This is a genomic window from Cypionkella sp. (assembly GCF_034376685.1).
In the GTDB taxonomy this organism is placed as follows: Bacteria; Pseudomonadota; Alphaproteobacteria; order Rhodobacterales; family Rhodobacteraceae; genus Cypionkella.
On the sequence record NZ_JAXMJJ010000118.1, the window covers coordinates 1 to 40854 of the forward strand.

At 61.5% G+C, this 40854-nt stretch carries 30 protein-coding genes; 17 read left to right on the top strand and 13 right to left on the bottom strand.

Features of this window, described 5'->3' with window-relative positions; translation table 11 throughout:
- Positions 1 to 2168: glycosyltransferase (locus tag U1A24_RS21490; protein WP_322324029.1), on the top strand; the 2168-nt coding region annotated here is incomplete at its 5' end.
- A gap of 298 nt (positions 2169 to 2466) precedes the next feature.
- Entirely contained in the window at positions 2467 to 2766 is a 300-nt protein-coding gene (locus U1A24_RS21725) for a Rap1a/Tai family immunity protein (protein WP_416173518.1), read from the top strand.
- Between the two features lie 228 nt (positions 2767 to 2994).
- On the opposite strand, the gene U1A24_RS21495 is transcribed toward U1A24_RS21725, so the two are convergent.
- A complete protein-coding gene (locus U1A24_RS21495) occupies positions 2995 to 3399 on the bottom strand; it encodes a type II toxin-antitoxin system VapC family toxin (protein WP_322324030.1) in 405 nt (134 codons plus the stop codon).
- Positions 3396 to 3644: a type II toxin-antitoxin system Phd/YefM family antitoxin gene (locus U1A24_RS21500; RefSeq protein WP_322324031.1), complete on the bottom strand. Its 249-nt coding sequence runs from the start codon at positions 3642 to 3644 to the stop codon at positions 3396 to 3398. Before U1A24_RS21500 ends, U1A24_RS21495 begins: the two co-directional genes overlap by 4 nt.
- A 143-nt stretch (positions 3645 to 3787) precedes the next feature.
- On the opposite strand from U1A24_RS21500, the gene U1A24_RS21505 reads away from it, so the two are divergent.
- Positions 3788 to 5209: an AAA family ATPase gene (locus U1A24_RS21505; RefSeq protein WP_322324032.1), complete on the top strand. Its 1422-nt coding sequence runs from the start codon at positions 3788 to 3790 to the stop codon at positions 5207 to 5209.
- Entirely contained in the window at positions 5187 to 6308 is a 1122-nt protein-coding gene (locus U1A24_RS21510; protein WP_322324033.1) for a ParB/RepB/Spo0J family partition protein, read from the top strand. The genes U1A24_RS21505 and U1A24_RS21510 overlap by 23 nt, the downstream gene beginning before the upstream one ends.
- 27 nt (positions 6309 to 6335) lie before the next feature.
- Here U1A24_RS21510 and U1A24_RS21515 read toward each other — a convergent pair whose 3' ends face one another.
- Positions 6336 to 7613, bottom strand: coding sequence for a ParA family protein (locus tag U1A24_RS21515; protein ID WP_322324034.1), 1278 nt, complete (start codon positions 7611 to 7613; stop codon positions 6336 to 6338).
- A 522-nt stretch (positions 7614 to 8135) separates the two neighbouring features.
- Between U1A24_RS21515 and U1A24_RS21520 the strand changes: the two genes are divergently transcribed.
- Positions 8136 to 9137, top strand: a complete 1002-nt coding sequence (locus U1A24_RS21520; RefSeq protein WP_322324057.1) for a replication initiator protein A — start codon at positions 8136 to 8138, stop codon at positions 9135 to 9137.
- Positions 9138 to 9144: 7 nt separating this feature from the next.
- On the opposite strand, the gene U1A24_RS21525 is transcribed toward U1A24_RS21520, so the two are convergent.
- Positions 9145 to 10095: a glycosyltransferase gene (locus U1A24_RS21525; protein WP_322324035.1), complete on the bottom strand. Its 951-nt coding sequence runs from the start codon at positions 10093 to 10095 to the stop codon at positions 9145 to 9147.
- 128 nt (positions 10096 to 10223) lie between these two features.
- Between U1A24_RS21525 and U1A24_RS21530 the strand changes: the two genes are divergently transcribed.
- Positions 10224 to 12713: a glycosyltransferase gene (locus tag U1A24_RS21530; RefSeq protein ID WP_322324036.1), complete on the top strand. Its 2490-nt coding sequence runs from the start codon at positions 10224 to 10226 to the stop codon at positions 12711 to 12713.
- The gene (locus tag U1A24_RS21535; RefSeq protein WP_322324037.1) at positions 12706 to 13929 is read left to right on the top strand and encodes a hypothetical protein; all 1224 of its coding nucleotides are present in this window, start codon (positions 12706 to 12708) and stop codon (positions 13927 to 13929) included. Before U1A24_RS21530 ends, U1A24_RS21535 begins: the two co-directional genes overlap by 8 nt.
- Positions 13930 to 13971: 42 nt before the next feature.
- On the opposite strand, the gene U1A24_RS21540 is transcribed toward U1A24_RS21535, so the two are convergent.
- Positions 13972 to 14799 carry an ABC transporter permease gene (locus U1A24_RS21540; protein WP_322324038.1) on the bottom strand — a complete coding sequence of 276 codons (828 nt, stop codon included), beginning with the start codon at positions 14797 to 14799 and terminating at the stop codon, positions 13972 to 13974.
- 144 nt (positions 14800 to 14943) lie between these two features.
- Here U1A24_RS21540 and U1A24_RS21545 point away from each other — a divergent pair, with 144 nt between their 5' ends.
- The 3 genes from U1A24_RS21545 (at position 14944) to U1A24_RS21555 (ending at position 19961) form a co-directional block, all read left to right on the top strand.
- Positions 14944 to 16446 carry a capsule biosynthesis protein gene (locus U1A24_RS21545; RefSeq protein WP_322324039.1) on the top strand — a complete coding sequence of 501 codons (1503 nt, stop codon included), beginning with the start codon at positions 14944 to 14946 and terminating at the stop codon, positions 16444 to 16446.
- A gap of 10 nt (positions 16447 to 16456) precedes the next feature.
- The gene (locus U1A24_RS21550; protein ID WP_322324040.1) at positions 16457 to 17113 is read left to right on the top strand and encodes an ABC transporter ATP-binding protein; all 657 of its coding nucleotides are present in this window, start codon (positions 16457 to 16459) and stop codon (positions 17111 to 17113) included.
- Positions 17114 to 17249: 136 nt separating this feature from the next.
- Complete coding sequence (locus U1A24_RS21555) at positions 17250 to 19961, top strand: DUF4214 domain-containing protein (RefSeq protein ID WP_322324041.1); 2712 nt, start codon at positions 17250 to 17252, stop codon at positions 19959 to 19961.
- Positions 19962 to 20057: 96 nt separating this feature from the next.
- On the opposite strand, the gene U1A24_RS21560 is transcribed toward U1A24_RS21555, so the two are convergent.
- Positions 20058 to 21200, bottom strand: coding sequence for a polysaccharide biosynthesis/export family protein (locus U1A24_RS21560; RefSeq protein ID WP_322324042.1), 1143 nt, complete (start codon positions 21198 to 21200; stop codon positions 20058 to 20060).
- A 162-nt stretch (positions 21201 to 21362) separates the two neighbouring features.
- Entirely contained in the window at positions 21363 to 21746 is a 384-nt protein-coding gene (locus tag U1A24_RS21565) for a hypothetical protein (RefSeq protein WP_322324043.1), read from the bottom strand.
- Positions 21747 to 22063: 317 nt separating this feature from the next.
- On the opposite strand from U1A24_RS21565, the gene U1A24_RS21570 reads away from it, so the two are divergent.
- Complete coding sequence (locus tag U1A24_RS21570; protein ID WP_322324044.1) at positions 22064 to 26530, top strand: M10 family metallopeptidase C-terminal domain-containing protein; 4467 nt, start codon at positions 22064 to 22066, stop codon at positions 26528 to 26530.
- 76 nt (positions 26531 to 26606) lie between these two features.
- On the opposite strand, the gene U1A24_RS21575 is transcribed toward U1A24_RS21570, so the two are convergent.
- The 6 genes from U1A24_RS21575 to gmd are packed head-to-tail and all read right to left on the bottom strand — an operon-like array spanning position 26607 to position 35041.
- On the bottom strand, positions 26607 to 28019 hold the full coding sequence (locus tag U1A24_RS21575) for a mannose-1-phosphate guanylyltransferase/mannose-6-phosphate isomerase (protein ID WP_322324045.1): 1413 nt from the start codon (positions 28017 to 28019) through the stop codon (positions 26607 to 26609).
- Positions 28016 to 29620, bottom strand: coding sequence for a sulfotransferase family 2 domain-containing protein (locus U1A24_RS21580; protein WP_322324046.1), 1605 nt, complete (start codon positions 29618 to 29620; stop codon positions 28016 to 28018). Before U1A24_RS21580 ends, U1A24_RS21575 begins: the two co-directional genes overlap by 4 nt.
- Positions 29621 to 29680: 60 nt before the next feature.
- A complete protein-coding gene (locus U1A24_RS21585; RefSeq protein ID WP_322324047.1) occupies positions 29681 to 30595 on the bottom strand; it encodes an FkbM family methyltransferase in 915 nt (304 codons plus the stop codon).
- Positions 30596 to 30602: 7 nt separating this feature from the next.
- Positions 30603 to 31409, bottom strand: a complete 807-nt coding sequence (locus U1A24_RS21590) for a class I SAM-dependent methyltransferase (protein WP_322324048.1) — start codon at positions 31407 to 31409, stop codon at positions 30603 to 30605.
- A 40-nt stretch (positions 31410 to 31449) separates the two neighbouring features.
- On the bottom strand, positions 31450 to 34041 hold the full coding sequence (locus tag U1A24_RS21595) for a glycosyltransferase (RefSeq protein WP_322324049.1): 2592 nt from the start codon (positions 34039 to 34041) through the stop codon (positions 31450 to 31452).
- Positions 34028 to 35041, bottom strand: coding sequence for a GDP-mannose 4,6-dehydratase (gmd, locus tag U1A24_RS21600; protein ID WP_322324050.1), 1014 nt, complete (start codon positions 35039 to 35041; stop codon positions 34028 to 34030). The genes U1A24_RS21595 and gmd overlap by 14 nt, the downstream gene beginning before the upstream one ends.
- Positions 35042 to 35366: 325 nt before the next feature.
- Here gmd and U1A24_RS21605 point away from each other — a divergent pair, with 325 nt between their 5' ends.
- The 6 genes from U1A24_RS21605 to U1A24_RS21630 all read left to right on the top strand — a co-directional run.
- Entirely contained in the window at positions 35367 to 36608 is a 1242-nt protein-coding gene (locus tag U1A24_RS21605; RefSeq protein ID WP_322324051.1) for an FkbM family methyltransferase, read from the top strand.
- A gap of 56 nt (positions 36609 to 36664) precedes the next feature.
- Positions 36665 to 37630, top strand: a complete 966-nt coding sequence (locus tag U1A24_RS21610; RefSeq protein ID WP_322324052.1) for a hypothetical protein — start codon at positions 36665 to 36667, stop codon at positions 37628 to 37630.
- A gap of 151 nt (positions 37631 to 37781) precedes the next feature.
- A complete protein-coding gene (locus U1A24_RS21615) occupies positions 37782 to 38699 on the top strand; it encodes a WcbI family polysaccharide biosynthesis putative acetyltransferase (RefSeq protein WP_322324053.1) in 918 nt (305 codons plus the stop codon).
- Positions 38696 to 39385, top strand: coding sequence for a sulfotransferase family 2 domain-containing protein (locus U1A24_RS21620; protein WP_322324054.1), 690 nt, complete (start codon positions 38696 to 38698; stop codon positions 39383 to 39385). The genes U1A24_RS21615 and U1A24_RS21620 overlap by 4 nt, the downstream gene beginning before the upstream one ends.
- Before the next feature lie 107 nt (positions 39386 to 39492).
- A complete protein-coding gene (locus U1A24_RS21625; protein ID WP_322324055.1) occupies positions 39493 to 40608 on the top strand; it encodes a hypothetical protein in 1116 nt (371 codons plus the stop codon).
- Positions 40605 to 40854: hypothetical protein (locus U1A24_RS21630; protein WP_322324056.1), on the top strand; the 250-nt coding region annotated here is incomplete at its 3' end. The genes U1A24_RS21625 and U1A24_RS21630, both read left to right, overlap by 4 nt.

The following is a 40854-nucleotide window of genomic DNA, read 5'->3' on the forward strand; positions in this document are numbered from 1 at the left end:
AGGTGATCGTGTTTCACCCCGCGACCAGCGACACCGTGGTCGAGATGCCCTACCCCACCATCGAGCTGAGCGACAGCCTGATCCGCTCTGATCTTCCCGCACTTTACGATATTGCCATCTATCATCTTGGCAACAATGAGAAAAACCACGGCCCGATCTATGCCGCGATGCGCAAACATCCCGGCATTGTGGTGCTGCATGACTATGTCTACCAGCATTATCTGGCCGGGGTCAGCGCGCAGGGTGGCTATGTCGGCCCGTCTTTCGGCGGCTTGGTGCATACGGTGGCGGGGATGCCGGCGTTTGATTTTCTGGCCGACTCGGGTGTTTTGAAAACCGATGAGGGCAATGTGTTGTTCGTGCCCTGGGATGGCCAATGGGGCTGTCTGGTGCCGATGGGCGACCGTCTGGCCCGGCTCGGCACCGCCGCCATCGTGCATTCCGATTATGCCCGCACCGGGCTTGGCACAGATTTCGCAGGCCCTGCCCTGCAGCTGTTCATGCCGCGCCCGGACGAGCCGAAAGGCCTTGGTCCGATCGCACCGGAAGGCAGCCGTATCCATATCGTCTGCGGCGGCCATATCGGCTCGACCAAGGGCCTGCGCCTGCTGACCGCCGCCTTTGCCGCTGACCCCAGCCTGAAGACGCAGTTCCGCGTCACCATCGCAGGCTTTGGCAGCGACAAGCCGTTCCTGCGTCTGCTGGAAGCCGATATTCGCGAGTCTGGCCTATCAAGCTGTTTCGAGCTGCGCGTCGATCCCGATGATGACGCCTTTGCTGCGGTGATGGCGACAGCGGATGTGTTTTATAACCTGCGCTATCCCAATACCGAAGGTGCCTCGCTGTCTTTGGTGGAACAGCTGGCGCATCATCGCCCGGTGATCGCCTATCGCTCGGGCTGTTTTGCCGAAGTGCCGGCCGAGGCCTGTTTCTTCCTCGACAAGATCGGCGATGTCTCCGAGCTTGCAGCCCAACTCGGCCATATCGCGCGCAACCGCAAAGAGCTGCGCACAAGGGGCGAGGCCGCCTGGAACGTGGTGCGCGACGCGACGGCTTCGAAATATGCCAAGGCTCTGGTGGATTTCCTAGAGGCCCATCAGAAAAGCCTGCGGGCCCGTGCGGGCTTGGTGCAGGCGCGCGCGCAAGGCGGCTTGCCACAGCCTAAGCCCGAGGACAAAGCTTGGTTGCAGGCCTATGTCAGCACCAAAATCCTGCTGGATGAATTCTACGAGCACCGCTCGGTGCTGCCGCCCGGATTTGCTGCCAATACGCTGGAAGAAAAGGGCCGCTATCTGGCCTATAACCTGCTGCATGTGCGGGTCAACGCCGCCACCGCCCGCGCCATCGGCACGATTCTAGAGCAAAACACCGGGCTCGCGCTGTATGAGCTGGTCGGTAAGCTGCTGACGGTCTCGGAAGGCATCGTGTTTGGCCGCGCCCTGTTGTCGGGTGCTGCCGAAGCACTGGCTTTGCCGATCCGCGATCCGGCGTTCTGGCGCATCCTGCTGCTGCTGCCGTCCCGCATGTCGGTCGTGATGGCTTTCAAAGCGCTGGCGCTGCCCTATGACGCGGTGCCCGAGGTGACGGCTGCGGCCGAGGCCGATGGCTTTGGCCCCGCCCTTGCCGAGCATCTACGCCTGCAGGTGCCCGAGATCGCCGAACAGGTCTGGTTTGCGCCGCTGATGCTGCTGTTGCAAAAGGACCGTGTCGCCGAAAAGCTCATGCCGCTGCCACCACAAGCCGATATCGTTGATCTGTTGCGCCAGAAATCACCCCACAAGGGCCTGCGGGTCAAAGGCTTTCATCCGGTCGAGCCGATCGGGATCTGGACCGCGTCCGATCTTGCCATGCTGCGGATACAGGTGGATAGCGCCCTGCCCGCGCGGCAACTGGAGCTGTCCTTCTCCATGCTCTCGCCCGATCACGATGTCGAAATACAGGTGCTGGAGGAACTGACACAAAGGACCGAAACGCTGGCCCTACGCTATGATGACGCGGTGACGGGTCAAGTGTCCTGCACGCTGGATCTGCCCGAGTTCAGTGGCTCCTTGCAAATCAGCCTGATGTGCGACTCCACCTGTTCGCCCGCAAGCCTTGATCTCTCCGCCGATGACCGCGAGCTTGGACTGTTGATTGCCAGCCTGAAACTGCTTCGCAGCCTCGACTAAGGCTGCGAAAATATCCAAGGGGTCTGGCGCAAACTTTGGCCTGGGTCGGATGAAGCCGCCGTTTCTTTTCGGCTTCCTGCGCAGCCGTGTCTTTCCCAGCTGGGAAAGTGAACCCGCGATTGAAATATGAGATGGCTTGCTGCCACACGCCCATGTTAGCCAAAGCTCATGGCCCGATGAAAGTCAGGAGTATAGAGTGGTTTCTGACATAGCCCTATACCAGCGCGTCAAAAAAATAGCCGCTGCTGGAGCTGTATTTCTATGTTTTCCCCTACCAGTAGAATCAGATTCGCGTGACGTGACGGGGCTGGAGCTTATGGGATTCTGCAGCGCAGCCGAAGTGACTGCACGGGCCGGTTTCTGCCGTGGCTATGTCAGGGGTATGCTGGAGGGCATGTCAGCACATCATGCCCAAAATATCACCGGCCATGGAGCACCAGCCGCACCTGGCCCCCTGTGTATTACAGAGCAAACCAGCCTCTCGGATATTATAAAAATCTTGATGACCTATCTTGCCGCTCATCCGGCCGAACGCTCTGGCCCGGCCACATCTGTGTTTGCGACCGCAATGCAGGCAAAATTTCCCTGTGTGCAATAGAGATCGCCAAGCGCCAAAGTCTGTGACGGATTTGAGAATCTGCAAATATAAAAAATCTATATTTTAATGCTATATTGCATCATACTGATCAGAATTTCACCATTTTGCACAGCACCTCTGCTTCACCATTCCTGGCCTATTATTCACGATAAGTAACGATTATCGTGAATATAAATCATCGTGCAAATCCTCCCACAACGAGCTTGCAACCAAGGCAATTTGGCGCTGTCAGAACGGGTTTTCCAGTGCGACGCCACTGGCCGCGAAATCGGCGGTATTGCCCGTGACCACGGTGGCACCGTGCCGCAAGGCGGTGGCGGCGATCATCAGATCCGCGCCGGAATGGCCGATCTGATGCGACAGACGGCCCCAGATCCGGGCATCCTCGGCGCCAAACTCCAGCAGCCTGTCGGCGAAGATCAGCAGGGTGCGGTCCAGCCACTGTCGCAGATCGGCGGCAAAGCCGGGGTTGCGGGCCTGTTGCTGGGCGATGCCACGCTCGATCTCGCCCAAGGTGATGACGCTCAGGTATAGCGCACTCTCAGGCTTGCCGCGCAGCCAAGCGGCCACTTGCGGCGCACGGTCGGGGCGACGCACTGCCGACAGCACATTGGTGTCCAGCAGGTAAATCAAAACGCCACATCGCGCGGCTGCACCTGCGCCCGTTCGAACTCGCCCTCCCCGCCGGGAAACGCCAGCAGATGTGCGGCAAAGCTTTCGCGCGCGCCCACCGCCGCGGTCAGCAGGCGGTGGTATTCCTGCGCCGACAGCACCACCACCGCAGGCTTGCCCCGTCGCGTCACCTCTTGCGGCTGCCCCGCCAAGGCGGCATCGACCACGGCGCTGAACTTGTTCTTGGCGTCTTGCACGCTCCACATCGCCCCACTCCAGCTAGCTATCTGGCTAGATATATACAGCTTTTGCAGGCAAAAAACAACCCCGCGCTAGGCAAGGCCCAGATCATGTGCGATAGTTTTCGCTACAATAGCAAAACTACCGCACATGAGGCGGAATGAGTGACATGAGCAAAAAGCCCGAATCCCCTACCCCGCAACCCTACCACAATCTAGACCCCGCCCGCGCCGCCGCCAAACTGGGGCCAGCGGTGGACACCACCCGCTTTGCCAAAGCCGCCGCCTTTTGCGGCAAGGGTCGCGATGATCTGGCCAAGCGCGGCTATGCGCCGGATGGCAAGAAGCGGCTGCGGCGGTTCTCGATCTGGGAAATCACCAAATACCTGATCCCGGTGGCCTCGGCCCATCTGCGCCGGGTGTTGCGTGCCAATCCCGATCTGCCGCAGGGCGAGGGTGAGGCGGGCGCGAAATGGTTCACGCTGGAAGAGGTGCTGACCTTGCGCGATCACTTCGCACAGGAAGGCTCCTCTGCGAAAGAATACAAACCCTACCGCCCCGAAGGCCTGCCCGCGAAAATCTGTGCTGTGGCGAATTTCAAAGGCGGCTCCGGCAAGACCACCACCTGCGCGCATCTGGCGATGGCCGCAGCCTTGGACGGCTACAAGGTGCTGGTGATCGACATGGACAGCCAGGCCTCGATGACCTCGATCCTGGGCGGCCAAGTCGCCGATGAATGGCAAACCGTGTTCCCGCTGATCGCCAAGGATTACGCCCGCAGCTTGCAAGCCGAAAACCGGGTGCGCGCCGCCGCAGGTCAGCCCACCCTGCCCTTCGATGAGAGCCTAAGTGCCGCGTTAGAGACTGTTCCGGCCGATCTGATCCAGAAGACCCATTGGCCCAATATCGACCTGATCGGCGCGCAACTGAACCTGTATTGGGCCGAATTTCAGATCCCAGTCTGGCGGATGGGCCTGCGGTCTTGGCCACTTTGGGATGCCTTGGGCAACTTCCTGACCGACGAAGGCATCCTCGATCAATACGATATCGTGTTCTTGGATACCCCCCCTGCGCTCGGTTACCTCACGATTAATTCACTCTCTGCGGCGGATATTCTACTGGTGCCGTTGGGTGCATCTTTCCTGGAGTTCGACTCAACGGGGCGGTTCTTCGACATGCTGCACGCTACATTCGCCAGCATCGAAGACGGTGAAAACAGCCAGCGCCGCGGTCTGGGCCTGCCCGAGATCAAATTCGAATGGGATGTGGTGCGCGCCATCATCACCCGCTTTGACGCCAGCCAGCAGACCGATCTGGCCAACGTGATCCAAGCCTATTTCGGCGATTTCATGACGCCCTACCGGCAGGAATTCACCGCCTTGGTGGGTCAGGCCGGCGAGCAGGTCAACGGCATCTACGAAGCCGACTACCGCGAATTCAACCGCGACACCTATCTGCGCGGCCGTGAGGCGTTCGATCGGACCTATGCAGAGTTCAAGCAACTGCTGATCGGCGCCTGGTGGCGCGACGCGCAAATGACGGGGGCGCAAATGGCGAAAGGGGCAGAGGATGGCAAAACGCAGAAGGCTTGAGGCTCCTGGAGCCGAAGAACTCGCCGATCTTGAGGCAGGTTTCGCCGCGAAACCTGCCCCCGACCGCATCGGCCTCGGGGCGCCCATCGCGCAGATTGCTGGTGAGATTGCCCGCGTCGCTGACCCGCTGGATGTGGAAAAAAGAGTCTCTAACGCACGCGATAGTGTCGATGCTGAGGCGTGGCGATTGGCCCAGATCGAAGGCCGGGTGATCACCGAGATCGTGCTCGATGCGATTGATCTCGACCATATCATGCGCGACCGCATGGTGGTCGAGGCCAGCGAGATTGAAGAGCTGAAGACCTCCATCCGCGCCAATGGTCTGCGTCTGCCGATCGAGGTGGTGGCGATTGAGGGCGGGCGCTATGGGCTGATTTCCGGCTGGCGTCGGGTCACCGCCTTGCAGCAGATGCAGGCGGAAGACCCCGAGGGCCAGTATACCATCAAGGCCTTCGTCCGCCCGCCCTATGAGGCCGGTGCGCTTTACACCGCGATGGTCGAGGAAAACGAACTCCGCGCCCAGATCACCCCTTACGAGCGCGGCCGTATCGCGGTGATGTCGGCGCGGCTTGGCGCGTTTGTCGATACTGAAGCCGCGATAGAGACGATTTTTGCCGCAGCCAGTAAAGCGAAACGCTCGAAAATCCGCAGCTTTGCTTTGGTGCATGAAGAGTTGGGCGACATGCTGCAATTCCCCACCGATCTGTCAGAGCGCAATGGGTTGCGGCTGGCGTTTGCGCTGCGTGAGGGCTTTGGCCAAAAACTGCGCACCGCTTTGCGGGGGTCTGCGCGCAGTGGGCCCACCTATGAATGGGCCTTGTTAGAGCCGATTGTCAGTGCCGCCGAAGCGGTAGAGCGCCTGCCCGATGACACCCATGTCAATCGCGGTGGCCGCCCGCGCAAGCAATTCACCCGCCCGCTTGGCAATACCGAGGCCTTGGCCAATGGCATCACCATGGAGGGCGTCTACCATGAGGACGGCTATTCGATCCGTCTGCGCGGCAAGGTGGTGGATGCCGAGATGGTGGATTTGCTGATGGATCAACTGCGCCGCCTGCTCAGCCCGTTGCCGGTGAACAAACTGACGGGGTCACAATAGGTTTCGCCGCGAAACCTCCGCCAAGCCCTAGCCGAGCTGCAACTGGCTTTGCGGCGTGCTGTCCTCGGTCCAAAGCGCTGCCAGCAGATCAGCCATGCCCCGCCAGGCGGCCTCGGTGGCCTCGCGTTGCGGCGCATAGATCAGCCGTCCGACATCGCGGTAATCCAGATCATAGAACTGGGCCGCCGTGCCGTTGGCGATCTGCGCGATCTCGGGCAGGGCGGCGGGCAGCAGGGCAGGGCCCAGCCTTGCGGCATGCGCCAGCCTCTGCGCTGCATCGCCGCCTGCCCGGGTTGGCAACACCGCCAGCTTGCGCCATTGCAAGGGCTGCACGGTTTGCCCCAAAGCCTGCGCCACCATCTGCGCCTCATCCTGCACCGCGCTCAGCGCACGGGCCAAAGCCGCCAGTCCAGCCCCAAGCCCGCCCAAGGCGCCGGGGATCAGCGGCAAAGGCGCAAGCAGCACATCCGCCGAAGCCAGCACCGACAGCGCCAAAGGCCCAAGGCCACGGCCGGTATCACAGAAGATCAGATCATAGCGGCTACGCAAATCTTCGCCATCCAGCCCCTCGGCCAAGGCGCGCCACGGCTGCCAACGCGCCTGTGCCATCCGCCAGCGGCCAATTTGCAGATCGGCCTGCATCAGCCCCGCTGCGGCAGGCAAAAGATCAAGTCCGGGCCACAGCGTCGGGCGGATCAGGTCGCTGGTGTGCAAAGCAAGGGCCGCGCTCAACACCGCATCCATCGCCACAGGAACCTCGCCGCGGTCCAGCCGTGCCTCGTTGCCCTGCCGCAGATGCCGTGCCGCAGAGCGGGCGATCAGCCCCAACACGCCGATCTCAGCGCCGTCGCTGACCCGCAAAGCCTGCGCCAATGCGCCGGCAGGATCGGCGTCGATCAGCAGCACCCGGTAACCCGCCAAAGCCGCCGCCGTTGCCAGATGCAGCGCGGCAGTTGAGCGACCGGCGCGGCCCTGTGGCTGTGTCAGCGTGATCAGCGGAGCCTTGCTGTTGGCGGGGCGGGGGGGCTGATACCGGGTCTTGCGGGCGCCCTGACTGAAATGCGCGCGCAAGCGGGCGACCTCGGCGGCGGTGAACCAGCGGGTGCCGCCTTCAACCCCGGCGCTGCCTTGTGGCAGTGCGGGATCCGAGGCCAGCACCCGGCGCAGGTGTTCGGGGGCCATTGGCAGAATCCAGGTGGTGATCTCCCAGATCGACATCAGCCGGGGCGGGGCAGGCTTGGCCAAGCCTGGTTCCGTGGCGGCGCTGGCTAGCGTGGTCAGATCGGAGAGGGAAATCATGGACATTGGCGGCTCCAGAAGTGCCAAGAAGATATATCATGAAAATATAAAAAATCACTAAAAAATCATATGTTTTTGTATAATCGTAACATTCGCCAATTTTTTACCCAATTCATAGCCTCTTTTGGGGCTGTCCTTGGGCTTGCGGCCTGATTTTGTCAGACTGCCGCTGCTGCTGTGGTGTTAATAGGATGTTATCAAATAGTTACGGGGCTTCAGATGGCTGAGATCTGCATGAATTGCCCCCAAAGATCAGCGCCTTAGAGCAGCACACAAAAACCGGGGTGATTCCGAAACCCCGATAGCATGACTCTGAAACCCCGAAGCACTGACTCTGAAACCCCGACGGATTGCGCGGTGTGGTTGCGCGATGCTGGACGGGGGCTGTGGATAACTTTAGGGTGGGTGTCAATGAAACCACGAATCGCGACGGTCAGCTGACAGCGGGAAAATCCGCGCATCGGGCCAAACAGCGCGGCAGATACGGGCAGACTAAACATGGCAACTTTGCTTCCCTCGGCGACGGGAATGCAGGGGGGGACGTCGGCTGCACTTCAGCCTGATTTCTTTTCCTGCGACATTTTCGATGCTTTGCCGAAAGATGATCTGGCGAGCATGGAACATCCGCTGTTCTCATTGGCGACACGGCCGGATCTGCAGGTCTTGCGCTATCTGCACAACGGCGTGGAGATCGAGGTCACGCCTTCGGTGAAGGGGCGTGCGACGATCCATGACAAGGACATCCTGATCTATTGCACCAGCCAGTTGATGGCGGCGCTGAATGCGGGGCGTCAGGTGGCGCGCACGTTGCATCTGCGCGCGCATGATCTGCTGATGGCGACCAACCGTGAGACCTCGGGCGATGCCTACCGCCGTCTGCGTGAGGCGTTTGAGCGGTTGGCGGGGACACGGATCACCACCAATCTGGTGCAGGGCGAGTTGGAAATCACCCGCGGTTTCGGGTTGATTGAAGACTGGGAGATCGTGCGCAAAACCCGCGGCGGCCGGATGATCCAAGTGCGGGTGACTTTGTCAGAATGGCTGTTTGCCGCGATCAAGGCGAAATCGGTGCTCACGCTCAGCCGCGACTATTTCAGCCTGCGCCGCCCGCTGGAACGCAGGCTTTACGAAATCGTGCGCAAGCATTGTGGTCGGCAACCCGAATGGCGGATTTCGCTGGAGCTGCTACAGAAGAAGGCCGGATCAAACAGCCCGCGCCGGGTGTTCCGCGCCATGCTGCGCGATGTGATCGAAGCGGATAGCATCCCGGATTATGCCTTGGCGCTGGACGCGGATGATCTGCTGCGCGTCAGCCCACGCGCGCCGTTGGTGGAGGCGTCTCCACAGCCGCAGACCGCATTGGGCCCCTTGGCCGAGGCGACGGTGCAGCGGGCGCGCAGCCTTGCGCCCGGCTGGGATATCTATGCGCTGGAGGCGGAATGGCGCGAGATGTGGCACCGCTCGGGGCGGCCGCGTCTGCGCAGTCCCGACAAGGCATTCTTAGGCTGGCTGGAAAAGCGGCAGGCTTAAGCCGCGCTCAGGCCCAGCCCAGCAGACAGGCGGTGTAGAGCAGTGCCGTGCCGCGCCCGCTTTGACGGCGGATGCCAAGGCGGTGAAACGCGCGCAGCCGGGCCAAGCCGCCCTTGGCCTGGGCCAGACTTTCGATGATCTGGGTGGCCTCTGGCGTCAGGCGATCCGCCACGGCGGCAAGACCTGCCAGATTGGCTGCAATCCATGCCCGATAGCGCCCCTCTGCCATCTGGCGCAGCCGTTGTTTGGCAGCATGGCCCCCCTGCGGCGCGCCCATCACATTGCCGCCGTGCTGGCGGTAGAGCAGCACCTCGGTCTGGTCGATCACCGCGCGTCCACCGCAGGCCAGCACCAGCAGCGACAACCACCAATCCTGAAAACCGATCCCGGCGGGCCGCCCCGCCGCGCGGGCGAGGGCCAAGGCTGCGGGGTTCAGCACCAGCGAATGGCCCGAGACCATGTTTTGCACTACGGCGTTTTGCAGAGTGACCTGCCCGCGCGGGCGGCGCGAGGAACCGATCACCCGACCCGCTTCGTCGATATGGCGCGATTGGCCGCCATAGATCAGCGGGCGGCTGGCATCGGGTTGCGCTTGCAGCAGGGCCAGGGCACGGCTGAGTTTCTCTGGCAGCCAGATGTCATCCTGATCGCAGAGGGCCAGATGGGTCTGTGGACCGATCGGCAGCTCGGGATGGCAGATCAGCGACAGGAAATTCTGGGTGCCACCCTGTCTTGGGCCTTCGATCAGCCGGATGTCGCGGCCGGGGTGGCGGGCTTGAAACGCGGCGATGAGGCTGCGGGTATCATCGGTCGAGCCGTCATCGCTGATCCACAGCGCCCAGTTGGCATGGTCTTGCGCAGCGATGCTGTCGAGCTGCCCGGCCAGCCAATCCGCGCCGTTGTAGCTGCACAGGGCGATCAGGATTTGGGGGGCGATGAGGATCTTTGGAGGCTGCATCCGGTCTGCCTGATTGGGATGAGGTCTTGCTAGCCGCTGCTCTGGATAGGGTCAACCAAGCCCCGCAATAGACAGCCCCGGCTCCAGCCGCTACATCAGCCCAGATCTATGGCGAAAGGACGAGCAGGGTGGCGGGCAGGGTGCAACGGGTGTTTGATCGCTATGCCGCGCGGCATCTGGCGTTGCAGCGTCCGGGGCCGGTGCTGTGCGACGCTGCGGGGCAGGTGATTGGCCAGATTGCGCGCATTGCGGTGCAGAATGATCGGCTGCTGGTGGAGGGTGCTGCGCAGGCCGATCAGGTCGGGTTGGAGCTGGCCGGGCGCAGTCGGCAGCGGGTGCCGGGTGCCGGGGCGGGGGGCGGCAACCAGTTTCGCCTCGATCTGCCGTTCGTGCCAGAGGCCGTGGCGCGGTTTTCCTATCTGGTGGCGGGGCAGGAGTTCAGCCTGATGCTGCCGGGGTTTTCAGCGCTGCGGCTGCGTCTGGCCCGCTTGGTGCTGTGGCCGCGTTTCGGCTTTGCCAGCCTTTGGGCCTTGCCTGCGGCCTATCGCTGGCTGCGTTATCACGACATGGGCGCGCGGGCGCGGGTGAAGCGCCTGCTGGGTCTGGGCGCGATGGTGGCCGAGCGTCAGCTGGAGGCGGCGTTTCTGCCCGTGGCACCACCCGAGGCTGCAGTGGCGCAAAGCGGGGTGACCATCCTGCTGCCGGTGTATCAGGCGTTTGATCTGTTGCCCGAGGTGCTCGACCGTATCGCGCGCCACACCGATCTGCCGTGGCGTTTGCTGGTGATTGAGGATGCCTCGCCGGATCCGCAGATCCGGCCGTTTCTGCGGGCTTGGGCGGCGGGGCGGGACAATGTGGTGCTGTTGGAGAATGAGCGCAATCTGGGCTTTATCGGCACGGTCAATCGCGGCTTTGCGGAATGGCAGGCGATGGAGGCGGATGTGCGCGCCGATCCGGTGGTGCTGCTGAATTCCGATGCGTTTCTGCCGGCGGCTTGGGCTGCGCGGTTGCTGGCGCCGATCTGGGCCAATCCGGCGGTGGCTTCTGTGACGCCGATGTCGAATGATGCCGAGCTGATGTCGGTGCCGGTGATCTGTGCGCGGATGGAGCTGGAGCCGGGGGCGGGCGATGCGATGGATGCGGTGGCACGCGGCTTGGGGCCGGGTCTGGCCGATCTGCCCGAAGCGCCGACCGGGGTGGGGTTTTGCATGGCGCTGAACCCGGTGTTTCTGGCCCAAGCGCCGCAGTTTGATCCGGCCTTCGGGCGCGGCTATGGCGAGGAGGTCGACTGGTGCCAGAAGATCCGCGCGCTTGGCGGGCGGCATATCTGCCAGCCGCAGCTTTTCGTCGAGCATCGTGGCGGGGCGAGCTTTGGCTCGGTGGCGAAACAGGCTCTGTTGCGGCAGAATGGCGCGATTGTCTCGGCGCGCCATCCGCGCTTTGACGCGGATGTGCAGCGCTTTATCGGCGATGATCCGCTGCTGACAGCCCGGTTGGCGTTGGGGCTGGCTTGGGCGGGAAGTTTGGGGCGCGTGCCGCTTTATCTGGCGCATGCGATGGGGGGCGGGGCCGAGCATGACCTGCAAGCCCGCATCGCGCAGGATCTGGAGGCGATCGGGGCGGCGGTGGTGCTGCGGGTCGGTGGCGAGGATCGTTGGGAGGTGGCCTTGCACAGCCCGCAGGGCATTACCCGCGCGGGCAGCAATGACCGCGCGCTGATCGAGCGTCTGCTGGCGCTGCTGCCCGCGCGTGAGGTGATCTATTCCTGTGCGGTGGCCGATCCTGATCCGGTCGAGATCCCCGGTCTGCTGGGTGATCTGGCGCGCGGGCAGCGGCTGGGGGTGTTGGTGCATGATTTCATGCCAATCAGCCCGTCTTATACCTTGCTGGATGCCGATGGCCGGTTTCGCGGCCTGCCATCACCTGATCGCAAGGGTCATGACATCCAGCGCCCGGATGGCAGCCGGGTCGGGTTGATCGCGTGGCAGAACGCTTGGCGGCCCTTGCTCGGGCAGGCGGATGAGGTGGTGGTGTTTTCGGGCTCCAGTCGCGATCTGATGGCCGAGGCCTATCCTGAAGCCGCGGACAAGCTGGTGCTGCGCCCGCATCGGCTGCCAAATCCACCGCCGCCGTTACAGATCAAACCGGGGCCGCGTCCGGTGATCGGGGTGTTGGGCAATATCGGGCAGCACAAGGGGGCGGCGGTGCTGGCAGCTCTGGCGCGGCAGTTGGCGCGCAGCCGCGAAGGCGATCTGGTGCTGCTCGGTCAGTTGGATCCGGCCTATGATCTGGCGCGGCCAGCGCGGGTGCATGGTGCTTACAGCCCGGATCAGATCGCAGCCCTGGTGGCGCGCTATGGCATCTCTTGCTGGCTGATCCCCTCGATCTGGCCCGAAACGTTTTCCTTCACCACCCATGAGGCCTTGGCGACGGGTCTGCCGGTGATCTGTTTTGATCTGGGCGCGCAGGCCGAAGCGGTGGCGCGCGCGCAGGCAAACGGGGCGGCGGGTGCGGTGCTGGCCTTGGGCGAGGCTCGCCCCGAAGCGCTGGCCGAGGCGGTGCGCGCCGCAGTGGTCCAGATAGGCGCGGGCAACGGCAAGGCGGCGGGGCATGGCTGAGCCGCGCTGTATCTTGCATATTGGCGCGCCGAAATGCGGCAGCTCGGCCTTGCAGGCGGCCTTGACTGCGGCACCCGACCACCGTGACAGCAGCGGGCAGCGCTATCGCTATGTTGGCACCGGCACCGTTGAAGGCCGGATTTACCCGCTTTATGGCGGGGTGGTGCGGCGCTTGGGGCGATCATCGGAATTTGGCTACAGCTGTTGGCCGAACTTGCGTGGCCTCAACTTGCCGCAGTCGGGCGCCGCAGATCCGGTTTGGGCCGCGCTGCAGCGGGTGATGCAGAACGCTACCCGGCAAAACCATGTGCCGATGCTGTCGAATGAGGGCTGGATTGGCGCGGCTGCGGCTTTTGGTCAGGGCTTTCTGGCAAAGCCGGGGCGACGCGCGGAGGTGGTGGCTTTCGTGCGTCCACCGCTGGATTGGGTGAATGCGGCCTATTGGCAATGGGGGGTCTGGACCGGCTACGGCTTTCGCGACTGGCTGCGCTTGTCGAAGATGCGCTATGCGCTTGGTGAGCAGCTGACGCAATGGGCGGCGCTGGACGCGGTGACGCTGCATGTTGGCGGCATGGGGCAGGATGTGGTGGCAGGCTTTGGTCAGCGCTTTGGGCTGGATCTGGCAAGCGGGCAGGCGGTGAATTCCGCAGCCTCGCCGGCGTTCATCGGCTTGCAGTTGCGCCATCGGAAGTTTCGCCGCGACGGCCATGATTCGGCGGTGGAATTCGTGCTGCAACGCTGGTGCGGGCGCTACACCGCGCGCAAGCCTTGGGCGATCGCCCCGGAGGATATCGCCGCAGTACAGGCGGAAAGTGCCGCCGATGTCGCGGCGTTGCTGGCGGTCTGCGCGCCGGGCGATGCGCAGGCGCTGCTGCAGGATCCGCGCTGGCTGTCGGCAGAGCCATATCACCGCAGCACCCCGCCCGCCCCGCTGTCCGCACAGCTGGAGGACCGCGAGGGGCTGGCCGAATTGCACCATGCCTTGCTGGCGGGGCTGCGGGCCGCCCATGCCAGCGCCAGATCAAAGCCGCCCGTGCTGCCGCCAACACCTGCTGTCTCGGCCGATCTGCAGGTCTGGGATGCAGCGCTGGTGCCTGCGCTTGAGGCGCTGATCGCCGCCGATCTTGCGGTGCGCAACCGGCTGGTGTTCTGGCGCAGCAAGGCGCGGGATCTGGCCGGGATCTATCAGCGTCTGAAGGCCGGGCTGCGCGGCTGATCCGCCCTGAAGCGGTTAGCGCCCGCTAAAACGTAAGCCGCTTTAGTTGTGCAGCAGCTCATATTGATAGCGGCGCAGAAAGATCAGCCCCATCACCAGACAGACCGCGCTGAAGCCCAGCACATAGCCCTGCGAGACATAGGGCGCGTCATAGCTGGAATAAAACCCGCGCCGCATCAATCCGACGATATGCACCAAGGGGTTATACCACAGCCAGCCGCGCAGGAATTCCGGTAGGTTATTATAGATCATGAACACACAAGAGATGATGAACATCGGCCGCATCAGGATCGACCAAGCCTGTTGCCAGATCGGAAAGCGGGTGAACAAAAAGCAGTTCAGCGTGCCCACCCCCAAAGCCAGAGCGCCCGCCAGCAGCAGGGCTTCGGCGATGATGGGAAGGTCGATCAGCACGCGGGTCTCGAAGATCAGCAAGATGCCGGTGAACACCAGATAGGCCACCATGATCTCGGTCAGCATGTTCAGGATGAAGCGCGCTAGGATCGCATCAAGGAACGTGACGCTGGGATAGGCCAGCAGCGGTTTGGAGAAGTTGATCGCCTGTGCGAGCTTGGCCGAGACACTGCTGAAGGTGACAAAAGGGATCATGCCGGTGGCGTAGAACAGCGGAAAATTGATCCCCAGGGCAGGCGCGCGAAACAGCAGGGCAAACACCGCCGACAGCAAAGCGATGCCCGCGACAGGCTCTAACACCGCCCACAGATAGCCGCCCGGCGAGCGGCCGTAAGAGGTTGCCATCTCGCGCAAAACCAAGGCGGTTATGGTGCGGAAACTGGCAAAGCGGCGGCGGCGCGGGGTGGCGCTATCGATCAGAATTTTGTTGGCAGGCAGGGTTGTCGGAGCGGTCATCGCGGATGCGGCCTTCAATAAGCGGCAGATGGGCAGTAAGCGGCGGATCGAGCGCCGAACGCAGCCGCGCGTTTCAGTTCTGGGCTTTCCGATTGGAAGTCGGTAGGAAGGGCTGCAAGGAAACAAATCATTCCGTGAGGTCCCGTGTCTCCCGTTTCCAACAAGCCTACCGATGCTGAAGCGGCGGCGCAAGCACCCGCAGACAAGCTCGACGGCAAGCCTGTGCTGGCCAAAACCGCAGCCCAGACCCCGCAAGCGGCGGCCCTGCGTGCTGAGCGTCAGGCGGCACAACGCGCCGAGCGTCAAACTGGCGCCACGCCCCGGCCTGCTGTCGCGGCGGGCAATGTGCCACCTGTGCTGAAATCTGTGCCGACGGCGCCGCCACCCGTGCTCGCAACGGCCCCGGCCCCCATAACTGCGGTGCGGCCAGTGCCTGCACCTGTCTCCCCTGCACCAGCCGCCAAAGCCCCACCGCAGCCCATTCCCAGCGAAGATGCGAAAGCGGTGGCCAGCATGGTCTCGGTCAAGCCCACCGCCGCCACGGCGCGGGTGCGCCCGCGCCATCGGCTGCTGTTTCTCAGCTTCGTTCTGGCGGTGCTGCTGCCCGCCAGCCTGACCGCCTATTACCTGTGGGGCCGCGCGGTCGATCAATATGCTTCGACGGTGGGCTTTTCGGTGCGCCGCGAAGAGGTCAGCTCGGCGATGGATCTGCTGGGCGGGATTTCGGGCCTGTCGAAATCCAGCTCGTCTGACACCGATATTCTGTATGAATTCCTGAAAAGTCAAAAGCTTGTCGCCGATCTGGATGCAGACCTTGATCTGCGTGGGATCTGGTCGAAGCCGCAGGGCGATCCGATTTACAGCTTTAACACCGATGGCTCGATCGAGGATCTGGTGGATTACTGGTCCAGAATGGTGCGCACCTCTTATGACAGCACTTCGGGACTGATCGAGGTCAGGGTACTTGCTTTCGACCCCAAAGACGCCACCAAGATTGCGCAGGCGCTGTTTGAGGCCAGTTCCAGCATGATCAACAGCCTCAGCACCATCGCGCGTGAGGATGCCATCAGCTACAGCCGCGAAGAGCTGAAAAGCGTCGAAGATCGTCTGCGGGTGGCGCGTGAGGCGATCACCCGGTTCCGCACCCTGCATCAGATCGTTGATCCCTCCAGCGATCTGCAAACCCATGCCGGGGTGCTGGGGGCGTTGCAGACCCAGCTGACGGCGGCACAGGTCGAGCTGGATCTGCTGGGCGACACCCAAAGCAGTGATCCGCGCCAAGAACAGACCCGGCGTCGCATCGCGGTGATCGAGGCGCGGATCGCCTCGGAACGCAACAAGGTCGGTGTCAGCGCGGATGGTCAGGTTGATGAGGCCTATGCCTCGGTGGTGGGCGACTATGAGCGGCTTTCGGTTGATCTGGAATTTGCCCAACGCTCTTATGTAGCGGCACTGGCGTCTTATGATGCCGCCCAAGCCGAGGCGCGACGCAAGAGCCGCTATCTGGCCGCCCATATCCTGCCCACCAGCGCCGAGGTGGCGCGCTTTCCGCAACGCGTGACGCTTCAGGCGGTGATCTCGGTGTTCTTGCTGCTGCTGTGGACCATCGGGGTGTTGGTGACCTATTCGCTGCGGGATCGTCGGTGAGGTTCAGCGCGTGATCCGGCTGGAACATCTGACCAAGACCTTTGTGCTGGATGGCAAGCGCAAAACCGTGCTGCAGGATGTCAATCTGGAGTTTCCCAGCGGCATCGCGGTCGGACTTTTGGGACGCAATGGTGCCGGAAAATCCACTCTGCTGCAGATGATCGCGGGCACGATGGATCCGACCTCGGGGCGGATCGTCTCGACCGGCACGATCTCTTGGCCGGTGGGGTTTTCGGGGTCTTTCCACCCCGAACTGACCGGCATCCAGAACACCCGCTTCATTGGCCGGATTTACGGTGCCGACACCGATGAGCTGGTGGCGTTCGTCGAGGATTTCGCCGGATTGGGCATGCATTTCCGCATGCCGCTGAAGACCTATTCTTCGGGGATGCGCTCACGTCTGGCCTTTGGGGTGTCGATGGGGATTCCGTTTGACACCTATCTGGTCGATGAGGTGACCTCGGTCGGCGATGCCTCGTTTCGCGCCAAAAGCGCGCAGGTGTTCCGCGCCCGGATGCGCAGTGCCGGGGCTTTTGTGGTCAGCCATTCGATGGGGATGATCCGCGATCTGTGCGATGTGGCGGTGGTGTTGGAGAATGGCCAGCTGTATTATTACGAAGATATGGAAGCCGCGATTGCGCATCACAACCACAACATGCTGGGCTGATACCCCGATCTGAGGGATGGCATTTTAGCCAAACGTTAGCCAAACGCCGCAATGCTGACATGCTTGCCCCCTCACGGCGGCCCACACCGGGCAGCAACATCGCCCAAGCCCTGGGGTGGGGCTGTGGGGCAGCAGCGTGGCGTTTTTTCAGCATATCACCACCCGTTTTGACGGCGATCCAAGCTATGTCAGCGGGATCAGCGGGCTGGCCTGCAGTGGCGCGACAGTGCAGGGCGCGGGGCAGATCTTTTCGATCAATGGCGCGCAGGGCGGGATTCTGGGCCGCGATCTGGCGCAGGCTCTGGCGGTGACCCAGCAACTTGGGCCGCCCGCGCAGGCCCCCGGCCCTGCGGGGCGGGCCGCGCCCGCAGGGCTACAGGTGACCACGCTGGGCGGCCGCGCCGCTTTGCTGAGTTATGGCGATAGCCCCGGTGTGCAAGGCTATTGGCTGGACAGTGCAGGGGCTGTCAGCGGCAGTTTCAACCTGCCCATCGGCAATGCCACCACGGTGCTGGCGCTGCAAACCATGGCCTTGGCGGGCGGCGGCGACATGCTGTTTGTCAGCAGCCTGCAAAATCTTGGCGTCAGTTGCTGGCAGCGTCTGCCCGGCGGCGCTTTGGTGCAGCAGCAGCAACTGGTCGGCGAGGGCGGTGTGCTGGGGTATGATGTGCTGGCGATGGCGATGGCGGTGGTGGGGGGGCAGGCTTTGTTGCTGACGGTCAGTGCGCAAAGCGATTGCCTGACCGCCTACCGGGTTGATGCCATGGGGCAGGCGGTGCTGGCGGCCACGCTGCGCCCCGCCGATGGGCTGGCGGTGGCCGCGCCCAATCTGGTGAAAACAGTGCATCTGGCGGGGGACGATTACGCGCTGTTGGCGGCGGCGGGCACCAGTTCGATCACCGTGGTCCGCTTGGGCCCTGATGGCAGCATGGTGGTGGTGGATCAGGTCAATGATGATCTGAACACCCGGTTTCAGGGCATTTCGGTGCTGGATTGCGTCAGCGTGCAGGGCCGGGTGTTCGTGGTGGCGGGCGGCGCGGATGATGGTTTAAGCCTGATGGAGCTCATGCCGAATGGCAGGCTTTTGCATCTGGAGACCTTGGTCGACACATTGCAGACCGCCTTGTGCGATGTCTCGGCGCTGAGCCTGCGCGGCAATGGCGATGATATCGACGTTTTTGTCACCGGCTGGAGCGAGTCCGGGCTCAGTCGGTTCCGCATTGATCTTGGCCCACTCACCGCAGCCCAGACTGCCAGTGATGCGGGTGGGGTGCTGACCGGCGGCGCGGACGGCGACCTGCTGATGGGCGGGGCGGGGCGGGATCGGCTTTATGGCGGGGCGGGCGATGATATCCTGATCGACGGCGCTGGGGTTGATGTATTGTATGGCGGCGCGGGGGCGGATGTGTTTGTGTTTCTGCCCGATGATGCCCGCGATGAGGTGCGCGATTTCACCCTTGGGGTCGATCGGCTGGATCTGTCTGGGCTGGGGCGGATTTACAGCCGCGATGCGATTGGCTTTATCGCGATGGCGGGTGGCATTGAGTTGCGGGTGGCGGGCGAGAAGATCTTGCTGTTCTCGGCCAATGGCCAGGCGATCCGCCCCGATCAACTCAGCGACGCCGATCTTTTCGGGCTGAACCATGTCGCCCCGGTGGTGATGGCAGAGCCGGGGCGGGTGATCACCGGCTCGGCGCTGGCGGATATGCTGCTGGGCAAGGCCGGCAATGATCAGATCTTCGGCGGGGCAGGGGCCGATCAGCTGCAAGGCGGAGGTGGCGCCGATACGCTGAACGGGGAAAGCCTGGATACCGCGTTTGATCCGATCGCCGCGCAGGTTTACCGGCTTTACCGCGCCACGCTGAACCGCGCGCCGGATGCGGCGGGGCAAATGATCTGGACCCAGCACATTCTCGGCGGCGCTGTCAGCTTTGCGCAGGCGGTTTCGGGCTTTGTCACCTCGCACGAGTTTCAAGCCCGCTATGGGGCCACCGATGATGCGGCTTTCGTGACGCTGCTTTACGCCAATGTGCTGGGCCGCACACCCAATGCCACAGGCTTTGCCCACTGGCTGGGGGCGCTGTCCTCGGGGGCACAGAGCCGCAGCGATCTGGTGGCCGGGTTCTCGGAAAGTCCGGAGTTTGTGCTGCGCTGCGAATTGGGCGGTCTGAACGCCAGCCGGGCGGCTATTCAGGCCGACTGGGCCGATGATGTGTTCCGGCTTTACCGCGCCACGCTGGACCGCGAGCCCGCGATCGGCGGGCTGATCGGCTGGACGGCGGCGCTGGCACAGGGCCGCAGTTTTCTCGATGTGGTGCAGGGCTTTGTCACCTCGCACGAGTTTCAAGCCCGCTATGGCGCCACCGATGATGCGGCTTTCGTGACGCTGCTCTATCACAACGTGCTGAACCGCAGCCCCGATGCTGCGGGCTTTGCGATCTGGGTGGAAAAGCTGGCCTTGGGGCTGAAGACCCGCGCCGAAGTCGTGGCGGGGTTTGCGCAAAGCCGTGAATTCATCGCCGCCCAGCAGCAGGACATGCTGGAGTTCATGCGCAGCGCCGCTGTTGGCGACCAGTTGGACGGGGACGCGGGCAATAACCTGCTGTTTGGCGGCTTTGGTGCCGATACATTCGTGTTTGATCAAAGCTCTGGCGGCAGCCAGCGCGTCGCCGATCTGGAGCGTTGGGATTACATTGAGCTAAACGGCTTTGGCTATGCCAGCGCGACCGAGGCGATGGCGCATCTGCATCAAAGCGGCCCCGATCTGGTGTTTGCCGATCAAGGTAGCCAGATCAGCTTTAGCAACACCGCACTGGCGGATGTTTTTGCTGATATGTTCTTGATCTGAACCGCCTAGAGCGGTTTGCATTTATCTTGAAGCAAAATTCGCCCCGAGATCGGGGCAAATTCTGATGTTCCTGGATCCCCTGAAACGCAAACCGCTTTAGTTGATTGCCGCCGCCTGATTGGTCAGACCGAACACCGAGCCGATCACGCCAAAGACGTTGCGGGTGCCGATCAGCGGGCTTTCGGTGACATAGATCAGATCGCCGTCCTCGATCTGGAATTGCCCGGCGCTGAACAGACCGTCGGCATTGGTCAGATCGACGGTGAAGATGGTGCGGCTGTGGCGCGGCCCGCTGCCATCGCGGCGCACGGTGTTTTGCGGATAGCTGCGCAAGATCAGAATGCCGCGGGCATTGGCACGCTCGGCGGCCAGACCGCCGATCAGCGACAGCGCATCCAGTGCGGTGACTTTGGCCTGCGGGAAGCGGTGCTGCGCGCGGGTGCCAGCGGCCCCCAGCGACAGGAAATAGCGCTCGTCATCTTCCACGAACACCCGGTCACCGCCGACCAAGGTGGTGTTCATCGCGGTGTCGTCCAGCAAGCGGCTGAGCGCTGTGCCATAGGTGCGATTGCCGCGCTGCAGGCGGATCTGCGGGTTGACGATATTGGGTGCGACCCCGCCCGCCTGCGCCACCAGATCCAGCACGGTCACGTTCTGGTCGGGCAGCGGATAGGGGCCGGGGCGCACCATGCCATCGACCGCGCTGACGGTATTTTGCCGGCCTTCGGTCATGCTCAGTTGCACCTGCGTCGAGGGCATCACCGCGGCATAGGCCGTCTCGACCGTGCTGCGTGCATGGTCGGGCGACATGCCACTGAGTTTGATCTTGCCGATGTAGGGCAGAAACACTTGCCCCGTGCTGGAGAGCTGCATCGGCGGCAGGGTGACAATGCGCTGACCCGGACTGCCGAGCAGACTGTTTTCCTCGGTGCTCCACAGCACGATAGATACACTGTCGCCCGGTGCGATGATCCGGCTGTTGGGCTGTTCCACCCGCTTGATCCAGGACATCGATTGCACACCGACACTGGGCCATCTGGCATAGCGGCCCAGATTGTCGCGGCTGATCGGCTCGACGGCGAATTCGGCAGGCACCCCGGCTTGCTCGGCGGTCTCGGTGCCCGCGACGATGTCATCGCCATGCGCCAGAACTTCGCGCTCGATCCCGGCGCCGCGTGGCAGATTTCCGCAGCCTGCCAGTAGCAGAACCAACCCGAGCACTGCAAATTTAGTTGGCATGTGTCCCACCCCGATACCCACCCGCTGCCTATCGGCCATGGTTTCGTCTTCCATATCGGCTGTTTTACGACAGCGGAACCTTTGTTACACAGCATCGGCAAAAAAGCGGTGGATAGTTTGTCGCGCGGCTTTCTTGCAGATCGTCTGTCATCAGAGCGCCCCTCAATCCGGCATGAAGAACGGCACTTCACTGGCCAGAACATGATCGGGGTAGCGCGCCAGAAAATCTTGCCGGGCGGCGGCGGTTCCGGCCAGCCGGGCGGTATCAAAGGCGCCAACCACGGCGGCATCGGGTCCGGCGGTGGCGGACAGCACCGCGGGGCTGTCAGGCTGGCTCCGATGTGCCAGCACATCGCGCACCGAAGCCAGCGCCGGATCATCGCGATGCTGGATCAGGAACAGGATCAGGGCGGCATTGCTGCCCGCCATCAGCGCCTGATCGAAGGCCGCGCTGCGCGGGCGCTGGCCCGGCGGTTGGCGTATCGGCTGATCAACCGGGCTGGTTTGCTGCATGGTCGGCCCGGCACGCATGCCATCTGCGGGCATGCAGGCGCTTAACAGCGCACAGATTCCCGAAAACCGCAGCCACCGGGCCAATGCACCTAGCCTGCTTTGCGATGCGCAAAGCAGGCTAGGCAGAGCGAAAACTGGTGCGCTGGTTGGCATGGGCAGGGGGCACTTTGCAAACAGGCCGAAGCTTAGTTTTGAGCAGACGCACGGGGATAGCAAGACCAGACACCAACCACCGGAAAAGAATCTTGCCGGATTTCAGGCAATCCGGTAACATATTTCCAGCCCCATTTGGGTGCCGTCGGTTTATTTCGCTCCGGTTTTTGGGGCAGCTTTCATTTAGGATACTCACAATGGCACATGATTTTGCCGGCGCTAGCGCGCCGCTTGCTGACATTCTTTCTTTGCAGGATGTCTTTCCTGATCTTACTGCGGAACAAGAAGAGGGCACGGAGGATCTGCTGGCAGATCAGGATAACCCTGAGAGCGCTGCCGACGACTTCAGCACGGGATCCGCTGCTGGACCCGGTTCCGGCCTGTCGCTGGTCGCAGCAGACAATGTAGCGGATATCACCCTGTCAAGCGGTGCGACTCCCGGTGTTGCCACTGTCAGTGGCAGTTTTGGCGGGCCCAATTGGAATGCGCAGCTGGGGGCTGCGGATGTCAGCATCAGCCTGACCTCTGCGGCCATACAGGGCTGCGGCTGCCCGATGTGCTCAGGCGATGGCAGCAGCGGCAATGCCACGGCGCAAGGCGCCGCAGATCTGGCAGCCGCAGCGGCAGGCGCGCCAGGTGCCCCCGGTGCGGCCGTATCCATGCAGACTCTGGCCAATTATCTGACCACCGGCTTCTGGGATGACTTCAGCGGCACGGATGCGCGCTGGTACAACATGACCTCGTCCGGCACCGGGGCCAACAGCGGGGTGCTGTATTACAACGTCACCGGCTGGACCGGATCGCTGTCGACGGTTTATGGCAACGAGTCCGACAGCAACGGCATCACGGCCGCGCGCGCCGATATGGTCCGGGCCGCCTTCGCGGTTTATGAAGAAGTGCTAGGTATCAACTTTATCGAGACGACCTCGGAAGCGGGACATGTCGATTTCTTCTTCAAAGACAACTCCTCGGGCGCCTATGAGGCAGAATCGCTACATGCCGGCGTCGGTGGCGCGATGGATTATTCGGTGATCAACGTCAATTCCGGTTGGTCTGGCGGCAGCTCGAACATCGGCGGCACCAACGGCTATACGTTCCAGACCTTCCTGCATGAAATCGGCCATGCTTTGGGGTTGGGGCATCAGGGCGATTACAACGCAGGGGCTGGCACACCGACCTATGCCAATTCGGCGCAATGGGCCAATGACAGCTGGGCCCAGACCATGATGTCTTATTGGAGTCAGACCGAGAACACCGAATTCTCGACCGATGATTATGCCCAACTGGTCAGCCCGATGGCGGTGGACTGGATCGCGCTGAACAACCTTTATGCCGGCCAAGGCTATGGCACCTCGAACGCGTTCAATGGTAATACGATCTACGGCGTTGGCACCAATATCAGCAATGCCACCAGCGAAGCCTTTGCCGGCCTTGCCGGATTTGCCGATACCAACGCCTTCACCATTGTGGATGGCAGCGGCATCGACACGGTGGATTTCTCAAACTACGCGGTGGATCAGACCATCAACCTGCTGCCGTCTTCGGCCAGCAACAACCGCGCCACCCTGTCCAGCGTCGGCGGGCTGACCTATAATATGACCATCGCGGTTGGCACCATCATCGAGAATGCCACCACCGGTGGCGGCAATGATTTCATCTTCGGCAACGAGGTTGATAACGTGCTGACCGGCAACGGCGGCAATGATTATCTGTCCAGCTACGGCGGCGATGACACGCTCTATGCCGGGGCGGGCACCGACACGCTCTATGGCGGAGATGGCAACGACTATCTCTATGCCGGCGCGTTCACCAGCAGCGACCAGTTCTATGGCGGCGCGGGCAATGATTTCATCACCTCGGGGCTTGGCACCGAGACGATGGATGGCGGCACCGGTAATGACACCATCGACCACACCGCCTTTGACGGCGATTATATCTTCAACATGGCAACCGGGCTGACCAATTTCGGCGGCGAATCCTATACCAATTTTGAAGCCGCCTGGATGGGCGACGGCAATGACAGCGTGACCGGGGCCACCAGCCTGCGCGAGACGATCTATGGCGGTCTGGGCGATGATACGCTGGACGCCGGAGCCTCGACGCTGGGCGATGTCGTCTATGGCGGCGATGGCAATGACAGCATCCGCTCTGGCATCGGCAACGAATCCATGTATGGCGGCAATGGCATCGATGTGATCGACCACCGCGCGTATGACGGCAACTACGTGTTTAACCTGGGGACCGGGCTGACCAATTTTGGCGCCGAACTCTATACCGGATTTGAAGCGGTTTATATGGGCGACGGCAATGACTCGGTCACCGGCACCTCGGGAGACAATACAATCTACGGCGGCGGCGGCAATGATACCATCAACGATGGTTCAGGTGGCGATGCGGTCTATGGCGGCGACGGCAATGATCTGTTCAACACCGGCGATTCCAGCTTTACCGGTGACAGCTTTTACGGCGGTCTTGGCACCGATACGCTCAGCTATGAAATCCACGATTGGGGCACGCCGTTTTCCCCGGTGGTCTTCGACTTCACCACCGGGATAGCAAGCTACAGCGGCTTCACCGAAACCTTCAGCAGCATCGAAATCTTTCGCGGCAGCCAGGGCGACGAGACCATCATCTCGAACGGTGGCGACCAGACCTATTACGGCAATGACGGCAATGACAGCATGGTGTCGGGTATCGGCGATGAGACCATGTATGGCGGCAATGGCATCGACGTGATCGACCATCGGGCCTGGGACGCCAGTTATACCTTCAACATGGCGACCGGCCTGACCAATTTTAGCGGCGAACTCTACACCGGGTTCGAGATTGCCTATATGGGCGACGGCGATGACAGCGTCACCGGCAGCGCGGGCGCGGACACCATCTACGGCGGCATCGGTGCGGATACGCTCTATGGCGGCGGCAGTGTCGACGACCTCTATGGTGGGGCGGGCAATGACTTCTTCCTTTATGTGTCCAATGAAAGCTACGACAACTACTATGGCGGTGCCGATGTTGACCATGTCGAGTTCCAGCCGTTCTTTGGCGATGATCTGGTGATCAACCTCGCGATCGGCAGCTTCGACGGCGGCGGTGTCACCCGTGCCTTTACGGGTATCGAATGGGTCACCACCTCGACCGGCAATGACACGGTGACGGGCAATGCTGCCGACAACCGCATCTTCCTGGGCGACGGCAATGACTCCGTGCTTGGCAATGCCGGCAACGATACGCTGGATGCCGGAGCGGGCAATGACACGCTGAACGGCGGCCTTGGTGCGGATAGCATGACGGGGGGCGCTGGCGATGACAGCTACAACGTCGATGATGCGGGCGATGTGATTGTCGAACTGAACGAGGCCGGGATTGATCTGGTGCGTAGCTCGGTGAGCTTCTCATTGGGCGCGAACAGCCAGTATCTGGAAAACCTGATCCTGCTGGGCTCTGCCGATATCGACGGTATCGGCAACACCATCGCCAACAACCTGACCGGCAACACCGGCGCCAATGCGCTGACCGGGGGGGCGGGCAATGACGCCCTCTATGGCGGGGCGGGCAATGACACGCTGAATGGCGGGCTGGATGACGACGCGCTGTATGGCGGTGTCGGCAATGACTCGCTGTTGGGCGCTGCTGGCAATGACACGCTGAATGGTGCTGTCGGCGTCGATACCATGGCGGGCGGTCTGGGTGACGATTTCTATGTCGTCAATGAAGCCGGCGATACGATCGTCGAGCTCAGCGGGCCAAGCGGCGGTATCGATTCTGTCAGCTCTTTGGTGACCTTCTCGCTTGCGGCGCAGACCGGGGATATCGAGCATCTGACGCTGGGCGGTGCGACCAATATCAACGGCACCGGCAACGGGTTGGCCAATATGCTGACCGGCAATGACGGTGACAACCAGTTGGACGGTCTGGGCGCGGCCGACAGCCTTTATGGTGGCTTGGGCAATGACACGCTGGATGGCGGCACTGGCGCGGATATGCTGGTGGGCGGCACCGGCAATGATGTCTATGTCATTGACGATGCAGGCGATACCATCACCGAGCTGGTGGGCGAAGGCAGTGCTGACAGCATCCTCACCGATGTCGACGTGCAGATGGCAACTTTGGCCGCCAATGTCGAAAACCTGACAATGCGCAATGTCGCCACCGCCGTAACGGTCTCTGGCAACGCCCTGGCCAACATCATGAACGGCAATATCTTCGCCAACAGCATCACCGGCTGGGGCGCGGCGGACAGCTTGTTTGGCGGCGCGGGCAATGACAGCCTTTACGGCGGCAATCAGAACGATCTGCTGAACGGCGGCGCGGATAATGACGTGCTTTATGGCGGCAATGACGCGGATACGCTGATCGGTAATATCGGCAATGACACGCTGCATGGTCAGGCTGGCGATGATATCCTGACCGGCGGCGCTGGCGGAGATGTCTTTGTCTTTGCCGGGGTCTGGGGCACCGACACCATCACCGACTTCGCTACCGCAGGCCTGGTCGAGAAGATCGACCTGTCGGCGATTGCGGCGATTGTCAACTTTGCCGATCTGGTCACCAACCATCTGACGCAACTGGGGCTGGATACGATCATCACCAATGGCGCCAATACGATCACGCTGACCGGCATCACCATGGGCAATCTCAGCGCGGACGACTTCTTGTTCTAAGCGGTGCTCCTTAAGAAAAAGCCCGCTTCCAATCTCTTGGAAGCGGGCTTTTTCATGCAGGTTTCACCGCAGCCTTTCAGCTGCGCGCGTAGATGTCTTCGTAGCGGATGATGTCATCTTCCCCCAGATACGACCCGGTCTGCACCTCGATCAGCACCATCGGCACTTTGCCGGGGTTTTCCATCCGGTGCACCGCGCCCAAGGGGATATAGACCGACTGGTTTTCGGTCAAAAGCTGCACTTTTTCATCCACCGTCACCCGCGCGGTGCCCGCCACCACGATCCAGTGTTCCGAGCGGTGGACATGGCTTTGCAAGCTGAGGGCAGCGCCCGGATGCACATGGATGCGCTTGACCTGAAAGCGGTCGGACAGGATCAGCGTTTCATACCAGCCCCAAGGCCGGTGATCTTTCGGGAATTGCACCGCTTGTTTCGCGCCGCGCGCCTTCAGCGTCGCGACCGCCTTTTTGACGTTCTGCGCATCCGACATATCGGCGACCATCACCGCATCATGCATCGCGACGGCGACAATGTTTTTCAGCCCGATGCCGACCAGCTCGATCTCGGGGCTTTCCGAGCGCAGCAGCGAGTTTTCGCAATCAAACGCCGTGGCATGGGTCGACAGCGCGTTATGGGCTTCGTCCTGCGCGCTTTCCTGCCAGACCGATTGCCAGCCGCCCAAATCCGACCAATGGCCGTCAAAGCGCACGACGCTGACGTTGGCTGCCTTTTCCATCACCGCATAGTCGATTGAATCCTCGGGGACTTTCGCCCAGGCTTTTGCCTCGATGCGGGTGAAGCCCAGATCGGCGACAGCGCCATCCAGTGCCGCCTTGACCCCAGCCAGAATAGCGGGGGCATGTTCGGCAAAGGCTGCGATCAGCACGGTGGCCTTGGCCAGAAACACCCCGGCATTCCACAGATTGTGCGGGGCGGCGAACAGCTCGGCAGCGCGAGCGGCATTGGGTTTTTCGATGAAACGGTTCAGATGATGCACACCGGGATGCGTCACAGCCCCGGCCTCCAGCCAGCCATAGCCGGTCTCAGCCCGGCTGGGCTGGATGCCGAAGGTGACGATCTGCCCAGCTTCGGCAGCAGGCAGACCCTGCGCCACTGCAGCCCGGAATGCCGCCGGATCGGCCACCGCATGATCCGAGGGCACCAGCAGGATCAGCCCCCCGGGGTTGCTTGCCGCCACCTGCAACGCCGCCGCAATCGCCGCAGGGGCGGTGTTGCGCCCCTCGGGCTCGATCATGATCCCCGAAGCCTGCACGCCACATTCGGCCAGCTGCTCGGTGACGATGAAGCGAAACTCATTGCCGGTGATCACCAAAGGATCGGCAAAGCCAGGGCCCACAAAACGCAGGGCCGAGGCCTGAAACAGGCTCTGTTCGCCTAAGATATCGGCAAATTGCTTGGGGAAACTTTTCCGCGACAGCGGCCAAAGCCGGGTGCCGGAACCACCGCACAAAAGAATGGGAGTAATCATGTCGTTACCTCGTTTGTCGTGGCCTGGAGCAGCGCTTCATCCGCGCCAAAATAATCCGTGACCATTGCTTCCAATGTGTTGTCGAAGAAGCAGGCCTTGTCCAGCTTTGGCAGCACCATGATGTCGCGGGGCAGCAGGTCGGGGGCATCGGGATGCGAGGCCAGACCTGTGCCGCTGCCGGTGACATTGGCGGGCTGGCGCGGCAGGGTCACGCCCGAGCGCTGTTCCAGCATATCCACCACATCATTGATCTGATCAAAGCTGTAGATCCGGTCATAGGACAGGCCTTGCAGATAATCGACCTGCGGGCGCCAATGCGGATCCAGCTTGTGCGAGGGCAGGGCGGTGATCTCGCAGATGAACTGGCGAAAGCTGATACCAAGATCCGGGTCAACCGTGGCGTGGCCTTGGCGACGTTGTGCGGCGCTGATCACCGGCAGGGTGTGAAACAGATTGCCGGGGCTGTGCCGCTCGATGACGAATTTCTCGATATAGGCGCTGAGCAGGCGGTCGCGCGGGTTGCGCAACACCGAAAACTTGAACATCTCGGGGTCGGCCATCAGAGCTTGCGCCGTGGCCAAGGGATAATCGCCCAGTTGCAGCCCGGTGCGGATATGATCGGTCAGCCCGTGCACATCCTTCAGCAACAAAGCAGGGTGACCAACCTCGGAGACCTGCACCATCAGGCGCTTGAGGAAGGTGCAGGCGACCTTGCCAATCGGGCAATACAGCACGCGGGCCTTGCGGCTGACAAACACCTGCGTCAGTGGCCAAGCCAACGCGTTCTTGCGTTTGCGCTCGGCGCGCTGGAATTCCGGGCTGAGCACCATCTCGCGGCTCAGGCTGGCATGGCTGCCCAAGGCGGGCAGCGGCGCATTGGCGCGCAGCTTGAACTCTTTGGTGTTGCGCAGATTGCGCTCCAAAGCCTCGCGGCTGGCGACCTGCTGGAAATGCAGAATGGAATTCTCATCGATGGGGCGGCCCATCAATTCCTGAAACAGCTGCACCACCACATCACGCCGCAGCTTGGTGCCTGCGATCAGATCGAACAGGGCGGCATCATAGTGGCGAAAGCCGGCGAGGTCGGGAAGCTGGGTCTTCTTCTGCCACTGTGCTGCGCACTCCAGCGCGCGGGCAAGCGCCTCGTCGCTGACCTGGGCAGCCGGCGCCACCCGGCTAAGCGCCCAAAGCAGCCAGGCGCGGGTATTGGCCCGCACTTCGACGGCATCGACCAAAAGCTGGTGTTGCGCGAAATCAGAGCTGATCCAGCGGGTTTCAAAGGCTTCATACCGCGCGAAGTCCTCGCTGGCAAAACGACGAAAGCCCTCAGGGCTGTCGTCGCCGCCCTTGGCGACGAAGGCCTTGTAGCGCATCACCACGCTCAGCGGGAATTTCTCATATTCAATCAGATAGAGACGATCTTCGCTTTGCGGCAGCACATGATGGGCAATCGCCTTGGCAGGGTTGCCATCTGTGCCTGCATTCAGCGCAAGCCCTGCATCGCGCATCGCCGTCCAAACCGGGCCCAGACAGATCTCCAGCATCTGCGCCATCAGGCTGCGCCGCCCCGGAGGCCAGGTGACGACGGTGATGTTATCCATAGCAGGCAAGCCTCATTCTTCGGTTTTGTTCAGCAGAGCGGGGGGCGGGGGCAGTTTGCATTATAACAACGCCGGATTGGCCCACAGCTGGACGCCATCAATGCGGATCTCAGGCCTGCCGTTGACCAAGGGGGCAATGGCGGGGCGCTCCATTTCCATCCGCCAGCCCAAGCTGAGAAAATGCGCGCAAAGCTGGCCCTCAACGATCCGGCTATGGGTGCCGATCAGCACGCGGCGAACGTGGCGCGCCATCGCCTGCGCATTGCCGTGGACATAGTCATATTCAGCGCCCTGAATATCAATATGCAGCAGATCAATCGGCTGGCCTTGGCTGAGCTTGTCCAGCGGGAAACAGTCCAGCACCTGCACGCGTGGGTCTTTCTCGGCAGCCTGCAAGATTTGCTCGGGGGGATAGAACACAGGCTCGGCACCCCAGTTGGCGCCCTCGACGGCATGCACCGGAAAGATCGCCTTGCCGGGTTTCGGGCCTGCCACGCCATGATGCAGCGCGAATTGGTCAGGGCCAAAGCCGTTCAACTGCAGCACATCCCGCGCACTTTGCAAATGATAGCGGTCGCCCTCGATACCGATCAGATCGACACCAAGCCCGCGCGCACGCGCCGCCACCCCCATATTGGTGAGCCAGCAACCCCAGCCACAGCCCAGTTCGACAATGCGGTAAACCGTCTGGCCCTGCGCCTGCGCCAGTGCCACCGTGCGCAGAGCTGCCGCCCATTCGGCAATATCGGCATGCCAGTTGCCCGGATGCGGCACCGGCTCCACCGTGCCTGCCATCGCGGTCAAGACCGAAGGATAAACCGCCGGCGTGATGCGGGTGCCCAGAAAATTGCGGATGATGCCCGCCTCGGCCGCCTGATCCGGCTGCTGAAAGCTGGCAAGCAGGGCTTCGGCATCAAACTCGCAAAAGTAATCGAACAGGGCAGCGGTGATCTTCTGGGCAACGGTCGCAGACATCCAGCGCTTACTCCGCCTTGATATAGCTGCGTGCGGGCAGAGTTGCCTCATCACGGTCGCGGTAAAACGCGGCTTCCTGATTTGGCACGGCTTTCGCCCAAGCCATCGCGCGCGAGGGGAAATGCGCAGGGCCCGCCTGCGATTTCACCACGTCGAATTCGGCAGCCCCAAGCAGCGCATTCAGCCCCGCCAGATTGGGGGCAAAGAAATTGGTCGGGTCATTGCCCAGTTCGCGGAACGGATAAAGCTGCAACAAAGCGGCATCCTTCACCCCCGGCGCCGCCTGCGCCAGCTTGCCATAGCTGCCATCGGATTGCCGGACATGGTTGTCGATTGAGGCGGTTTCGACAAACAGATCGCCGCCCGGACGCATCACCGCGCGCACCCGGTCCAGCCCCAGCAGGATATGCCGCAAATGATAGATCACGCCCAGACAGAGCACGATATCAAACTGCCCCAGCACCGCCGGATCAAGCTGATAGATGTTCATGGTGCGCCAGCTTACCTTGCTGCGCAGCGCCTCTGAGGCCAGCGCAAAGCCGGTCACCGATTGCTCGACATGATCGAGCGCCACCACCTCGGCGCCACGGCGTTCGGCCTCAAAAGAGAAGAACCCGTCCCAAGCGCCGATATCCAGCACCCGGGCGCCCTTCATATCCGCAGGCAAGCCCAAAGCATCCAGCGCCGCCAGCTTTTCCTGCGTCATGTCCTTGCCGGGGGTGACGTAATCGTCAAACAACCGGATGCGGTGGAACCAGCGCCGTTGTTGCACCCGCGCAATCAGCGCCTGTTTTTCTGCGGCAGTCAGGGTCATCAGAGCATCCTTTGTTGCTTGGCGCGCCTTCAAGCTGCTCTTACAGCGTGCTTAAAATATCGCGTAGCCGTGCTTCATAGCGTTTGGCAATGGTTTTGGCCGAGAAGTTCTGCTGCACATAGGCCAGACCTGCCGCCGCTTTCGCGGCGCGGGCTGCCGGATCATTGTAGAGCGTGCGCATTTGCCGGGCGGCATCTGCGACATCGGGCTCGGCCCATTTCTGACCCTTGCGCACGAAGATGTAATCATCCGGTGCCAGTTCGACCTCTTGATAGCCGACCAGCCAAGCGGTCTCATCCGAGCAGAAATCCATATTGCCGGAATAGCCGGTGCAGATCACCGGCACGCCAAGGCCCATCGCCTCGATCATGCCAAAGCCCCAGCCTTCGGATTTGTGCAACGAGACATAGGCATCGCAGCCCTTTTTCAGCAGCAGGAGGTCGTCATAGCTGAGGGTTTCGTTCAGCACGACGATGCGCTTATCGGCTTTGACCAGTGCATCCACCTGTTTCCAGATCTCAATCTGCACCGGATCGGCGACCCTGCGGCGGTTCTGGGTCTTGATCACCAGCCGCACATCCTTGTTGCCTTCAAAAGCTGCAGCAAACGCCTTCAGCACGCCAATCGGGTTCTTGCGCTGCACGAAGGAAAACGAATCGAACACCACCAGAAACACGAATTTGGCCTCATCAAAGCCAAACAGGCCCTGGACGAAATCGCGCGCCTGGGCACGGGGGATCTCGGGCAATTCTTCATAGCACATGCCGACATTGCTGACCGGGCCTTTGAATTCCGGCTGATAGATCTGCACACCGTATTTGGTCGAAACCCAGATCTCATCCAGCATTTCCATGCCGAGATAATGGCAGGCGGCGGGGGTGTTCAGCTCCCAGAAGAAATAACCGATGTTATAGGCACCCGAGAACACATCGGGCTGATAGGCATAGGCCAGCGGGATCGATTCCGCGTTCAGATGGATCAGGTTGACCTTTGCGCGCTTGTAGCCCGACAATTCGCCCACCCGGCTGAAGCCTTCCGGGGCCGGGTTATCCAGCCCGAAGTTGACCGAGTTCACCGTGATCGGCGCAGGATCATCGCCAATTTCGGCGATCACCGAGGCCGAAAGCCTTGTGGCCTGCCCCAGCCCCGAGGCTTTCTCGAACGGGCCGATCACTTGCAGATCGACGATCTCATCACTGACCACGGCCGGCAGCGCCGCCGCTTCAACCCGGTGGCCTTCGGCGGTGAGGGTCAGGAAGCAACGGCTATCCAGATCAAAACCCTTCAGCCGCAGCACAGCGGCGTAATCAGCGCGGCTGATCATCGGAATATCGGCCTCGGCCTCGGCGGTGCTGTCTTGGAAGGTATCGGCTATTTTCTGACTGTCGGAGGTCTTTTGGCTGGGCTTCGGGATACCTTCGGTCATCTCGCGGAAGAATTGCGCAAACAGCGAGACCCCGGATTTGCCGGGTGCCAGCAGCGCCTCGATATCGTCAGCGGGGATATAGCGCAGGTAATCCGGGCGCTGCACCGCCATCATCATCAGGCACAGCACCAGACGGCGGCGGTCTTCCAGCAAGGACAGATCCAGCGTCGCCAAAGCAGGGGTTTGGCGATGGATGCGGTCCATGAAATGGCTGGGGGCAAACGGGTTGCCCTCCCAGCCATCCGGCGTGCTGGACAGCAGATCAATGTAATGTTGTGGCACCAGACAGTCTTCGACATGCAAGGCTTCGGCGCGGTCAATCGACCACCAATAGATCACCCAGACCAACCAATCCCGGCTTTCAAAAGCCATCGAATTCCGGATCGGCGGCACGTCGAGCAAGAACGGCCAGGTCGCCCGCGTCAGGCTGAAGCGTTGCCCGACGATACGGATCGGCTCATTGAGGTAATCCAGCACCTTTTTTGAGATGGGAACCCGCAAGCCACCGCGCAACGTGCTGTAATGCGACAGAAACCAGCTGAGGAAATGCTCTGTTTCGGCAGTATCGGCATGCACCGCAAAACGATCTTCCAGCTTGTCACGGTAATAAAGATACTCGCTGTAGCCCGTCATCAGCCCGGGCAGCGCCCCGCCGTTGATATAATCCACCGTGTCAAACAGCGCGTGGTGGCGCGCAAGCGGTGGGCTGCCGGAAACCGCAGGCTGATCCTGTGCGATTTTCAGCAGGCCCAGTAACTGCTGCCCCGCGCCAAAAAGCTGTTGCTGCAGAGTGCCCAATGGCGCGCCCGCCGACTCTGAGCTGCGCTCAGTGCCAGAGTCGGTTTGCCGCGAGAAATCATAGCTGCCGATGGCCAGGACCGGCTCACTGAGGCTGCGCAGCTGCACCTTGCCACCATTGTCGCGAATCGCGCGCAACATGATCGCATCCAGCGGAATGGCAAAACCATTATGCCCAGAACTGATACCCAAGCCCGCAACATCCGAGCGATAGACATTCGCGGTGCCTTGGGTGATCAGGCCTTGCGACGAAAACACCCCAATCTTGATCGGGCCAAGGTTGGCATCGCGTGGCACCACCCAGCCGACCAAGGCATGATCGATAAATCCGTCGATATTGCCGCGAAAACCGCGAAAGCCGTGAACGACCTTGGCAAGGCTTGCCCGCAGCCGTTTAGGCAAGCTCATCGTAATCGGCCTTTGCCATCATCTGCGCCAGACCTTGCACCGAAACAGTGGCCTTCCAGCCAAGGTTTTGCTCGGCTTTGCTGGCGTCACCGATCAGCAGTTCCACTTCCGCCGGGCGGAAGAATTTTTCGCTGATCTCGACGATGCGCTTGCCGGTCTTGGCGTCAATGGCGGTCTCGTGGATGCCCTCGCCCGAGAACACTGGCTCCATCCCCAAGGCCTCAGCCGCAAAGCGGATGAAATCGCGGATCGTGGTGGTGACACCGGTGGCCAGCACATAATCGTCAGCCACGTCCTGTTGCAGCATCCGCCACATGCCTTCGACATAATCGCCGGCAAAGCCCCAGTCGCGCTTGGCGTCGAGATTGCCCAGAACCACCGGATCCGAGCCGCCCTTGGCCAGTTTCGCCAAAGCCAAAGTGATCTTGCGGGTCACAAACTCTTTGCCGCGCAACGGGCTTTCGTGGTTGAACAGGATGCCCGAGGACGAATGCATCCCGAACGACTCGCGGTAGTTCATCGTGATGTAATGGCCGTAGACCTTGGCCACACCATAGGGAGAGCGCGGGTAAAGCCGGGTGGTCTCGCGCTGCGGCACTTCTTGCACCAGACCAAACATTTCCGAGGTTGAGGCCTGATAGAACCGCGTGTCGGGTTTCAGCGTGCGCAAAGTGTCCAAGATACGCACCACCGCCATGCCATCGGCATCGGCGGTATAGATCGGCAATTCCCACGAAGTGCCGACAAAGCTTTGCGCCGCCAGATTGTAGAACTCATCCACCGGATAATCGCGGATGGTGCGGAAGATGTTGTTCATCTCGGTGAGATCAAACTCGTGCAGATGCACGTCTTTCGCCACGCCCAGTTTTTCCAGCCGCACGGTTTCGGGCTGCGAGATCCGGCGCACACCGCCGTGCACCTCATAACCTTTGTCCAAAAGCAGTTTCGCCAGGTAAGCGCCGTCTTGCCCGGTAATTCCCGTAATAAAAGCTTTTTTCATCTTTTCTGCCCTGTTTCTGACAATGTATAGCCGCCCAAAACTCTTCGCCGCAGCGCAGCAAAGATCAAGCCTTCGCTATCTGTTACCCTTGCCTAGAAGGGGCCGCAATCGATTTTTGCTGCCAAATGCCCTGTCCAGATCGGCAACAGCGGGGTCTTGCTGATCAAAGCGACTTCATCCAATTCCGTCATTCTTACGACGAGATTTGCATTTTTCTCTACATAAATCGCGGCACTGCGCACAGAACCACGCCATCGGCTTCAATTCCGCGCCGAAGCATGGGAAGCTTGGCCAAGGCCGCAGGATTCTGAAGGGTGAACACAGCATGGACGCGGAAATCCGCATTGATCATCCCGATCTGGCCTATCTGGGCCTGACCGTCGCGATCCATGACCCCGAGCTGGATCGCCCGGTGTCGAGCAGCATCGCGCGCATCAAGCTGTGGGAGGGGTTTTTGACCCGGCAGTTGCTGGCGCTGGTCAGTGATCCCGCCTTCAACGCGTTCTACGATCTGGGGGCCAATATCGGCTGGCACAGTCTGGTGCTGGCCGCCCATCTGCGCGCACGCGGCCTGCCGGGGTCGGTGGTGGCGGTAGAGCCTGCGCAAAGCAATCAGGCGCGGCTGCGGCGTTCGCTGGTGCTGAATGGGCTGCAAGACCGGGTGCAGCTGGTGGCGGGGGCTGTCGGCGATCACAACGGTCAGGCCCGGCTGGATCACGATCCGGCCAGCGCCGGCAACCATCATCTCAGCGGCTTCAGCTGGCCCAGCGACAGCTATATCACCAGCGAGGATGTGCCGATCCACCGGCTGGAAGATCTGGTGCGCGCGCAGGGCTGGCCGCGGCCTACGCTGATGAAGATGGATGTGCAGGGCCATGAATTGCAGGCCCTGGCCGGGTTTGGCAGCATGCTGGCAGATCAATCCGACTGGATATTGGCGATCGAATTCGTACCGGATTTCTGGAGCCTTGAAGAGCTGATCGCGCTGATCGGCCCGGATGCGGTCTATCAGCTGGATGAGCAAAGTCTGGCGGTGGTGCCGACCTCGCCCGAGAGGTTGCGCGCGCTGGGGGCCGAGTGGCCGCGGCGCTATTATGATCTGATCCTGAGCAAAGGCCCGAAAGCCCAGGCCGCGATTGCCGCCCTGCCCGCGCATTGTGACACGATGCAGATGCGCTTTATCGCAGGATCGGGCACGGGTTTTGGCGGGCTGATGGAATCGGCGGCCCGCTGGGTCGGGCCAGAAGCCGATTGCGTGCTGGAGCCTTTGCGCGCGGATCAGCCCGCGCAACAAGTCGAGATCAGCGGCCAGATCCTGCGTAAGCTGTGGGAGGGCGTGATCGTGTTGACGCTGCGGGATGGCGCTGGCCAGCACCAGCGCCATGTCTTGAAACCACAGATCCCGTTCACCCTGCGTTGCACGTTGGGCCCCGCCCCGGTGCGGCTGCATTTTGCCTTGCGTGAAAAACCCGGTGGCACCCGCCGCCATCCGCAGCACGCCTTCCAGCTGTCGCATCTGCAATTGCAGGTGCGGACAGAGGACAGGTTGCCTTCGCAAGCGTCCTGACGCAGCCTGCCGCCAGCTATTTTCCGCGAACATATACGGACCAGATGCGCTATTACATGATCAACACCACCCGCAGCGGCACGCTTTTACGCTGGTTTCAGTTCGACAAACGCCGGCCCTGGCTTGATCTGGAAAGCCCCGATTGCACGCTGACGCTGCAACTGGTCGGCGAGGCAGCGGCCAACGCCAGCTTGCGCTTGAGCGACCGCGCGGGCCGCACCCTGCCCTATGATCTGCTGCCTGACCCACAGGTGCCGCAGGGCCTGCCAGATTTCGCCCAGATCCCCGCGCCGCGCCGCCAGCTTTTGCGCCTCCGCTTCCGCTTTCCGGGCGCCGAGCCGCTTTATCTGCATGATGCCCGCGATGGCGCTTTGCTGCTGACGCTGGAGCCGGTGATCCGCTATCCGGCGTTTCTGTTTGGGCTTTTGCAGGAATGTCAGGCACGGTTCTGCCCGGAAGGCTTCGAGAATTTCGTCGAGACCGGCACGCTGATGGCGCATACCACGTTGCACGCAAGCTATTGGTTCCCGAAAGTCTGGACCATCGAGCTTTCCGAGGAATTGCACGCGCAAGCGCAGATATCGCTGGCCACACGGCCCAACGTCACCTGCCTGCTGGGCAATTCCGGTGACGTTCTGCCAGACCTCGCCGCAAGCCTGACCGGCCCCAGCTTTTTCTTTCTCGATGCGCATTGGAGCGGTGATGAGACCACCGACTGGGACGCCTCGCGGTTTTCAGGCTATCCGGTCGCCACCGCCCGCATCGCTGATCCCCAGCTGTCCGAGGTGGACCGGCAGGTGCCGCTGATGGCGGAACTGACCGCCCTGGCCGAGCGGCATTCCGGCAAGGCGGTGGTGCTGATTGACGATTGGGGCAGCATCGGGCGGCGTGATTTCGGCTTTGCCGGCGAAGATTGGGGCAGTCTGGATGCCGAAGCGATCCGGGCCTGGATCGCCAGCCACCCGCGCACGCAGTTTCATTTCCGCGCAGATCATCACCGCTATCTCTGGGCAATGGCTTGAGATCGCAGGCGGGGTGTCGGCATGGTAGCGCGGAAGCCCTGCACCACTGGTTGCACCGCTGCGGGGCGCTGCCTATACTCCCTGCTTTAGAAAAGACCCACATTCCCCCGGTTTGCCGCGGGGAACGGGTGGCAAGAGGCAAGATCACCGCATGAAGTGTTTCATTGTAAGCAATTGTACCCATTCCCCGATCAAGGAATATCTCGCCGCGACCGGCCTGTTTTCAAAACTGGATTCCTGCGCAATTTTCACCATCAAACCCGAAGATCTTGAGGCGAAATATGCCGAGATCCGCTCGGGCTATGATCTGGTGTTTTCAGCCGTGCTTTACGGCGACAAATGGGGGCCATTTGAACATGCCGCGCTGAAAGCCGATCTTGGCGACCGCGCCATTCTGTTCGATGCGCCGTTCTTTGAGGGCCTGCACCCCGATCTGATCCATGTCTCGCAAAATGACGAACGCTTCAAATCGCCAATCGGGGATTACCACAGCGGGCTGATCTTCTGGGGCTATATGACCGGGCGCAAAATCTCCGATCTGGTCGATATGTATGAGTCCGGCGAGATGCCGGACTTCTTCAATGCCAAAACCATCTGGGACCGCGCCGTGCAGGTGCTGACCGAGCGCGAGGCGCTGGCCGATGTCCGCATCGCCGCCGATATTGCCGATCTGTGCCGCCAGAAGCCCGCGATGCTGACTTTCAACCATCCGACGATGGATGTGGTGGCGGCTTTGTGTGACGGTTTCACCAAACTCACCTTCGGGCCGCGCAACCTGCCGGTGATGATGACCGGCAATATCCACAACATCCTGCTGTCGGATGTGATCATCCCGGTCAGCCCGGCAGCGATCAAGGCGCAGGATCTGCCCTATCAGACCACAGCTTTGTATAAATTCGGCCTCGCCGCCCCCAACCACGAAAAAGGCTATCTGGCCTTTGACCGTTTTGCCCGGATGAGTTACGCCCGCTACGGCTGTGTGGATCGTGCGACCTTGCGCGCGACAACCCCCGGCAGATCGACGGCAGCGCTTATGAAGGCGATTGAAACCCCGCAGGAAGCAGCATGATTATCAACAACCAATACCAATTCATCTATATCCATGTGCCCAAAACCGCAGGCACCGCGGTGTCGACCTATTTGCAGCAATATGCTGGCCCTGCAGATATTGATCTGGGCGGCGCAGTGATCAAGCACAAAGACCACGACAAGCACGAGATTGCGGTCTCGCTGAACCAGCTCTGGAACAAGCAATGGGGCATCGAAAAACACTCGCGCACCGCCGTTGCCCGTGCCAAGATCGGCCCGGCGATCTGGGCGCGCTCGTTCAAATTCGCCTTCGTGCGCAGCCCGTTCTCGCGCACCTATTCCGGCTTTCGCTTTGCACAGCGCAACCATTCGCTGAATGGTGCTCTGGACAACATGAGCTTTGCAGACTTCCTGCGCTCGGATATTTTCACCACCCTGCGCATCCTGCCGATCCAGTCACAGGCGGCGTTTCTCAATCCGATTAATCAGATCGACTTCATTGGCCGCTTTGAAAATCTGAACGAAGATCTCGCCCTGGTCTCGTCGATCATCGAGCGCAAGCGCGTTGCGGTGCCGATGATCGAGACGCTGAACAAAAGCGCCGAGCCCGATGAATGGCGCTCGATGACCGAGGACGATATGGACATCATCCGCAGCGTGCTCAGCGCCGATTTTGACACTTTGGGCTATTCGAAAAAAGACGGCTCGATTTTGCTAGGCGTCTGATTACCTGCTCGGGGAGGCTCTGCGCCTCCCCCATATTTTATGTCCCCGTATGTGGCTTTACGCTTTCCCGCCCTCCCCTCCCCCACACAGCAGGACCGTTTGATACGATGAAAATGCTTCTCAGCGCTGCAGCAACCGCTGGCACGACTGCAGATTCCGATGCCCGCAGCCTGCTGCTGCGCCGCTCTTTGCGCGCCTATTGCGGCTCCAGCCGTCAGCCGCTGATCACCGAGACCGAGGCGCTGGCTGATGCCAAAACCCCAGTGACGGTGCTGGAAAGCCTCAGCGCCTTTGCCCCGCCGAAACACGCGCCGCTGGTGCTGTTTGACGGGCTGGTCAACGCCCCCGAGGCGCATCTGGGCCGCAATGTGCTGGTCTGTATGGGCACCTTGCAGGCCGAGTTGCAAAGCTTCGCAGAGCGCAATGGCGTCGATACCAAAGCCGCCCCCTTGTGGTGGAAGAACATCCTGCGCAATTACGAGCGCATCATCTTGCTGGACAATCACGCTCTGGCGCAAAGTGCGGGCTTTGCACCTTGGGCCAAACTGCATCTGGCCGATAATTTCCCGGTTGAATTGGGCCCGAAACGCGATGCCAAGCGGATTTTGATCCTCAATCATGATCCGGATGCAGGCGAGGCGGTGTTGTCGCTGCATGACGCGCTGGCGCAACTGGGTGAGGTCTCGGTGCTGGGGCCGCATAGTGTGATGACCGAAGATCTGGAGCATATGCTCGAAGCTGCGGTGCATGTGCATTACGGCTATAGCACTCACCGCGCCGCCACGGCGCTGACCCCGATCGACAGCCTGATCAACGGATTTTACACCATCGTGATGGCAGCACCACAGCCCACAGAGCCGCTGATCAAAGAGAAAACAGCGGCGGAGGCCTTTACCATTCCGGCAAAAGCCAAAGTGCTTCAGAAATCCAGCCTGTCGAAAAAATCCAGCCTGCCCGAAAAAACCAAATCGAGCGAAAAAACCAAAGCCGGGTTGCAAGAGGTGCCCACCGCCGTGCTGCACGAGATCCGCAACCGCCGCTATGGTCTGGTGGTGGAAGACAGCAGCGAACTCTTGGAAGGCGTCGAGCGCTTCCTCGCCCGGCTGGCGATGTTTGATCGCGACAAAATGGCCATCAATCCCGAATTGCAGAGATACGACCGCATGAACGAAGAATATATTGCCGCCATGCACAGCCATTTCACCGCGCAGGTTCCGGCATGATCCGCGTCGCCTGGTTCTCGCCGATTTCAACCCAGACCGGGATCGCGCAATATTCGCGCAACGTGCTGGAAGAAGTGCAGCGCCTGATGCCGAAAGACCGCATCGAGGTGATCGTGTTTCACCCCGCGACCAGCGACACCGTGGTCGAGATGCCCTACCCCACCATCGAGCTGAGCGACAGCCTGATCCGCTCTGATCTTCCCGCACTTTACGATATTGCCATCTATCATCTTGGCAACAATGAGA

Bases quoted from the DNA above. Each gene is read 5' to 3' on its own strand.
- U1A24_RS21535 (WP_322324037.1), top strand. From the start codon at position 12,706: ATGGCTGAGCCGCGCTGTATCTTGCATATTGGCGCGCCGAAATGCGGC.
- U1A24_RS21505 (WP_322324032.1), top strand. From the start codon at position 3,788: ATGAGCAAAAAGCCCGAATCCCCTACCCCGCAACCCTACCACAATCTA.
- U1A24_RS21580 (WP_322324046.1), bottom strand. From the start codon at position 29,620: ATGGATAACATCACCGTCGTCACCTGGCCTCCGGGGCGGCGCAGCCTG.
- U1A24_RS21625 (WP_322324055.1), top strand. From the start codon at position 39,493: ATGAAAATGCTTCTCAGCGCTGCAGCAACCGCTGGCACGACTGCAGAT.
- U1A24_RS21570 (WP_322324044.1), top strand. From the start codon at position 22,064: ATGGCACATGATTTTGCCGGCGCTAGCGCGCCGCTTGCTGACATTCTT.
- U1A24_RS21560 (WP_322324042.1), bottom strand. From the start codon at position 21,200: ATGCCAACTAAATTTGCAGTGCTCGGGTTGGTTCTGCTACTGGCAGGC.
- U1A24_RS21525 (WP_322324035.1), bottom strand. From the start codon at position 10,095: ATGCAGCCTCCAAAGATCCTCATCGCCCCCCAAATCCTGATCGCCCTG.
- U1A24_RS21565 (WP_322324043.1), bottom strand. From the start codon at position 21,746: ATGCCCGCAGATGGCATGCGTGCCGGGCCGACCATGCAGCAAACCAGC.
- gmd (WP_322324050.1), bottom strand. From the start codon at position 35,041: ATGAAAAAAGCTTTTATTACGGGAATTACCGGGCAAGACGGCGCTTAC.
- U1A24_RS21605 (WP_322324051.1), top strand. From the start codon at position 35,367: ATGGACGCGGAAATCCGCATTGATCATCCCGATCTGGCCTATCTGGGC.
- U1A24_RS21515 (WP_322324034.1), bottom strand. From the start codon at position 7,613: ATGTCCATGATTTCCCTCTCCGATCTGACCACGCTAGCCAGCGCCGCC.
- U1A24_RS21500 (WP_322324031.1), bottom strand. From the start codon at position 3,644: ATGTGGAGCGTGCAAGACGCCAAGAACAAGTTCAGCGCCGTGGTCGAT.
- U1A24_RS21610 (WP_322324052.1), top strand. From the start codon at position 36,665: ATGATCAACACCACCCGCAGCGGCACGCTTTTACGCTGGTTTCAGTTC.
- U1A24_RS21510 (WP_322324033.1), top strand. From the start codon at position 5,187: ATGGCAAAACGCAGAAGGCTTGAGGCTCCTGGAGCCGAAGAACTCGCC.
- U1A24_RS21595 (WP_322324049.1), bottom strand. From the start codon at position 34,041: ATGAGCTTGCCTAAACGGCTGCGGGCAAGCCTTGCCAAGGTCGTTCAC.
- U1A24_RS21540 (WP_322324038.1), bottom strand. From the start codon at position 14,799: ATGACCGCTCCGACAACCCTGCCTGCCAACAAAATTCTGATCGATAGC.
- U1A24_RS21620 (WP_322324054.1), top strand. From the start codon at position 38,696: ATGATTATCAACAACCAATACCAATTCATCTATATCCATGTGCCCAAA.
- U1A24_RS21585 (WP_322324047.1), bottom strand. From the start codon at position 30,595: ATGTCTGCGACCGTTGCCCAGAAGATCACCGCTGCCCTGTTCGATTAC.
- U1A24_RS21615 (WP_322324053.1), top strand. From the start codon at position 37,782: ATGAAGTGTTTCATTGTAAGCAATTGTACCCATTCCCCGATCAAGGAA.
- U1A24_RS21520 (WP_322324057.1), top strand. From the start codon at position 8,136: ATGCAGGGGGGGACGTCGGCTGCACTTCAGCCTGATTTCTTTTCCTGC.
- U1A24_RS21590 (WP_322324048.1), bottom strand. From the start codon at position 31,409: ATGACCCTGACTGCCGCAGAAAAACAGGCGCTGATTGCGCGGGTGCAA.
- U1A24_RS21575 (WP_322324045.1), bottom strand. From the start codon at position 28,019: ATGATTACTCCCATTCTTTTGTGCGGTGGTTCCGGCACCCGGCTTTGG.